The organism is Pseudomonadota bacterium (assembly GCA_016719885.1).
Lineage (GTDB): Bacteria > Pseudomonadota > Gammaproteobacteria.
In genome coordinates, this window is the sequence record JADJYF010000012.1 from 115344 (window position 1) to 173014 (window position 57671).

At 65.9% G+C, this 57671-nt stretch carries 55 protein-coding genes, 1 tRNA gene and 1 other RNA gene (2 of these 57 cut by a window edge); 36 read left to right on the forward strand and 21 right to left on the reverse strand.

The window, feature by feature from the left end:
* The 3 genes in view from IPM80_13695 to IPM80_13705 are tightly spaced (at most 55 nt apart) and all read right to left on the reverse strand, a layout consistent with a single transcriptional unit that may run on beyond the window.
* Positions 1-180, reverse strand: the 5' portion of a protein-coding gene (locus IPM80_13695) for an FAD-dependent monooxygenase (GenBank protein ID MBK8959447.1). Its footprint begins 1020 nt before the window's first position; 180 of the gene's 1200 nt are visible here — the first part of the coding sequence; its start codon is at positions 178-180; its stop codon lies off the left edge, out of view.
* Complete coding sequence (gene pepP, locus IPM80_13700) at positions 170-1489, reverse strand: Xaa-Pro aminopeptidase (GenBank protein ID MBK8959448.1); 1320 nt, start codon at positions 1487-1489, stop codon at positions 170-172. The genes IPM80_13695 and pepP overlap by 11 nt, the downstream gene beginning before the upstream one ends.
* A 55-nt stretch (positions 1490-1544) precedes the next feature.
* On the reverse strand, positions 1545-2111 hold the full coding sequence (locus IPM80_13705; protein ID MBK8959449.1) for a UPF0149 family protein: 567 nt from the start codon (positions 2109-2111) through the stop codon (positions 1545-1547).
* 236 nt (positions 2112-2347) lie between these two features.
* On the opposite strand from IPM80_13705, the gene IPM80_13710 reads away from it, so the two are divergent.
* The 4 genes from IPM80_13710 to IPM80_13725 all read left to right on the forward strand — a co-directional run bounded on the left by IPM80_13710 (position 2348) and on the right by IPM80_13725 (position 6379).
* Positions 2348-2572: a TIGR02449 family protein gene (locus tag IPM80_13710; protein ID MBK8959450.1), complete on the forward strand. Its 225-nt coding sequence runs from the start codon at positions 2348-2350 to the stop codon at positions 2570-2572.
* Positions 2569-2904, forward strand: coding sequence for a cell division protein ZapA (locus IPM80_13715; protein ID MBK8959451.1), 336 nt, complete (start codon positions 2569-2571; stop codon positions 2902-2904). The genes IPM80_13710 and IPM80_13715 overlap by 4 nt, the downstream gene beginning before the upstream one ends.
* 61 nt (positions 2905-2965) lie before the next feature.
* A non-coding RNA gene (gene ssrS / locus IPM80_13720) (6S RNA) lies at positions 2966-3147 on the forward strand.
* A 148-nt stretch (positions 3148-3295) separates the two neighbouring features.
* On the forward strand, positions 3296-6379 hold the full coding sequence (locus IPM80_13725) for a response regulator (GenBank protein ID MBK8959452.1): 3084 nt from the start codon (positions 3296-3298) through the stop codon (positions 6377-6379).
* 31 nt (positions 6380-6410) lie between these two features.
* Here the strand turns inward: IPM80_13725 and cphA are convergent, their stop codons facing one another.
* Together cphA and IPM80_13735 are read right to left on the reverse strand one after the other, a co-directional pair.
* Positions 6411-8999, reverse strand: coding sequence for a cyanophycin synthetase (gene cphA, locus IPM80_13730; protein MBK8959453.1), 2589 nt, complete (start codon positions 8997-8999; stop codon positions 6411-6413).
* 26 nt (positions 9000-9025) lie between these two features.
* On the reverse strand, positions 9026-11194 hold the full coding sequence (locus IPM80_13735; protein ID MBK8959454.1) for an acetate--CoA ligase family protein: 2169 nt from the start codon (positions 11192-11194) through the stop codon (positions 9026-9028).
* 118 nt (positions 11195-11312) lie between these two features.
* Between IPM80_13735 and IPM80_13740 the strand changes: the two genes are divergently transcribed.
* The 14 genes from IPM80_13740 to IPM80_13805 all read left to right on the forward strand — a co-directional run bounded on the left by IPM80_13740 (position 11313) and on the right by IPM80_13805 (position 26373).
* Positions 11313-13541, forward strand: coding sequence for an ABC transporter ATP-binding protein (locus tag IPM80_13740; protein ID MBK8959455.1), 2229 nt, complete (start codon positions 11313-11315; stop codon positions 13539-13541).
* A complete protein-coding gene (locus IPM80_13745; GenBank protein ID MBK8959456.1) occupies positions 13538-14005 on the forward strand; it encodes a DUF1854 domain-containing protein in 468 nt (155 codons plus the stop codon). Before IPM80_13740 ends, IPM80_13745 begins: the two co-directional genes overlap by 4 nt.
* 125 nt (positions 14006-14130) lie before the next feature.
* A complete protein-coding gene (locus tag IPM80_13750; GenBank protein ID MBK8959457.1) occupies positions 14131-14583 on the forward strand; it encodes a CDP-archaeol synthase in 453 nt (150 codons plus the stop codon).
* A 22-nt stretch (positions 14584-14605) separates the two neighbouring features.
* Positions 14606-15358, forward strand: a complete 753-nt coding sequence (locus IPM80_13755; protein ID MBK8959458.1) for an endonuclease/exonuclease/phosphatase family protein — start codon at positions 14606-14608, stop codon at positions 15356-15358.
* Positions 15355-15954, forward strand: a complete 600-nt coding sequence (locus tag IPM80_13760; GenBank protein ID MBK8959459.1) for a CDP-alcohol phosphatidyltransferase family protein — start codon at positions 15355-15357, stop codon at positions 15952-15954. Before IPM80_13755 ends, IPM80_13760 begins: the two co-directional genes overlap by 4 nt.
* Before the next feature lie 91 nt (positions 15955-16045).
* On the forward strand, positions 16046-16396 hold the full coding sequence (locus IPM80_13765; GenBank protein MBK8959460.1) for an EthD domain-containing protein: 351 nt from the start codon (positions 16046-16048) through the stop codon (positions 16394-16396).
* 157 nt (positions 16397-16553) lie between these two features.
* The gene (locus IPM80_13770) at positions 16554-18173 is read left to right on the forward strand and encodes a methyl-accepting chemotaxis protein (protein ID MBK8959461.1); all 1620 of its coding nucleotides are present in this window, start codon (positions 16554-16556) and stop codon (positions 18171-18173) included.
* Between the two features lie 91 nt (positions 18174-18264).
* Entirely contained in the window at positions 18265-18513 is a 249-nt protein-coding gene (locus IPM80_13775) for a hypothetical protein (GenBank protein MBK8959462.1), read from the forward strand.
* 9 nt (positions 18514-18522) lie between these two features.
* The gene (locus IPM80_13780) at positions 18523-18915 is read left to right on the forward strand and encodes a redoxin domain-containing protein (protein MBK8959463.1); all 393 of its coding nucleotides are present in this window, start codon (positions 18523-18525) and stop codon (positions 18913-18915) included.
* A 129-nt stretch (positions 18916-19044) separates the two neighbouring features.
* A complete protein-coding gene (locus tag IPM80_13785; protein ID MBK8959464.1) occupies positions 19045-19914 on the forward strand; it encodes an LLM class F420-dependent oxidoreductase in 870 nt (289 codons plus the stop codon).
* 100 nt (positions 19915-20014) lie between these two features.
* Entirely contained in the window at positions 20015-22093 is a 2079-nt protein-coding gene (locus IPM80_13790) for a PQQ-dependent dehydrogenase, methanol/ethanol family (GenBank protein MBK8959465.1), read from the forward strand.
* Between the two features lie 95 nt (positions 22094-22188).
* Positions 22189-23481: a RidA family protein gene (locus IPM80_13795; protein MBK8959466.1), complete on the forward strand. Its 1293-nt coding sequence runs from the start codon at positions 22189-22191 to the stop codon at positions 23479-23481.
* A 142-nt stretch (positions 23482-23623) separates the two neighbouring features.
* Positions 23624-24562: a glycine reductase gene (locus IPM80_13800; GenBank protein ID MBK8959467.1), complete on the forward strand. Its 939-nt coding sequence runs from the start codon at positions 23624-23626 to the stop codon at positions 24560-24562.
* Positions 24559-26373 (forward strand): hypothetical protein, encoded by a 1815-nt coding sequence (locus IPM80_13805; protein MBK8959468.1) that lies wholly within the window; start codon positions 24559-24561, stop codon positions 26371-26373. The genes IPM80_13800 and IPM80_13805 overlap by 4 nt, the downstream gene beginning before the upstream one ends.
* A gap of 373 nt (positions 26374-26746) precedes the next feature.
* On the opposite strand, the gene IPM80_13810 is transcribed toward IPM80_13805, so the two are convergent.
* The 9 genes from IPM80_13810 to IPM80_13850 form a co-directional block, all read right to left on the reverse strand.
* Positions 26747-27328: a PEP-CTERM sorting domain-containing protein gene (locus tag IPM80_13810; protein MBK8959469.1), complete on the reverse strand. Its 582-nt coding sequence runs from the start codon at positions 27326-27328 to the stop codon at positions 26747-26749.
* Between the two features lie 159 nt (positions 27329-27487).
* Entirely contained in the window at positions 27488-28579 is a 1092-nt protein-coding gene (gene ychF, locus IPM80_13815; protein ID MBK8959470.1) for a redox-regulated ATPase YchF, read from the reverse strand.
* A 4-nt stretch (positions 28580-28583) separates the two neighbouring features.
* Positions 28584-29177 (reverse strand): aminoacyl-tRNA hydrolase, encoded by a 594-nt coding sequence (pth, locus tag IPM80_13820; GenBank protein ID MBK8959471.1) that lies wholly within the window; start codon positions 29175-29177, stop codon positions 28584-28586.
* Between the two features lie 39 nt (positions 29178-29216).
* Positions 29217-29822 (reverse strand): 50S ribosomal protein L25/general stress protein Ctc, encoded by a 606-nt coding sequence (locus IPM80_13825; GenBank protein MBK8959472.1) that lies wholly within the window; start codon positions 29820-29822, stop codon positions 29217-29219.
* A gap of 125 nt (positions 29823-29947) precedes the next feature.
* Positions 29948-30901 carry a ribose-phosphate diphosphokinase gene (locus tag IPM80_13830; GenBank protein MBK8959473.1) on the reverse strand — a complete coding sequence of 318 codons (954 nt, stop codon included), beginning with the start codon at positions 30899-30901 and terminating at the stop codon, positions 29948-29950.
* Between the two features lie 112 nt (positions 30902-31013).
* A tRNA-Gln gene (locus IPM80_13835) sits at positions 31014-31088 on the reverse strand.
* Between the two features lie 41 nt (positions 31089-31129).
* Positions 31130-32005, reverse strand: a complete 876-nt coding sequence (gene ispE / locus IPM80_13840) for a 4-(cytidine 5'-diphospho)-2-C-methyl-D-erythritol kinase (GenBank protein MBK8959474.1) — start codon at positions 32003-32005, stop codon at positions 31130-31132.
* 2 nt (positions 32006-32007) lie between these two features.
* Positions 32008-32652 (reverse strand): outer membrane lipoprotein LolB, encoded by a 645-nt coding sequence (lolB, locus tag IPM80_13845; GenBank protein MBK8959475.1) that lies wholly within the window; start codon positions 32650-32652, stop codon positions 32008-32010.
* Entirely contained in the window at positions 32649-34364 is a 1716-nt protein-coding gene (locus IPM80_13850; GenBank protein ID MBK8959476.1) for a tetratricopeptide repeat protein, read from the reverse strand. The genes lolB and IPM80_13850 overlap by 4 nt, the downstream gene beginning before the upstream one ends.
* A 247-nt stretch (positions 34365-34611) precedes the next feature.
* On the opposite strand from IPM80_13850, the gene IPM80_13855 reads away from it, so the two are divergent.
* The 4 genes from IPM80_13855 (at position 34612) to moeB (ending at position 38644) form a co-directional block, all read left to right on the forward strand.
* Entirely contained in the window at positions 34612-35862 is a 1251-nt protein-coding gene (locus tag IPM80_13855) for a glutamyl-tRNA reductase (GenBank protein MBK8959477.1), read from the forward strand.
* Between the two features lie 3 nt (positions 35863-35865).
* Positions 35866-36954, forward strand: coding sequence for a peptide chain release factor 1 (gene prfA / locus IPM80_13860; GenBank protein MBK8959478.1), 1089 nt, complete (start codon positions 35866-35868; stop codon positions 36952-36954).
* A gap of 16 nt (positions 36955-36970) precedes the next feature.
* A complete protein-coding gene (gene prmC, locus IPM80_13865) occupies positions 36971-37798 on the forward strand; it encodes a peptide chain release factor N(5)-glutamine methyltransferase (GenBank protein ID MBK8959479.1) in 828 nt (275 codons plus the stop codon).
* A 69-nt stretch (positions 37799-37867) separates the two neighbouring features.
* On the forward strand, positions 37868-38644 hold the full coding sequence (gene moeB / locus IPM80_13870) for a molybdopterin-synthase adenylyltransferase MoeB (GenBank protein ID MBK8959480.1): 777 nt from the start codon (positions 37868-37870) through the stop codon (positions 38642-38644).
* Here the strand turns inward: moeB and IPM80_13875 are convergent.
* The 5 genes from IPM80_13875 to bfr all read right to left on the reverse strand — a co-directional run bounded on the left by IPM80_13875 (position 38641) and on the right by bfr (position 41985).
* Positions 38641-39201, reverse strand: a complete 561-nt coding sequence (locus tag IPM80_13875) for a PepSY domain-containing protein (protein ID MBK8959481.1) — start codon at positions 39199-39201, stop codon at positions 38641-38643. The two genes, moeB and IPM80_13875, sit on opposite strands and share 4 nt — an antisense overlap.
* Entirely contained in the window at positions 39198-39779 is a 582-nt protein-coding gene (locus IPM80_13880) for an FMN-binding protein (protein ID MBK8959482.1), read from the reverse strand. Before IPM80_13880 ends, IPM80_13875 begins: the two co-directional genes overlap by 4 nt.
* Positions 39745-41124, reverse strand: a complete 1380-nt coding sequence (locus tag IPM80_13885) for a porin (protein MBK8959483.1) — start codon at positions 41122-41124, stop codon at positions 39745-39747. Before IPM80_13885 ends, IPM80_13880 begins: the two co-directional genes overlap by 35 nt.
* 85 nt (positions 41125-41209) lie before the next feature.
* Complete coding sequence (locus IPM80_13890) at positions 41210-41410, reverse strand: (2Fe-2S)-binding protein (GenBank protein MBK8959484.1); 201 nt, start codon at positions 41408-41410, stop codon at positions 41210-41212.
* A gap of 110 nt (positions 41411-41520) precedes the next feature.
* Positions 41521-41985 carry a bacterioferritin gene (bfr, locus tag IPM80_13895; protein MBK8959485.1) on the reverse strand — a complete coding sequence of 155 codons (465 nt, stop codon included), beginning with the start codon at positions 41983-41985 and terminating at the stop codon, positions 41521-41523.
* A gap of 117 nt (positions 41986-42102) precedes the next feature.
* Between bfr and IPM80_13900 the strand changes: the two genes are divergently transcribed.
* From IPM80_13900 to rpmE, 7 genes are all read left to right on the forward strand, one after another.
* A complete protein-coding gene (locus tag IPM80_13900; GenBank protein MBK8959486.1) occupies positions 42103-42675 on the forward strand; it encodes a LemA family protein in 573 nt (190 codons plus the stop codon).
* 21 nt (positions 42676-42696) lie between these two features.
* Positions 42697-43662: a hypothetical protein gene (locus IPM80_13905; protein MBK8959487.1), complete on the forward strand. Its 966-nt coding sequence runs from the start codon at positions 42697-42699 to the stop codon at positions 43660-43662.
* Between the two features lie 46 nt (positions 43663-43708).
* Positions 43709-45742: a M3 family metallopeptidase gene (locus IPM80_13910; protein MBK8959488.1), complete on the forward strand. Its 2034-nt coding sequence runs from the start codon at positions 43709-43711 to the stop codon at positions 45740-45742.
* A gap of 21 nt (positions 45743-45763) precedes the next feature.
* Positions 45764-46540, forward strand: a complete 777-nt coding sequence (locus tag IPM80_13915; GenBank protein MBK8959489.1) for a hypothetical protein — start codon at positions 45764-45766, stop codon at positions 46538-46540.
* Between the two features lie 15 nt (positions 46541-46555).
* A complete protein-coding gene (gene xth, locus IPM80_13920) occupies positions 46556-47326 on the forward strand; it encodes an exodeoxyribonuclease III (GenBank protein ID MBK8959490.1) in 771 nt (256 codons plus the stop codon).
* Positions 47327-47410: 84 nt separating this feature from the next.
* A complete protein-coding gene (locus IPM80_13925; GenBank protein MBK8959491.1) occupies positions 47411-47773 on the forward strand; it encodes a DUF3135 domain-containing protein in 363 nt (120 codons plus the stop codon).
* A gap of 73 nt (positions 47774-47846) precedes the next feature.
* A complete protein-coding gene (gene rpmE / locus IPM80_13930) occupies positions 47847-48056 on the forward strand; it encodes a 50S ribosomal protein L31 (GenBank protein ID MBK8959492.1) in 210 nt (69 codons plus the stop codon).
* Between the two features lie 301 nt (positions 48057-48357).
* Here the strand turns inward: rpmE and IPM80_13935 are convergent, their stop codons facing one another.
* Positions 48358-48981 (reverse strand): YihA family ribosome biogenesis GTP-binding protein, encoded by a 624-nt coding sequence (locus tag IPM80_13935; GenBank protein MBK8959493.1) that lies wholly within the window; start codon positions 48979-48981, stop codon positions 48358-48360.
* A 112-nt stretch (positions 48982-49093) separates the two neighbouring features.
* Here IPM80_13935 and IPM80_13940 point away from each other — a divergent pair, with 112 nt between their 5' ends.
* The 5 genes from IPM80_13940 to IPM80_13960 all read left to right on the forward strand — a co-directional run bounded on the left by IPM80_13940 (position 49094) and on the right by IPM80_13960 (position 53629).
* On the forward strand, positions 49094-49699 hold the full coding sequence (locus tag IPM80_13940) for a cytochrome c4 (GenBank protein ID MBK8959494.1): 606 nt from the start codon (positions 49094-49096) through the stop codon (positions 49697-49699).
* A 76-nt stretch (positions 49700-49775) separates the two neighbouring features.
* On the forward strand, positions 49776-50402 hold the full coding sequence (locus IPM80_13945) for a thiol:disulfide interchange protein DsbA/DsbL (protein MBK8959495.1): 627 nt from the start codon (positions 49776-49778) through the stop codon (positions 50400-50402).
* A gap of 178 nt (positions 50403-50580) precedes the next feature.
* Positions 50581-52164 (forward strand): diguanylate cyclase, encoded by a 1584-nt coding sequence (locus IPM80_13950; GenBank protein ID MBK8959496.1) that lies wholly within the window; start codon positions 50581-50583, stop codon positions 52162-52164.
* 128 nt (positions 52165-52292) lie between these two features.
* A complete protein-coding gene (locus IPM80_13955) occupies positions 52293-53261 on the forward strand; it encodes a PstS family phosphate ABC transporter substrate-binding protein (protein MBK8959497.1) in 969 nt (322 codons plus the stop codon).
* A gap of 113 nt (positions 53262-53374) precedes the next feature.
* A complete protein-coding gene (locus IPM80_13960) occupies positions 53375-53629 on the forward strand; it encodes a DUF2132 domain-containing protein (protein ID MBK8959498.1) in 255 nt (84 codons plus the stop codon).
* Here the strand turns inward: IPM80_13960 and IPM80_13965 are convergent.
* Positions 53619-54155, reverse strand: coding sequence for an Lrp/AsnC family transcriptional regulator (locus IPM80_13965; GenBank protein MBK8959499.1), 537 nt, complete (start codon positions 54153-54155; stop codon positions 53619-53621). The genes IPM80_13960 and IPM80_13965 overlap by 11 nt on opposite strands.
* Positions 54156-54408: 253 nt before the next feature.
* Between IPM80_13965 and leuA the strand changes: the two genes are divergently transcribed.
* Complete coding sequence (gene leuA, locus IPM80_13970) at positions 54409-56088, forward strand: 2-isopropylmalate synthase (GenBank protein MBK8959500.1); 1680 nt, start codon at positions 54409-54411, stop codon at positions 56086-56088.
* A gap of 123 nt (positions 56089-56211) precedes the next feature.
* On the forward strand, positions 56212-57671 hold the 5' portion of the coding sequence (hrpB, locus tag IPM80_13975; protein ID MBK8959501.1) for an ATP-dependent helicase HrpB. 1018 nt of this gene lie beyond the right edge of the window; 1460 of the gene's 2478 nt are visible here — the first part of the coding sequence; the start codon lies at positions 56212-56214; its stop codon lies beyond the right edge, outside the window.

Sequence of the window (57671 nt, forward strand, 5' to 3'; positions counted from 1 at the left end):
GGTCAGGATCTCGACCGAGGCCGCCGACAGCACCAGGGCGCGCGCGTCGCCGTCCGGCGCGCGGGGCGCCGGGCCCTGCTCGAGCAACAGCACCCGTCGGCCGGCGCGGCGCAAGGCCAGCGCGGCACTGCTGCCGACCAGGCCGGCGCCAACCACGATGGCGTCGTAATCAGACTGCACTGCGCTCGCGCATCGCCGCTTCCACCGCTTCCACCGATTTCGGCGCCTCTATGGTCAGGATCTCGTGACCGGTCTCGGTCACCAGCACATCGTCCTCGATGCGCACACCGATATTCCACCACTGCTTGCCGAGATCCTTGAGCGTCGCGGCGAGGTACAGACCGGGTTCCACGGTGGTGACCATGCCCGGTTCGAACACCCGCCACTCGTCGTGCAGCTTGTAGTCGCCGACGTCGTGGACATCCATGCCCAGCCAGTGCCCGGTCTTGTGCATGTAGTAGGGCTTGTAGGCTTCCTCGTCGATGAGCTTGCGCAATCGCCCTTTCAAGATGCCGATGTCGATGAGGCCACGGGTGATGACTTCGATGGCGGCTTCGTGGGGCTCGTTCCAGGTGTTGCCCGGCCGCACTTCGGCGATCGCGGCGAGCTGCGCTTCGAGCACCAGCTCGTAGATCTGACGCTGCTCGGTGGTGTATTCGCCGCTCACCGGGAAAGTGCGCGTGATGTCGCTGGCGTAGCTGTCGTACTCGGCGCCGGCGTCGATGAGCACCAGGTCGCCGTCCTTCAGGACGTCGCTGTTCTCGGTGTAATGCAGGATGCAGGAGTTGGCGCCGCCGCCGACGATGGACGGGTAGGCCGGCGAACGTGCGCCCTGCTGCATGAAGCTGTGCAAGAGCTCCGCTTCGATTTGATACTCGCGCATGCCGGGCTTGCACACCGCCATCGCGCGCCGATGGGCGGCGGCCGCGATGCTCGCCGCGCGCCGCATGGCCTTCAATTCCTGGCTGCTCTTGAACAGCCGCATCTCGTGCACGACATGGCCGAGCGACACGAACTGGTCGGGCGCATGGATGCCGGCGCGGCCCTTGCTGGTGACGCGGTTCAACCAGCTCACCAGGCGCTGATCGAATTCCGCGTAGCGGCCCATGGTGAAATAGATGCGTTCCTTGTTCTCGATGAGCCCCGGCAGGATGTCGTCGAGATCGGTGATCGGGAACGCGTCATCCGCGCCGTACAGCTCGCAGGCGCCCTCCAGGCCGGCGCGACGGCCATGCCAGGATTCGGCTTCGTCATCACGTTCGCGACAGAACAGGATGCACTCGCCCTGCGGCCGGTCGGGCACCAGCACCAGCACCGCCTCGGGCTCGGGGAAGCCGGTCAGGTAATAGAAGTCGCTATCGGGACGGAAGGGATAGTAGACGTCGCGATTGCGGATCCGCTCCGGCGCGGTCGGCTGGATGACGATACCGCCATGGCCCGCGATATCCATCAGTCGCTTGCGGCGGCGTGCGAATTCTCTCTTCTCCATGCGACCTCGGCCAGTTCGGAAAGGGGTGACGACGCGCGCCAGCGGCGGCGGCGCGTCAGTGCAGGGTGACGTTCTGCGGGTCGTCGTCTTCGCCCGCCCCCGCGCCGAGCTCGGCGCGCACCAGCATCACACCCATGCGCGTGAACTCGGTCAGTTCGACCAGCGCGCGCTCGTCGTCCTCGTCGCCGTCGGCATCCATCGCCAGCGAAGTGAAGCGCGACAGGTCGGCAAGGAATTCCCGCGCATCTTCGCCCAGCGCCTCCAGTGAGGCAATCCCCGACAGGCCGAGGCCCGACAGGAAACCACGACACCAGTCGGCGAAACCCGCTGCCCGCAGGCTGAGCAGCGCGCTGTCGTCGGGCAGCAGCAATTCGAGTTCGTAGTCCTCGGCGTTCATGGCGCTGAAGGTCTCGCGCACCAGCGCATCGAGCGCCGCGCGCGCTTCGCCGCTTGCGAACAACTCGCGTTGGCCGCCGCTGACGTGGTCCAGCCACAGGCCGGGCTCGAAGCTGCGCGGTCCACTCAGCATGCCGCACAGCATGCCGTGGCATTCGGCGGCGCCGATGTCACACTGCACCGACTTCAAGGCGCGTGTGACGCGTTCGAAAAGTTCGCCGTTCATGGCGCTGTCGGCCGACGCGTACGCGCGTGCGCGGCGAAGCGGATTGGCGTACTCATATTAAATGTCTCCGAAGCGCCGCGCGCCGGGCAGCGGATTATCCCATGGCCAGGCGTTGCGCAGAAAGCGCATGACGCCAACCACCACGCAGGGCGCGCGGTGCGCTGTTGACCGTTCGCGGCCCACGGCTCTATATTGGCCTCGCATTCCATCCGCCCCGGTGAGCACGCGTTGACGTCATGACAGCAGGCAGTAAAGACCGCTTGGAACTCGCTGCGCTCGAGTCGCGGGTAGATGAGCTCATCAAGGCCGTCGAAAGCCTGGCCACCGAGAACGAAGCCCTGCGCTCGCAGCAGGCCTCGCTGACCACCGAACGTGCGGCCCTGATCGAGAAAACGGAACAGGCGCGCTCGCGCGTCGAAGCCATGATTGCCCGCTTGAAGGCGATGGAGACCCGTTCATGAGCAGCGACAGTGAAGTCAAACCGATCACGGTGACGATTTTCGACAAGGATTACGTCGTCGGCTGCAAGGAAAACGAGCGCGAGGCGCTGTTCGCCTCGGTGCAGTTCCTGAACAAGAAAATGGTCGAGCAGCGCGACAACGGCAAGGTCATAGGCGCGGAGCGTATCGCGGTCATGTCGGCGCTGAACATCGCCCACGAGTACCTCGAGTACCGCCGCAACAACGAATCCATCGTGTCCGACGTCGGCGCCAGCGTGACGCGCATGCAGGGCAAGATCTCGCAGGTGCTGTCACGCGGACTCGGCATGTCATTCAAGGCATCCGGCCACTGATTTCCGCCGGCGGACCGGCCGAGGTTAAAGGTCCGCATCGATTTGACGATTTAAAGCTTGGTGTTCTCTGCTGTGTGCGTCAAAGACCTGAGATCTTTGAGCCTATTATTCTTACCTCAGGGACAGATCAATCGGTGATGTTGTGCATGTCCGCATTTCAGCGGAAAGCCTGATTCATCATGAGACGTCCCGTCTTGAACCCTTGGTTCAAGATTACGGTCGAGACGGCACGGTGGAGAACACCTCTTAATTTTCCTCCGCCTCCCATGCCGCGCCGCCCGCCGCGCTGACCAGCCTCCACGCCCGCTGGCCGTGGGCCGCGCGGACACGCCCGCGTCCCGGGCGCGCCGTCATGCTCAATTTTCAGCCCGGGCGGCCGCTAGACCGCGCAATGGAATCCCTGTCGAACTCCAAGGCCGTCCTCACCATCCTCGCTTTTGGCCTGGCGGTGATGGCGGTCGTGCGCTGGCAGGAGCAAAGCGCGCTGGACGCCGCGCGCACCAGCTACCGCACCGAATCCCGCGAGCGGGCACGGGATGTCGCCACCGCGGTCGAGAACAATTTCAGCGCCGTTTATTCCGGCCTGCGCACCATGGCGCGGCTGCCGAGCGTGCGCGCCATCGATCGCCACGGGCGCAATTTCTCCGCCGATGCCCGCACCACGGTGCAGGAGCTGTACAACAACCTTGCCACGCAGGTCTCGATGTCCGAGGTCTACATCGTGCCGCACGATCTCGACCCGGACCGCATCGACGCCGTGACCGGCAGTCTCGAAGCGCCGATAGTCACGTTCGACGAGATGATCGTCGGCCGCCGGGGCGGCGACAGCCCCCATGCCCACGACGAGCTACCGGAGATCGAGATCTTCGAGTACCGACTCATGCGCCAACAGGCCGCGCGTCTCAAGGACGCTTTCAATCACGAATCGGCGGTCAAGGGCCTCACCTACCCGGCCCTCAGCGGACCGGAAGTCTTGACCTGCGACAACACGCGCTATGACCCCATGCATCCCGACGACAAGGATCGCTCGGGGCTGGTGTACTCGGTACCGTTCTACGACCACGACGGCGCGTTCGCCGGGCTGGTGTCCGGCGTGATGCTGACCACGGTGCTCCGCGAACTGCTGCCCGGGGGCTTCTATGCCTTGCACAATGGCGCCAATCACTACGTGGCGCCCTCCCGCCGGAGCGGGCCGTGGCGCACGGCCGGCGACAGCATCGCCGCTGACCGGCCAGCGCCGGATCTCATCTACTCCGACGTGCTCAAGCTCGACATCGTCGACGGCTCGGGCCGTTGGACGCTGTGGGCCGGCCAGCCCGACAGCCTGTTCTGGTCACGCAGTGACGTGCGCGCCGCGCAAACCGTGGCGCATACCGGCTACCTGGTGGCCGCGCTGGTGACCTTGCTGCTGCTCTTGTGGTGGCGCTCGCAGCAGCGCCATCGCCTGCACATCGAGCGCATGAACCAGGGCCTGGAACGCACTGTCGACTCGCGCACCCGCGAATTGCGCGTGGCACTGGTCGCCGCCGAGGACGCGGCGCGCGTGAAGTCACAGTTCCTGGCCAACATGAGCCACGAGATCCGCACGCCCATCAATGGCGTGCTCGGCATGAACGAGATCCTGCTGCGCACGTCCCTCGATGAACACCAGAAACATTGCGCGCAGACCATCCGCGATTCCGGCACGGCGCTGCTCGGCGTGGTCAACGATGTGCTGGACTTTTCCAAGCTTGAAGCGGGCATGCTGGCGCTCGAACAACAGGGTTTCGATCTGCGCGAGCTGGCCGAGGACGTCATCGGTCTCTTGTCCGACAGCGCGCTGGCCAAGGGCGTGACCCTGCACGTGGTGGTGCCGCCGCGGCTGCCGGTCGGGCGGCGCGGTGACGCGGCGCGCATGCGCCAGGTGCTGACCAACCTGGTCGGCAATGCCATCAAGTTCACCAGCCACGGTCGCGTGGTGGTGCGCGTGGAAGAGGATGCGGGCGAAGACCGTGTGCGCGTGTCGGTCACCGACAGCGGCATCGGCATCGCGCCGGAAGATAGAGAAAGAATCTTCGAGGCCTTCGCCCAGGCGGACGGCGGCACGGCGCGCCGCTATGGCGGCACCGGTCTCGGCCTCAGCATTGCAGCGCGGCTGGTGCGCCTGATGGGCGGCGAGATCGGCGTCGACAGTACGCCCGGCAGCGGCTCGACTTTCTGGTTTACCGCGCGGCTGCCGGTGGAATCGGCGATGATGGCCGCCGGCGACGCACTGGGCCTCGCCGTGCTGCTGGTCGACGACAACCCGCTCGACCGTGAGATCGGCGCCAGCTACCTTGCCGCCAGCGGCTGCCAGGTCGAAAGCGTGGCCGATGTCGGCCAGGCCGTGGCCAGCCTTGGCACGCGTCGTTTCGATGCGGTGATTTTCGGTCACTACGGCAGCGCCGACGTCGCCATTGCCGCGCTGACGGAGATCGGCGCGCGCGCGACAGGCGTTGCGCCGCGCAAGATCCTCGCCGCGCCGCTGCGCAACCGTCCCACTCATGGGCAATCGCGCGCCGCCGGCATCGATGGTATCTGGGTCAAACCGCTGCGCCTGCGCGACGTGCGCAACATCCTCGGCAGTGCCGAAAGGCCGTCGACGCGTGGCGATGGCGGCCTCGCGGCCACGAATTTCGATGGCCACGTGCTGGTCGCCGAGGACAACCTCGTCAACCAGGAAGTGGTGCGAGCGCTGCTGGAAATGGCGGGCCTGCGCGTCGACACCGTGCCGGATGGACAGGCGGCGGTCGACGCCTGGGCGGGCGGCGCCTACGACCTCATCCTCATGGATTGCCAGATGCCGGGCATGAGCGGCTACGACGCCACCGGCGCAATTCGCGAGCGCGAACGTCTCGGCAAGCGCGCGCCCACCCCGATCGTGGCCTTGACCGCCAATTCGCTGCACGGCGATCGCGAACGTTGCCTCGATGCCGGCATGGACGACTACCTGGCCAAGCCTTTCACCGACGAACAATTGCGCGGCGTGCTCATGAAGTGGGTGGGAGGCAGGTCAGCGGCAAGCGCGACAAGTGACACCGCCATGCCCGCCGCGCCGACCATCCTCACCCATGGTCCGGCCCGCGATGCTGCGCTACCGGTCGTGCTCGACACCGCCGCCCTGGACGGCATGCGCGTGCGTGAGCGCAATGGTCGCGTCGGCCTGCTGCGACGCGTGGTCGATGGCTACCTGCAGCAATCGGTGGAACACCTCGCAATGTTGAGCGCCGGCTGCGAGAGCGGCGACCGCGAGTCGGTGGCGTTTGCGGTGCATGCCTTGAAGTCGAGCAGCGCCGTCATCGGCGCCGAAAGGCTCGCGGCGCTATGTCGAGGCATCGAGATGGAGGCGCGCGCCGGCTCGCTGACCATGGCGCGTCGCGAATTGACGCAGGTGTTTCGTCTGCACACCGAAGTGTGCGAGCTGCTCAACACCCACTACCGGGCGGATGCGGCATGAGCGCTTGACGCGCCACGCCCACGCTTGGCCATCAGGCGACGGCCGCCGACTTCTCTTCCTTGCAGCGCTGGGTCAGGTAGGCCAGCGCCTCTTCCACCTGGTCAATCAGGATCAGGCACAGGTCGCCCGGCTCCAACTGCGCCAGCGCGGTGTCGATGGCGACGAACTCGCCGTTGATCTCGCTGATGTCACGCGTGCGCGTGGCATTGCCCAGACCTTCGCGCAACAGGGCCAGCACTTCGCCGTCGGCGCGGCCGCGCTGGCAGGCGTCCTGGTAGAGGATGGCGGCATCGAAGGCGTTGCCGAGGATGCGGGTCTGATCGCGGATGTCTTCGTCGCGACGATCGCCCGCGCCGCTGATCACCACCAGGCGACGCTTGGCCGGCATGGCCGTGACCGCCTGCACCAGCGCCACCATCGCATCGGGGTTATGACCATAGTCGGCAATCACGGTCGCGCCGCGGTAGTCCATGAGATTGAAACGTCCCGGCGTGGCGGCAACGCTCGGCACGAACGTCGCGAGGCCGGCGCGGATATGCTGCCAATCGACACCGGCGCCCCAGGCGGCGGCCACCGCCGCCAGCACGTTCTCGACCTGGAAGCCGATGCGCCCACCGAACGTGAGCGGAATGTCGGCGAGCGGCAAGCGGCACAGCTCGCTGCCTTCCACGCAGCTGATGGCGTCGCCATCCACCACCACCACGCGCCGACCCTGGGCTCGGTGCGTGACGCTGATGGGATTGGCCGGATTGCGCGAGAAATAGATCACGCCGCCCGGGCAGGCAACGTTGCAGCGCGCGGCGATGGGGTCGTCGGCGTTCAACACCGCGTAGCCGGTCGGCGCCACGTTCTGCACGATGACGCGTTTCAACACCGCCAGATCCTCGACGGTGGTGATGTAGTTCAGGCCCAGGTGATCGCCGGTGCCGATGTTGGTCACCACCGCCACCTGGCAGCGATCGAAAGCCAGGCCTTCGCGCAGGATGCCGCCACGCGCGGTTTCCAGTACCGCGGCATCGACGTCGGGATGCATGAGCACGCTGCGCGCGCTGCGCGGGCCACTGCAGTCACCGCTGTCAATCTGCGTGCCCTGCACGTACACGCCGTCGGTCAGGGTCATGCCCACGCGCAAACCGGCTTGTTCGAGGATGTGGGCGGTCAAGCGCACGGTGGTGGTCTTGCCATTGGTGCCGGTCACGGCGATGACCGGGATGCGGGCATCGTTACCGTTACCGAACATCTCGGCGATGATGGCCTCGCCGACCTTGCGGCCGGTGCCGTAGGACGGCGACAGGTGCATGCGCAGACCCGGCGCGGCGTTCACTTCGACGATGCCGCCATTCTGCTCTTCGAGCGACTTCAACACGCTCTGACACACCACGTCGACGCCGCAGATGTCGAGACCGACCATCTGCGCCGCCGCCACCGCGCGCGCCGCGAGATCGGGATGCACTTCGTCGGTGACATCGGTGGCGGTGCCGCCGGTCGAGAGGTTGGCGTTGTTGCGCAACACCACGCGCAGGCCCTTGGCCGGGATCGAGGTCGGCGTCAGATCCTGCAGCTCGAGACAGGTGAAGGCGATTTCATCGAAGCGGATCTTGGTCAGCGAGGTGGCGTGGCCCGAGCCGCGGCGCGGATCCCTGTTCACTTCTTCCACCAGCTCCTTGACCGTATGCACGCCGTCGCCGATCACGAACGGCGGGTCGCGGCGCGCGGCGGCGATGAGCTTGTCGCCCACCACCAGGAAACGGTAATCGTGGCCGGGGATGTAACGCTCGACCAACACCTTGGTGCCGGCTTCCATGGCGGCCCGGTAGGCGGCTTCGAGATGCGGCTTGGTCTCGATGTTGACCGTCACGCCGCGGCCCTGGTGGCCGTCCTTGGGCTTGACCACCACCGGCAGTCCCATCGCACAGGCCGCGACCCAGGCATCTTCGGCGCTCGACACTTCGCGACCGTCCGGCACCGGCACGCCGGCGGCCTTCAACAATTGCTTGGTGAGCTGTTTGTCCTGGGCGATGGACTGCGCGATGGCGCTGGTCCGATCGATTTCGGCTGCCTGGATACGGCGTTGACGGCTACCCCAGCCGAACTGTACCAGCGAGCCGCTGGTCAGACGTCGATAGGGAATGCCACGCTCGACCGCCGCGGCGACGATTGAACCGGTGGACGGTCCGAGACGCTCGTCCTCGTCCATCTCCTGCAAACGCGCGACTTCCGATTCGACATCGAAGGGGGCATCGTCGAGCGTTGCCTGCACCAGGCGCTGGGCAATATCGAGCGCCGCGCGGCCAACCGACTCCTCACTGTATTCGACCACCACCTGGAACACGCCGGCGTCGGGCGTGAGCCCGCAACGACTGAAACTCACCGGGCAACCGGCCTGCGCCTGCAAACTCAGCGTGGCAATCTCGATGACGTGGGCCGCCGAGCGCGGTACTCCGCCGTCCGGCACCGGCAACACCTGCAGTTGTGGATAGATGGCGCGAAGATGCTTGATGAAGCCCGGCAAACGTGACAGATCCCGTTCGTCTTCATTGCAGTGAACGATCGCTTCGATGGCCGTGCGGCGGCTCCACAGATTGGGGCCTCGCAGGGCGCGGACGCGTTCGATTTCCATCGGCGGTGATTGCCTCGAAGTGTGCTTCAGTTGGTGGAACGTGTGGCTTCGTCGGCGGCGGTGGTGGCCGCCGGGAAACCGACGATGCCGCTCACGATGAGGCCGACCGGTACGTTCGCCGCCCATGCGCAGGCGGCGGCCGGCAGGCACTCGGGGGCATCGAAAGTGGGCGGGATGGGCAGGCGCTCGGCGTTTGCGCCATGCGCGAATACCAGTTCGTCTTCATCGCGATACACGGCGCGACGGCCTGCGGCCAGCGCCGCGCGCACCGCCGGCGAGTGCGCGTCACGACTATAGAGCAGCACCTCGCCATCGGAAAATTCGGCCAGCGCCAGCACGCCGGCATCGTCGGCGTTCAGCACCGACACGCCCTGCGCCAGCACCACGTCGACGTGGGTGCGCAGCAGCTTGGTCAACTGCTCGCTGTCCTCGACGCCGAAGCGGGCGAGCTTGTCATCCTTTGCCAATGATGTGACCACGGCCACCTGGCAGCGGTCATAGGGCAGGCCCTCGCGCAACAGGCTTTCGGCGGTGGTTTCGATGACCGCGGCGTTCAGCGTGCGATTGACCAGCAAGCGCTGACCGGCGGCCCAGTTGGCGGCATCGTTGTGCTCGACGCGACGCTCACCGAGATACAGGCCATTGCCGCAGGCCACGCCGACGGAAACGCCATGCAGATGCAACAGGAAACCGACCAGGCGCGCGACGGCGGTGGTGTCGCTGCTGCCGCCAATGCCGATCAACGGAATGCGGCCATGGTCATCGCCCGGGAAGAGGTGACGGACGATGGCCTCGCCAGCATGATGGGAACCATTCGGTCCGCGCGGCAGATGGGTTGGCAGCGCCGGCCCGGCGTTGATTTCTATGAGTGCGCCACCCTGCGCGGCCAGCGGTTGCGAGATGTCCCTGGCCACGATGTCGACGCCGGCGATATCCAGCCCCACCACGCGAGCGGCGAGAGTCGCCTGCGCGACGATGCTCGGATGCACTTCGGCCAGCACGTCGACGCCAATCTTGGCGTGGCGTGGCAGCTCGACCACCTGGCCGGTGGCCGGCACGGCCTCGAAGGACAGGCCCTGCCGGCTCAAGGCCAGGCGCACGGTCGGAAAGTCCTCGAAGTCTTCGATGGTGAGCGGCACGGCCGTCGGCTCGGAAGCATCGGCGAGCTGGTTCAATGCCACGTTGAGCAGGTGCTGCAGGGTATCGCGCCCGTTGCCGGTGACGCGGAACATTTCGGCGCGGGTGGCGGCCACGACCTTGTCGCCCACCACCAGCAGGCGGTGCTCCTCGCCCTCGATGTATTTCTCGACGATCACCGTCGAATCGACTTCATTGGCGACGGCGAACGCCGCGCGCACCGCGTCCGCATCGTTCAGATCAAGAAACACCGCCTCGCCGCGGCTCGCTTCACCAGGCTTGATGGCTACCGGGTACCCAAGATCTTCGGCCGCATCGACGGCGGCATCGGCGTTGCGCACGAGATGGCCTTCCGGCACCGGAATGCCGCAGGGCGCGATCAGCTGCTTGGCCAGATCCTTGTCGCTGGCAATCGATTCGGCGATGGCCGAGGTACGGTCGGTCTCGGCGGTCCAGATCCGGCGTTGACGAGTGCCATGGCCGAGGATGACGAGATTGCCCTGGGACAGCGGCACGACCGGGATCTTGGCGTTGACGGCCGCGTCGACGATGCACGCGGTGCTCGGCCCGAAGCCCTTGCGATCGGCCAGCACGCGCAGTTCGCGCAGGGTCTGGGTGACGTCGAAAGGCTTGCCTTCGATGGCGGCAAGTATGAGGTCGCGCGCGCGCAGCAGACAGGTGCGCGTGAGATCTTCCTGCGTGGTGCGCACCACCACGTGATAGATGCCGGTGGTAGCCGTGCTGCGCGCGCGGCCGAAGCCCGCCGGTCTGCCGGCCTGGGTCTGCAATTCGAGCGTCACGTGCTCCAGAATATGCCCGACCCAGGTACCCTCCTCCAGGCGGCGTACGAAGCCGCCCGGCTCTTCATAGCTGCATTCATGCTTGCGCAAGCCCGGCAGCCATTCGACCAGCCGCGGCACGAAGCCGGGCAAGGTGTTGGAAGGGAATTCCTCCAGCGTGCCGATGTCGACCAGCGCCTCCAGGGCGGGGCGGTAGGACCAGCGGTTGGGGCCGCGCAGGAAGACTTGATCGAGAATTCGAATGTCGTGTTGATTCATCAGCAAAGGCTGTTGGTGGCGGTACGGGCGTACCCGTTTAGGCGCCACGCTCACCGCGGGAAGCGGCCCCAGGCGGCAACGGCACCATCCTGTACTCAATCCGGCGATAATATAAGTAATGACTGCTCGTTCCCAATTTTCGCTAGTACCCGCCCTGCCCCAACACTGGCAGGCCCTGGCCACCAACCACATCGCCAGCACGGAAACCGTGCGCGCCTGGTTCGAGACCGACCTCACCGCGGAACTGCGTTACGCGCGAGGCCTGGCGCTGCTGACCGATACCCGCATCGTGTACCTGGTCGAGCACGCTGGGGGGCAAGACTGGCCGCTAAGCAATGAACTTTTCCTGAATCACATCGAGCATGCCGGGGTCGGCACGCTCGAGATCCTGCGGGGTGAAGAACGCCTCGGCCGCTTGAGATTCACGCTCGCCCAAGACCTCGGCGCCAAGCGTTTCGTGGCCGAGGCGGAGCGCGTGCTGGCCGGCGACGCGGCCGTGCACGAAGTGGCCGAACATTGTCCGGTGTGCAACACCGTGCTCGATGCCAGCCAGGACGAATGCCCGGTGTGCGCCCAGCAGTTGCATACGCCGCCGTCGACCTGGACGCTGTTCCGCCTGTGGCGCTTCGCGCGGCCATACCGCGTGCAGCTGTTCTTCGGTTTCGTGTTCACGCTGGCATCGACCTTCGCGACCTTGATCCCGCCCTACCTGACCATGCCGCTGATGGACAAGGTGCTGATCCCTTTCCAGAACGGCACGCCCATCGATCGCGCGCTGGTGACGATGTACCTCGGCGGACTGGTGGGTGCCTCGCTGGTCGCGTGGCTGCTGGGCTGGGCGCGCAGCTACATCCTCGCCCTGGTATCGGAGCGCATCGGCGCGGACCTGCGCACCACGACCTTCGACCACCTGTTGAAGCTGTCGCTCGAGTATTTCGGCGGCAAGCGCACCGGCGATCTGATTTCGCGCCTGGGCTCCGAATCCGATCGCATCTGCGTGTTCCTGTCGCTGCATGCGCTCGACTTCATCACCGACGTGTTGGTGATGCTGATGACGGCCGCCATCCTGTTTTCGATCAACCCGTGGCTGGCGCTCACCACCCTGCTGCCACTGCCGTTCATCGTGTGGCTGATCCACATCGTGCGCGAGAAGCTGCGCACCGGCTTCGAGCGCCTGACGCGCATCTGGTCGGAAGTGACCAACGTGCTGTCCGACACCATTCCCGGCATCCGCGTGGTGAAGGCTTTCGCGCAGGAAGAGCGCGAAGGACAGCGCTTCCTCAAGGCCAACAAGTACAACCTCGCGCAGAACGACAGGCTCAACAAGATCTGGGCGCTGTTCACGCCCACCGTCACCCTGCTGACCGAGCTCGGCCTGTTGGTGGTGTGGGGTTTCGGCATCTACCAGGTGTCCAAGCACGAGATCACGGTCGGTGTGCTGACGGCGTTCCTGGCTTACATCGGACGCTTCTACACGCGCCTCGATTCCATGAGCCGTATCGTGTCGGTGACGCAGAAGGCGGCGGCCGCCGCCAAGCGTATCTTCGACATCCTCGACCACGTGTCGAGCGTGCCCGAGCCCCAGTCACCGCAGAAGCTCGACGCGGTGCGTGGTCACATCGAATTGCGCAATGTCGGCTTCCGCTACGGCAGCCGCGCGGTGGTGCGCGACGTGTCACTCGACATCCAGCCGGGTGAGATGATCGGCCTGGTCGGCCAGAGCGGTTCCGGCAAGAGCACGCTGGTCAATCTCATGTGCCGCTTCTACGACGTCGCCGAGGGCGCCATCCTGCTCGATGGTATCGACATCCGGCAGCTCTCCATTCCGGACTTCCGCAAGAACATCGGCCTGGTGCTGCAGGAGCCCTTCATGTTCTTCGGCACCGTGGCGGACAACATCGCCTACGGCAAACCCGACGCCACGCGCGAGGAAATCGTCGCCGCCGCGCGCGCCGCCCACGCCCATGACTTCATCCTGCGTCTGCCCCACGGCTACGACTCGCTGGTCGGTGAACGCGGCCAGCAGCTGTCGGGCGGCGAACGTCAACGCCTGTCCATTGCGCGAGCGCTGCTGATCGACCCCAAGATCCTGCTGCTGGACGAAGCGACTTCGTCGGTCGATACCGAAACCGAGAAGGAGATCCAGAAGGCGCTCGACAACCTGGTGCGCGGCCGCACCACCATCGCCATCGCCCATCGGCTCTCCACCCTGCGCCAGGCGAACCGGCTGGTGGTGCTGGAGCGCGGGCGTATCGTCGAGATCGGCGACCATGACACGCTGCTCGCGCGGGACGGCGCCTATGCGCGCCTTTACGAAGCGCAGGCGCGCATCGAGGCAGAACAATGACCCACGATTTCACCCTGAGCCAGGACCCGCGCGGCCGCCTCGAACTCACCCTCGCCGACGGCAGCCGCTACGACGGCGTGGTGCCGGTGCGTGCCTTTCCCCTGACCGCGCCCGATGAATGCGTGGCACTGGTCTCGAGCGGTGGCCATGAAGTGGTCAACATCGCGCGCCTTTCGGAGCTCGCCGAGCCGGCGCGCGGCATCATCGTCGAGACCCTCGCCGCCCGCGAGTTCGTGCCGAAGATCGAAGCGATCGTGTCCTGCAGCGCGTTCGCCACGCCCAGCACCTGGACGGTGCGCACCGATCGCGGCCAGACCGAGTTCGTGCTGAAGGCGGAGGAAGACATCCGCCGCCTCGGCGAAGGCCGTCTCATGATCACCGACAGCCACGGCCTGCAACTTGAAATCGTCGACCAGGCCAGGCTCGACGCCCACAGCCGCCGCATCCTGCTGCGCTTCATGTAATCCTGCCGGTGCCGCGAGTGCGCGTGTGACGCGGGTCAACTCGCGGCGCGTCGCCGGCTTTCAGACTAGGCTCATGGTGAACATGCGCTGTCGATGCCGTGCCGGTACTGCAACTCATCATCCTGATCACGCTTGCCAACAGCGCGCCGGTGCTGGCGCGGCACCTGTTCGGCGACACCTGGCAACAGCCGCTGGACGCGGGCCTCGTGTGGCGCGACGAGCGTCGTGTGCTGGGTCGCTCCAAGACCTGGCGTGGCGTCATCGCCGCCGTCGTGCTGTGCGCGCTGGCCGCGCCGCTGCTCGGTGTGCCGTGGCAACTCGGCATGCAGTGCGGCGCGCTGGCGATGGCCGGCGACCTGGTGGCGAGCTTCATCAAGCGTCGCCTGGGTCTCGCGCCCGGCCAGCGCGCGCCGCGCCTGGACAGCGTGCCCGAGGCCTTGCTGCCGGCGTTGGTATTGCGTCCATCCTTGTCGTTGTCGTGGCTGCAGGTGGCGCTGGTGGTGGCAGGTTTCGTGTTGCTGGTGAGGTTGGCCTCGCCGCTGCTTTACAGTCTGCGCCTGCGCTCGCGACCATGGTGAGAAGTCAAAGCGCGGTGCCGACATGAGCGAACTCAGCGTCCTCACCTACAACATGCACAAGGGCTTCTCGGGTGACGGCCGACGCAACTTCGTTTTGCCGCGCATGCGTGAAGCGCTGGCCGCCAGCGCGGCGGACGTGGTGTTCCTGCAGGAAGCCCAGGGCGAACACCGCCAACATGCCGCACGCCTCGAGCAGTGGCCGGCCGCCTCGCAGTTCGAATTCATCGCTGACAGCCTGTGGCCGCACCATGCCTATGGCAAGAACGCGCTCTATGACCACGGCCATCACGGCAACGCCATCCTGAGCTGCTACCCGCTGCTCGAATGGGAGAACGTCGACGTCTCGCCCTATCCCTTCGCCGCCAGCCGCAGTCTCTTGCATGGGCGCATCGAAATTCCGCAGGCGGCGCGCAGCGTGCACCTGGTGTGCATCCACTTCGGCTTCATCGCCGCCGAGCGACGCCCGCAGATCCACCGCCTGTGCGCGCACATCGAAGCACGCATTCCGCATCATGAAGCGCTGATCGTGGCCGGTGATTTCAACGACTGGTGGGGCCGCGCCGAGCGCGAGTTCAATGCCGCGCTGGGTTTGCGCGAGGTGTTTCGCGAACTGCATGGTCGCCATGCGCGCAGCTTCCCGTCGTGGGCGCCGCTGTTCCCCATGGATCGCATCTACTGCCGCGGCCTCGAGGCGCGGGCCGCGACGCGTCTGAATGGCCCACCGTGGCCCAGCCTGTCGGACCACGCGCCCCTGCAGGCGTGGTTCACGCTGTGAGCGGCGCGACCCGTACCCGTCATCGACGCTGGACGGCGGCCAACTGCCTGACCGCCTTTCGCCTGCTGGTAGCGGCGCCCTCGATGATCGTGCTGGCGCTGCTCGGCTGGCGCGAGGCTTTCCTGTGGATGCTGGCCTTGTCGTTCGCGACCGATGCGGCCGACGGCACGGTGGCGCGACTGACCGGCGGCACCACGCGTTTCGGCGCACGCCTGGATTCGTGGGCCGACGGCGCCGCCTATTGCGCAATCGCCATCAGCCTGCCGCTGTTGTTCCCGCGCCTGGTGACCGAGCAATGGCTGGCGATGCTCGCCATCATCCTGAGCTTCGTGTTGCCGGGCATCATCGGCTATGCCAAGTTCCGGCGTTTCACCAGCTACCACACGCTGCTGGTCAAGGCTGCGGTCGGCGCCACGGCGCTGGCCTTGATGTGGGCGCTGTGGGGAGGCTCGGCCGGCCCCTTGCGGCTCGCGGCACTGCTGGCGGTGGCCGCGGCCATCGAGGAGATCGCCATCACCTGGCTGTTGAAGGCGCCGCTGTCCAACGTCGGTAGCATCGTCAAGGTGTGGCGCGAACAGCGACGGCCGCGTGCCTGACCCCCATAGGAACGTGGGGCGAGTGACGCGCCGTGGCTATCATGGGGGGCGTCACCACCAGTGAGGGCGAGCAATGTTCAAGGCAATGGTCATGATCAAGCGCAAGCGCGGCATGAGCATGGAGGACTTCATCAACTACTACGAAACCCGTCATGCACCGCTCGGCGCCAGCAAGGTGCCGAACATGAAGCGCTACGTCCGTCATTTCATTCGACCCTACGGCAACGACGTCTACGGCACCGATGCCGAGCCGCCCTACGATGTGCTCACCGAGATCTGGTTCGACGATGAAGCGGAATTCCAGCGCGGCATGGCGATGCTGACCGAGCCCGCCACGGCCGCCATCATCGGCGCGGACGAAGAGATGCTGTTCGACAAGTCCTCGATTCGTTTCATGATCATGGAAGACCACGAAACCGTCATGCCGCCCGAGACGCGCTGAGCGCGGCAACCGCGCCGCGATCCCCGTCCGCGACGCCGCGCCAAGGCGCCGCGGACGCCCCATCCCGGTTCAAGTCGAGGCCCTTCACGGCCGCTATCTGTCGGGAGCGGACCGCCGTTTGCGCGGCCCCCGCACCCGAGCCCTTGAGGAGAGTTCCGTGAATAGTTCGTCGATAGGCACCCGCCTGAATCTGCTCAACCTGCTGCTGCTGCTGGCCCTGTGCGCGGCCGGAGGCGCGGGCATCTATGGCGTGGTCGGCCTGGAACGGATGCTGGCCCTGGTGATGGGCCCGGCGTGGGAAACCGCCGACAGTGCCATGGAGACCGAGATCGGCGTGCAGGGCGAAATGCTGGCGATGCAGCGCGTGATGCGCGAGTCGGGTTCGGCCGCGGCGCTGGCCAATTACGAGCAAGCACACAAGTTCGCCGAGTCCGCCACCGCGCGCATGACGGCGTCCGGCAGCCTGCTGCCGCCGGCCTTGGTCGAGGAGACGCGGCAACTGCTCGCGGACTACGCGAGCCGCCGCGACCAGCTGCTGGCCACGCTGCAGGCCCCGAACTTCGCGAGCGACGGCCTGGATGCAACGGGCGTGGGTTATCTCGACGCCGCGCAACGTGTGCTGGACAAGCTCGTGCAGGTCGAGGAATTCGGCGACCGGCAGGTCGAGAGCCATCACGACCAGGTCGCCGCGTTGCTGTCGCGGACCCACATCGCGCTGGCGACGGCGTCGGTGACGGGCTTGCTGCTGTTCTTCTTCTCAGCGTGGGTGACGCGCCAGACCATCGTCATGCCGCTGCGCGAATTCGCCACCCATTTCCGCGCCCTGAGCGGCGGGCGTGGCGACCTGTCGGTGCGCATGGACGAATCGCGCAAGGACGAAATCGGCGACATCGCCATCGGCTTCAATGCCTTCATCGCGGTCCTGCGCAGCCTCATGGGCGCGGTGGCCGAAACCAGCACGCGCATCGCCAACGCCACCCAGCAGGTGGCGCTCACCTCCGAACGCTCCAACCAGAACATGCGCGCGCAGCTGGCCGAAACCGAAGCGGTCGCCGCGGCCTTGACCGAACTCGCCGGCAGCGCGCAGAGCATGGCGCACAATACCGACACCGCGGTCGACGCGACCCACGAATCCCAGCGCAAGGTCGGCGACGGCCGCAACGTGCTATCGCAGGTCATCACCACCATCACCGACCTCTCGAACGACATCCGCGATTCGGCGGAAGCGGTCGGTGAACTGCAGCGTTCCAGCGGCGAAATCGGCCAAGTGCTGCAGGTCATTCGCGATATTTCCGAGCAGACCAACCTGTTGGCCTTGAATGCCGCCATCGAAGCGGCGCGCGCCGGCGAGCAGGGCCGCGGCTTCGCGGTGGTCGCCGACGAGGTGCGTACCCTCGCGCAGCGTACCGGCGATTCGACGGCGGAAATCAACATGATGATCGACCGGCTGCAGGCCGCCATTCGGCGTGTCGCCGACGCCATGGACGCCGGCCGCACGCGTGCCGATCACACCGTGCACGCCGCCAGCGTGGCCGGCGAATCGCTGACCGCCATCGACGCGGCCGTCGGCCGCGCGCGCGACATGAACTCGGAGATTGCTTCAGCGGCGCGCGAGCAGAGCCAGGTCATCGTCGATGTCGAACGCAACATCCTGCGCATTCAACAGGGCGCCGATCGCACCGCCAACGAAACCAACGATGTCGGCCGCGCGACGCGCGAATTGTCCGACCTGTGCGCCGCGCTGCAGAGCGGCATGGGGCAGTTCAAGCTGCACTGAGCGCGGGCCGTGCACGGTGTACGGTGCACGGCAAATTCGCGCACGAATTGAGTTAGTCTTGTCGCTCATCCTTCCACATGGAGACGTTGCAATGAGCCTGAGCGAGAAACTCGATGAGATTCGTCAAGGTGCGATGAAGATGATTCCCGCCGACAAGCTGGCGGTGATGACGCAAGCGACCGCCGACCTTAGGGCCTCCGGCATCGTCGACAAGGTCGTCAAGGTCGGTGCGCCGCTGCCGGCCTTCACGCTCACCAACATGCGCGGCGCCAAGGTGTCGTCGGCCGAGCTCTTGTCGCGTGGCGCAATTGTGCTGTCGGTGTTTCGCGGACATTGGTGACCCTACTGCGTGGCGGAGCTGTATGCTCTGCAAAGCATCGTTGAACCCTTGCAAGCATTGGGCGCGAATCTCGTCGCGCTGTCTCCCCAGAAACCCGAACATGGCCTTGCCATCGTCGAGAAGAACAAGCTCGCATTCGACATCCTGTCCGACCCGCGTAACGACTATGCGGCGGCGCTCGGTCTGCGCTTCACGCTGCCGGCCGAGTTGCGCACCATCTACGCGAGCTTCGGCATCAACCTGCCGCTGTTCGATGGCGATGAGTCATGGACCTTGCCGATGCCGGGCCGCATCGTGGTCGACCGCCACGGCATCGTGCGCGCGGTGGACGTCGACCCGGACTACACCGTCAGGCCCGAACCCGAAGCGACCCTGGAGGCGGTGCGCGCCCTGCCACGCTGAAGCATGAGCGGCGGCGCTGCGCGGCCTCCCCGCGCGGCGCCGCCCGCTGCTCACCCCCAAACCGACAATGGTGAGGCCCCGGCCGATGCAGTAGATTCGGCCAACAGTCGACGACGAGGGGGACGCATTTTGAAGATTGGATTCTTTGCCATCGGTGCCGGGCTGTCGGCTGACCCGCACATCATCAAGCTGATCGCGACCACGGCCGAGGCCTGTGGCTACCATTCGTTGTGGGCGCCCGAGCACATCGTGCTGCTCGACCAGTATTCGTCGAGCTACCCCTACACGCAGAACGGCCGCATGCCGTTCGAGACCATGAAGGTCGACATACTCGATCCGTTCCTGGCCTTGACCTTCGCCGCCGCGGTCACCAGCCGCATCCGTCTCGGCACCGGCATCTGCCTGGTGCCCGAGCGCCAGCCGCTGACCCTGGCCAAGGAAGTGGCGACGCTCGACAAGCTCTCGGGTGGCCGCTTCGATTTCGGTGTCGGCATCGGCTGGCTGAAGGAAGAGTTCGAGGCGCTCGAAGTGCCATGGCCGAAACGTGCCGAGCGCACCCGCGATTACCTCGCCGCCATGAAGAAGCTGTGGACCACGGAGGAGACCTCGCACCAGGGCGAGTTCGTGCGTTTCGGCGCCGTGCGTTCCTATCCCAAGCCCGTACAGAATCCTCATCCGCCGATCATCTTCGGCGGCGAAAGCGAGCCCGCGCTGCGACGCGTGGGTGAAGTGGGCGACGGCTGGTGGGGCGTGAATGTCACGCCGGACAGCGCCAGGGCGCACATCACCAAGATCAAAGCCTACGCCGCGGCCGCCGGCCGCGATGCCGGCGCGCTGCATTTTTCCGTGACCACCGGCATGGGCCTGGAAGTCAGTAGCGACGAAGTGAAGCGCTTCGCGGATGTCGGCGTGCACCAGGTCATCGTCGGCGCCTTCGGCGCGAGCGCCGATGAGTACAAACGCATCATCGAAAGCAATGCGCAACGCCTGATCGCATAGCGGGCGTCGTCGCTGCAGGTTCGCAAAACCACGACCTACGCGTCCGGCCGCGGGGAGAAGGACGGCCGGACGCGGGATCTCAATCACAAGGGGAGCAAGCATGAATCGATGGTTAGGGATCTCATGCGTGATGGCGGGCCTCATGGCCGGCATCGCGCCGGCCGCCGACACGGTGGTCGATGACAAGTATCTCGCTGAGGAAGGCGACGGCGCGAACTGGGCGGCCTACGGTCGCACCGCCAGCGAGCAGCGCTACAGCCCGCTCGATCAGATCAACGCCGACAACGTCAAGCAATTGGGCCTCGCGTGGTCGTTGGACCTGCCCAACGAACGCTCGCTGATCGCCACCCCGCTGGCCGTCGACGGCGTGATCTATTTCACCGCCAGCTACAGCCATACGCGCGCGGTGGATGCCAGGACCGGCAAGGTGCTGTGGGAGTACGACCCGAAAGTCATCGAACATGCCGGCGACCGCCTGCGCATCATGTGGGATTCCAACCGTGGCCCGGCCTTCTACAAGGGCAAGCTCATCATCTCCACCGTCGATGGCCGCTTGATTGCGCTCGACGCCAGGAGCGGCAAGATGCTGTGGGAGACCATGACCATCGACCCGCGCCGCTCCTACTACATCACCGGCGCACCCAAGGTGTTCCGCGACAAGGTCATCATCGGCAACGGCGGCACCGAGCACGAAGCGGCGCGCGGCTACGTGACCGCCTACGACATCGATACCGGCAAGCAGGCGTGGCGCTTCTTCATCGTGCCCGGCAACCCGGCCGACGGCTTCGAGAACAAGGCCATGGAAATGGCGGCCAAGACCTGGACCGGCGAATGGTGGAAGCACGGCGGCGGCGGCAACACCTGGAACGGCATCACCTATGACGCGACCTATAGCCAAGTGCTGATCGGCACCGGCAACGGCTCGCCGTGGAACCAGAAGATCAGGAGCCCAGGCGGTGGCGACAACCTGTTCCTGTGTTCAATAGTCGCGCTCGATGCCGACACCGGCGAATACAAGTGGCATTACCAGACCAATCCCGGCGAGACCTGGGATTACAACTCCAACATGGACATCGTGCTGGCCGACGTGAACTACGGTGGGCAACCGATCAAGGCCTTGTTGCACGCGCCGAAGAACGGCTTCTTCTATGTCATCAACCGCGCCAACGGCGAACTGCTGTCGGCCGAGAAATTCGCCAAGGTCACCTGGGCCGAGCGCATCGATCTGAAGACCGGCCGGCCGGTCGAAGTGAAGGGCGCGCGCTACGAGGACGGCGAGGAAACCGTGTGGCCGAGCCCATTCGGCGCGCATAGCTGGCACGCGATGTCCTACAACCCCAACACTGGCCTGGTCTACATCCCCACCATCGAGATGGCCGGTGTGTTCAAGGACAAGGGCATGGACTTGGGCAAGTGGCAGTCGCCGCATTTCTACATCGATCCCGGCGTGGTGTTCGGCGGCGAAGACACGCCCAAGGATTACAGCACGGCATCGCTGTTGGCCTGGGATCCGATCAAGCAGAAGAAGGTCTGGCAGCTGCCGCTGCCACCGATGTGGAACGCCGGCACCATGACCACCAAGGGCAACCTGGTGTTCGAAGGGCGCGCCGACGGTGAGTTCGATGCCTACAACGCCACCACCGGCGACAAGCTGTGGGCGGTGAAGCTCGGCAACGGCATCTCCTCGCCGCCCATCACCTACAGCGTCGACGGCAAGCAGTACATCTCGCTGTTGGTGGGCTGGGGTGGCGGTGGCACCTTGCTCGGCTCGACCGCCGCGCAACATGGCTGGAAGTACAAGGTGCATCCGCGCCGCCTGTTCACCTTCGTGCTGGACGGCAAGGCGCCACTCCCCGCCTCGCCGCCGCCGGCCTTCGCCACGCCCGTCGACGTGCCGGACTTCAAGGTGGACGACAAACTCGCCGAGCAGGGCAAGGCGCGCTTCGCCCATTCGTGCATGTGGTGCCACGGCGGTGGCGTGGTGTCGGGCGGCACCGCGCCCGATCTGCGCGAATCCCCCATCGCTACCAGCCGCGATGCGTTCAAGGAGGTGGTGGTCAAGGGCGTGAAGGTCGCCAACGGCATGCCGCGCTTCGGCGAATTCACCGACCAGGACGTGGATGCGCTGCTGCACTACATCCGCCAGCAGGCGCGCGTGGCGGTGGTGGCGAAGAAGTAGCAACCAGGCGCGGCGCGCCGAGCGTTTCGCAAGATGGATTGGCCGGTGACTCACGGCGAGTCACCGACACGTAACCCCGGGAGGAGAGTGTCGTGATGAGCAAGCAAGCCCTGTTTCCGCCGGAACTGCCGCGCCCGCGGGTCGCCTACTCGCCCGCCGTCAAGGCCGGGCCCTTCGTGTTCGTGTCGGGGCAACTGGCCTCGGATCTCAACACCGGCACACCGTCACGCGCGACCATCAATCCGAACTTTCCCTGGCACGGTTCGGAGATCGCACGCCAAACGCGTTACATCGGCGAGAACATCGAAGCCTGCCTGCGGGCCGGCGGTGCGCGCCTCGAACACGTCGTGCACCTGACCAACTACCTGACCGAGGACAGCGATCAGGCAGGCGCCAGCCAGGCGCTCGCCGCCTGTTTCGGTGGTACGCCGCCACCCACCTCGACCATCCTCGTGGAAGAACTGCCGATCCCAGGCTGCCGCTCCGAGATTGACCTGGTGGCGCTGGTGCCACCCGCCGGGCAGCGCATCGAAATGCTGGATCCCATTGGCCTGCCACGCGCGTTGCCCGACGGCCTCGACGGTGCGCCGCTCTATCACTATGGGGCCAAATGCGGCCAGTGGATTTTCACCAGCGGTCTCGTGGCCACGGATTTCAACGAAGCAATCGCCGCCGATGCGCGCACCACCGCCACTTTCCCCTATTACGGCGAGAACGGTCGGTTGCAGACCGCGCATGTCTTGACGCAACTGGAAGCGGTACTCGCCGCCGGTGGCGCGACTTTGAAGGACGTGGTGAAGGCCGAGGTCTACCTGACGGATCTGAAGGACTTCTTCCGTCTCGACGAGGTGTGGCGCGAATTCTTTCCGGTCAATCCGCCGGCGCGCACCACCGCGCCGGTCAAGAGTCTCGGCGTGCCCGGCGCGCGCGTCGCCATCAATCTCATCGCCTACTTGCCGGGCGCCGGTGACATTCGCCGCACCATCGCCACCGACGCCGCGCCGCGACCGCTGGCCCACGAGCCGCAGGCGGTGCAGGCCGGCTCGCTGCTGTTCTTCTCGCAGCAGATGGCGACCGACTATCGCACCGGCGTGCCGGCCGAGGCCAGGCTCAATCCCGCCTTTCCCTTCTACGGCTCGGAATCGGCCCAGCAGGTGAACTACATCGTCAAGAACGTCGAAGCGATCTGTGAAGCGGCGGGCACCACGGCCGACAAGCTATTGCGCCGGCGCGGCTTCTACACCGACTTCAGCGAGTTCTTCACGTCCTTCGCGACCTGGGGCAAGGCCTTTCCGAGCGCGCCGCCGGCCAGCACCACCATCCGCGTGCCGAATCCCCTGTTGGTGCCGGGCTGCAAGGTGGCCATCGATTTGATCGCGCTCTTGTAGGGGTAGCTGAATCCAACGCCGCTCTTCTGTGGGTCAGACTTCAGTCTGACCTCGGGGAGGGGTTCCAAGCCAGGTGCCAATCCCTTAATGTCAGACTGAAGTCTGACCCACAAAGATTCAGAGCCCGCCGAGGAACCTCGCCATGACCGACCCGCAGGATGAAGCCTTGGGCTTTGCCGCGCCCCACGACACTGCCATCCCCTACCTCGCGCGCATTCGCGAGTATTACGCGACGCTTGGTTACGGCGCACCGTATCGCTGGGCGCAGTACGTCGATGTGCCGTTCGCGCCGTTGCACAAACCGCTGTCGGCGATGACGGTCGGGCTCATCACCACCGCCGCGCCTTTCCAGCCCGACAAGGGCGACCAGGGTCCGGGCGCGCCCTACAACGCCGGCGCCAAGTTCTTCAGCGTTTACTCGGGCGACACGGCCCGTGATCACGACATGCGTATCTCGCACATCAGCTACGACCGTCAGCACACCAGTGCCGAGGATCAGAACACCTGGTTCCCCTTGCCGGCGCTGCGGCGCGCCGCGCAAGCCGCACGCATCGGCCGCGTTGCCGCGCGCTTTCACGGCGCGCCGACCAACCGCTCCCATCGCACCACGCTCGATGTCGATTGCGCGGAACTGCTCGCGCGTTGCCGCGAGGACGGCGTCGACGCGGTATTGCTGGTCGCGACCTGACCGGTCTGTCACCAGACCGTGAGTCTGGCAGCCCGTCATCTCGAAGCCCACGGCATCGCGACCGTGGTGCTGGGGTGCGCCAAGGACATCGTCGAACTGGTCGGCGTACCGCGTTTCCTGTTCAGCGATTTCCCGCTCGGCAATGCCGCCGGACGGCCGCATGACCTCGCTTCGCAGGACACCACACTGGCACTCGCGCTCGGCCTGCTCGAATCGGCGCGCGGCCCGCGCACCACGCAGCAGTCGCCACTGCGCTGGTCCGGCGATCCCGACTGGAAACTCGACTATTCGAACATCGCGCGACTGTCGAACGAGGAGCTGGCTCGGCGTCGCGCCGAGTTCGACGCACAGCGCGACGTCGCGCGCGAAGTGAAAGCCCGGGAGCGCGATTGAAAACGCCTGCGCCGCCGGCGCCACAATTACACTGGACGTACACGGTCCTCGCCGCGCTGCCGGCCTTGCTGCTGCTCGGCCTGCACATCACGCTCTACCATCCCTTCATCGCTGACGACGCGCTGATTTCGCTGCGCTATGCCGAACGCTTCGTCGAGGGCCTGGGCCTGACCTGGACCGACGGTGAGCGGGTGGAGGGCTATTCGAACCTGTCCTGGGTGCTGGCGACGGCGGCGCTGCATGCGCTCGGCATGGACTTGATCGTGGCCGCGCGCGTGCTCGGCGTACTCGCCATGGGCGGCGCCATCGTGTGCGTGGCGCGCTGCACCGCGGGTGACACGCGCGGTCGCTGGGCGGCGAGCGCCTTGGCCGCCTGTGCGCTCGCGGTGACCGGGCCCATCGCGGCATGGGCCATCGGCGGTCTCGAGCAGGCTTTCATCGCGCTGTTTCTCGCCCTTGCGCTGGTCGAAGCGGACCGCCTCATCGAGGCGGGCGAGATCTCGCGGCCGTGGCGTTGCGCCCTGCCGCTCGCCGCCCTGTGTGTCACGCGTCCCGACAGTCCGGTGCTGGTCGCCGGCCTCTTGTTCGGACTCATGTGCGCGCTCGGCTGGCGCGCTCTGCCACGGGTCATAGTCATTGGCTTGATGTCGGCGACGGCCGTCGCGGCGCAGCTCGCGTTTCGCCTCGCCTATTACGGCGAGTGGGTGCCGAACTCGGCGCGTGCCAAGCTCGCGCTCACGTTTGACCGGCTGGTGCATGGCGTCATCTACGTGCTCGACGCCGCCTTGCACCTGTGGCCGCTGCTCGCCCTCGGCCTGGTGCTGCTGGTGGTCGCCCATCGCGCCTGGCGACGCATGGCGCCGGCGCTGGCCGTGATGGTGCTGTGGACGCTCTATGTCATGACCATCGGCGGCGACATCTTTCCCGCGCGGCGGCATGTGGTCGCGCTGCTCGTGCCGCTGGCGTTGGTGCTGGCCATCGGCCTGCGTGAAGCGTTCCAGACACGACGCGCGTCCACGTTGATGTTGCCGCTCACGGTGCTGGCGCTCGCCGCACAGATCCATCTCACCGGCCGCGACCCACAGAATTTCCTCGCCACCACCGAGCGCTGGGAATGGGATGGCGAAGTGATCGGACGACTGTTGAACCGCGCCTTCCACGCCGAGCAACCGCTGCTGGCGGTCGACTCGGCCGGCTGCCTGCCATATTTCTCGCGCCTGCCGGCGCTCGACATGCTCGGCATCAACGACCGCTTCCTGGCCAGCCATCCACCGGCGGACTTCGGTCACGGTCGCGTTGGCCATGAACTCGGCAACGGCGAGTACGTGATGTCGCGCGAGCCGGACCTGGTGCTGCCCTGCCTCGCCCAGGGCGCCAGCCACGGCTGCTATCGCAGCGGCCGCGAACTTCTGGCGCGCAAGGATTTTCGCGCGCGCTACCGGCTGGTGAATTTCGAAGGCCAGGAGCCCTATCGATTCCGCTCGCAGATCTTCGTACGCACCGATGGGCGCATCGGCATCCGCAGTAGCCGCGAGGGCGTGGCGGTGCCCGGCCACTTCTTCGCGGTCGGCAACGCCGTGACCATGCTCGACGCGGCCGGCCGCGTGGGCGTGGCCCTCAAGCCCGGCCAGTCGGTGGCCCTGCGCATCGCCGGTCTGTCCAAGGAACTATGGCAGGGGCATGCCGAAAGCGACGACGAGGCGCAGGTCGAGCTCGCCGACGGCCAGCTGATCCTGACCGCCGGCGCGCGGGGCGCGCATGTTCGATGGGTGCGGGTGACTCGACGCGAGGGCTCTACACCCGACTCGTGATGCCAAACCGCCGGGCGACGCCCAGTGCCATGACCCGGAACGATTCAGATAACGACCGGCCTATCGATATGCGAGTGAATTCGCACCTCCGACGAAGGGGTGTCCGGGTCGCTGCGGCGGGGCGGCCTTCCCGCATCGCCCGTCTCGCTACCAGGGCGAGTTCAAACGACTATGGCCATTGCCGGTTCCTCGCAGCGCGCCGGATGGTTGACGCTTGACCCGCGTTGTAGGTGCGATTTCAATCGCACATTCCAAACTCCAGTTCTTTCCCGCTTCGCAGCCGCCCGATATGGGCAAGTCGGCCGCGCGCCGATGAAGCGTCAACAAAAAGCCCGCACAAGGCGGGCTTCGTCGCGGACAACGCGAAGACGGCTCAGCCGCGTTTCTGACGTCGCGAATAACCCACGCCCGCCAGTCCTAAACCAAACAGCGCCAGGCTGGCCGGTTCCGGCACGTCCGTCTCGTTCAGCACGATGTTGTCGATCGCCGCGTCGTCCGTGGTGCGGAACTGCACGTTGAGCAGGTTCACCCAGTTGAGCGTGGCAAGGGTCGCCGTGGTCAGGTTCTGGAACGTGGCGTTGATGCTACCGCCGCCGAACAGCGTCGCGGCAATCGTAAGACTCGACGGCGAGCTGGCGTTCGAATACTGACCAATCAGCACGCTGGTGAGATCAAAGGGCGCGGGCCCGGTCAGCGTGATGATGTTGAATTCCGAAAAGGCGAAAAAATCGGTGGTGTTGCCTGGCATGGTGTAGACAAACCCGGCATCGACGACCGCCGAGTCACTGTTGACTGGTGTGAAGGTGAAGCCGTCTTCGCTGTAAGTGAAACCTGGATTGATATTGATCCCGCTACCAACCGGAGCCACGTCCTCAAAGTCAATGACAGTGGCTTGGCTTGTACCAGAGGCGCAAGCCAGTGCGCCGGCCAGCGCGAACCAGGTGAGAGACTTCATCGCAACACTCCATTGATTGTTAGTTCGAAGCTGAATGGTAACCGCGACGGTCAGCGCCATCGAAGGGTCGTCTCGGGTGTGACATTAGTTAACGATCGGGACGAAATGTGCGAATGAATTCGCACCTACGCCCGCGCTCCGCGCGCCGTCGGCGCAGGCTCAGACGTTGAACCTGAAATGCATGACGTCGCCGTCCGCCACCACGTATTCCTTGCCTTCGACGCGCAGCTTGCCGACTTCCTTGGCCTTGGTCTCACCGCCACAGGCGATGAAATCGTCATAGGCAATGACCTCGGCGCGAATGAAGCCGCGTTCGAAATCGGTGTGAATGACGCCCGCCGCGCCGGGCGCGGTGGTGCCCTGGCGGATGGTCCAGGCGCGTACTTCCTTCACGCCGGCGGTGAAATAGCTTTGCAGGCCCAAGAGGTGATAGCCGGCGCGGATCACGCGATTGAGACCGGGCTCGTCGAGGCCGAGATCCTTCAGGAATTCGGCGCGGTCGGCGGCGTCGAGGCTGACGAGTTCGGCTTCGATGGCGGCGCAGATCACCACGCATTCGGCGCCGTTGTTTTCGGCGTACTCGGCGACGCGCCTGCTGTAATCGTTGCCGGCGAGATTCGCTTCGTCGACGTTGGCGATGAACAGCACCGGCTTGGCGGTGAGGAGACTCACTTCGCGCAACAGGGCGCGCGCGTTGTCGTCGAGTTCCAATGAGCGAATCGGTTTGCCGGCGTCGAGCGCCGCCAGGAACACCTTGTAGGCCTCGGCGCGCGCACGCTGTTCCTTGTCACCGGACTTGGCGGCTTTCTCGGCGCGGTCCAGGCCCTTGGTCACGGTGTCGAGATCGGCCAGCGCGAGTTCGGTGTCGATGACTTCGATGTCGGCGATGGGGTCGATGCGGCCGGCGACATGGGTGATGTTGTCGTTCTCGAAGCAACGCACCACGTGCGCGATGGCATTGGTCTCGCGGATGTGGGCCAGGAACTTGTTGCCGAGGCCTTCACCCTTGGACGCACCGGCCACCAGGCCGGCGATGTCGACGAACTCCATGCTCGACGGCAGCACGCGTTGCGGCTTGACGATCTCGGCGAGTTTATCCAGGCGCGGGTCGGGCACCGCGACGATGCCGACATTGGGCTCGATGGTGCAGAACGGGTAGTTCTCCGCCGCGATCGCCGCCGAGGTCAGCGCGTTGAACAACGATGACTTGCCGACATTGGGCAGGCCGACAATGCCGCATTTGAAACCCATCGTTCTATTCCTTTGCCTTGGCCACGCGCTGGTTGAGCGTATTCATGGCGCGGTTGAAACCACCGTTGATGATGGTCTCGAAATTGTCCAGCACCGCACCGATGGCGGCGTCGATCGCATCGCGCTCGGCCGCGGGAGGGCGTGACAACACGTAGCCCGCGACATCGCGGCCGACACCGGGATGGCCGATGCCGAGGCGCACGCGCAGGTAGTCGTTGGTGCCGAGCATCTGGTCGATGCTGCGCAGACCATTGTGACCGCCGTGACCGCCGCCGCGCTTCAAGCGCACGGCGCCCACCGGCAGGTCGAGTTCGTCATGCACCACCAGCACGGCGGCGGTTGGCACGCGGAAATAGGCGGCGCAGGGCGCGACCGATTCTCCGCTCAAATTCATGTAGGTGGCGGGCTTCAAGAGGCGCAGGCCGGAGGCTGCGCGACCGAGTTCGCCCTTGTAACGCGACTCGGGCTTGAGATCGACCTTGAGCCTGGCGGCCAGCGCATCGATGAGCCAGAAGCCGACGTTGTGGCGGTCTTCAGCGTGACCGGCGCCGGGATTACCGAGGCCGACCACCAATTGCACGACTTCCGCGCCGGACACGTTCGCGAACTTCGCTGGCGCGCCCGGCGCGGTAGGGCGTTACGCGCCTGCGCCGTCGCCTTCGCTGCCCTTGGGCGCGTAGACCGTCACGACCGGCAGGTGCTCGTCGCCGCCATGCAGCAGCGCGGTGACCTGCACGCCCGCCGGCAGCTTCATCTCGCCGACGTGCAGCGTGTCGCCGACATTCATGTCCTTCAGATCGACCTCGATGAATTCCGGCAGATCCTTCGGCAGGCAGGTGATTTCGATATCGGCCATCTGGTGCGAGATCACACCGCTGCCGACCTTCACGCCCACGCAGGTGTCTTCGTTGATGAAGTGGATCGGCACGCGCATGTTCAGCACTTCCGTTTCCGACACGCGCAAGAGATCCATGTGATGGATGCGCGGCTTGTAGACGTGGCGCTGCATGTCCTTGACCACCACGCGCTCGGCCTTGCCGTCGAGGGTCAGGGTCAGGATGTGCGAATAGAACGCTTCGTGGGCGGCATGCAGCAGCACGTCGTTGTGGTCGAGCGTGATGGCGACGGGCTCGGCGTGACCGCCGTACAGCACCGCGGGAAGCTTGCCCTCGCGACGCAGGCGGCGGCTCGCACCCTTACCCCTGTCAGCGCGAGTCACGGCAGTGATCTCGAATTTGTTCATGGACCGATACTCCAGAGTCTCAAGGTAAACACAAAAACGCCTGCATGGATCCGCGACCAGAGCCCGATGCAGGCTTTTCACAAAACCGCGCCGCCGCGAGGCGGCACGGCGAATTCAAATCTAAATCAGTCGACGAACATCGAGCTCAGGGACTGGCCCGAGCAGATGCGGCTGATGCATTCACCCAACAGGCTCGCCACCGACAGCTGGCGAATCTTGTCGCAACCGGCAGCCGCCTCGGACAGCGGAATGGTGTCGCACACCACCAGTTCGTCCAGCGTCGAGTTGTTGATGTTGTCGATGGCTTTGCCGGACAGCACCGGGTGCGTGCAATAGGCCACCACCTTGCGCGCGCCGTGATCCTTCAGCGCTTCGGCGGCGCGGCACAGGGTGCCAGCGGTATCGACCATGTCGTCGACCATCACGCAGGTGCGGCCGGCGACATCGCCGATGATGTTCATGACCTGCGATTCGTTGGCGCGCGGACGGCGCTTGTCGATGATCGCGAGATCGGCGTTGTCGAGCTGACGGGCGATGGCGCGCGCGCGCACCACGCCACCGACGTCGGGCGACACCACCATCAATTTTTCGTATTCATGCTTCCAGATGTCACCGAGCAACACCGGCGAGGCGTAGACGTTGTCCATCGGGATGTCGAAGAAGCCCTGGATCTGCTCGGCATGCAGGTCGACCGTCAGCACGCGCGTGGTGCCGACGGAAGTGATCATGTTGGCCACCACCTTGGCGGTGATCGGCACGCGCGCCGAGCGCGGACGGCGATCCTGGCGGGCGTAGCCCATGTACGGAATGACGGCGGTGATGCTGTGCGCCGAGGCGCGACGCAGGGCGTCGATCAGCACCATCAGTTCCATGAAGTTGTCGTTGGCCGGCGCGCAGGTCGACTGGATGACGATGCAGTGGCGACCGCGCACGTTCTCGGCAATTTCGACCGTGATCTCGCCGTCGCTGAAGCGACCGACCGTGGCCTTGCCAAGCGGCATGTGCAAGTGGCGGGCAATGGCGCGCGCCAACGGCCGGTTGGCGTTGCCGGTAAACAGCATCATCGATTCTTCGATCATGTGCGGGGCGCGAGGCCTCTCCCAATCAATGCGGCCGCACCACGGCAACCGCGGGCGGGAGTTCATTCAATGTGCGAATGGATTCGCACCTACAGGGCAGTGCCCGGAAAAATGGCTGGGGTGCCAGGATTCGAACCTGGGAATGCCGGGATCAAAACCCGGTGCCTTACCGCTTGGCGACACCCCAAAGCTGAATCATCGCGCGTGCTCGGCGGCACGCTGTCGCTATCAATATGTGTCGTGCCGACCTTGCCTCAAGCCAAGTTCGGCCGCGAGCCGGTCCGCGAGTGGCGAGCGATTGACTCGCCGGGCGCGGAAGTGGCGCCACGTGGGCGGCACCTGTCGCGCCACCGCGTCGGCCGCGCTGTCATTGTCGAACAGGGCGTAGACGCTGGCGCCGGTACCGCTCATGCGGGCCCAGGCGTGCCGCGACAACCAATCGAGCGCGCGACCGACCTCCGGATAGAGCCGCCGCGTGACAGGCTCGCAATCGTTGCGGGTTCGGCTCAACGAAAAGGCGGGCATTGTGATTGGCGGGGTATCCCGTGTCAATTCAAGGTCATTGAAAACCACCCGGGTTTCGACGTTGCAGTCGGGGGTGATGACGAGCACCGGGCCCTCGTCCGCCGGGCAGGGCGTGAGGATCTCGCCCACCCCTTCGGCCCACGCCGCCTCGCCCCGCACGAACACCGGCACATCGGCGCCGAGCGAGAGCCCGAGACGCGCGAGTTCGTCCACCGGCACGGCCGTGCCCCATAGCTGGTTCAAGGCGACCAGCACGGTTGCCGCGTCGGAACTGCCGCCGCCCAGGCCGCCGCCCATGGGCAGGCGCTTGTCGACGGCGATATCCGCACCCAGCGCGCAGCCGGTGAGATCCTTCAGCTTGCGCGCCGCGCGCACCACCAGGTCCTGCTCCGGGGTGACCCCGGCCAGTGCCGACAGGCGGCGGATGTCGCCGTCCTCGCGCACATTGAAATGCAGGGTGTCGCCGTGATCGACGAACTGGAACAAGGTCTGCAGCAGGTGATAGCCATCCGGCCGGCGGCCGGTGACGTGCAGAAACAGGTTGATCTTGGCCGGTGCCGGCCAGCCCGCCGCGCTCATCTTCAACGTTGCTCCCAGGTCTTGATAGCCATGCGCACCTGCAACTTGTCGCGGGCCAGGAACAGCCGCTTGGGCAGGTCGCGCCCGGCGGCGTGGGTGTACTCGGTGACGCTCACGTGCCAGCCGTCCTGTGAAAAATCCGTCCAGCGGCCGCTGGCATCGAGGCGCTCGGCGCTCACCGCGCGCCCGGGATCGGGCAGGCCCCGCACCCAGTAGCGAGCGCCCGCTATCGGTAATGCCCAGCCGAGATGCTGCTGCATCAAGGTTTCGGCGTCAGCGGCGCTGAAGATATCGCCCTTGGATGACACCAGCGACACCGCACGACCGTTGCCGGACAGCGCGTAGGTGCCGCCATTGAAGGGCGCCGCCACCCGCAGCGAGAAGTCGTCGCCGGCCTCACGCCAGGCGAGGTCGGCGCTGAAGCCCTTGTCCTCGCGCTGTACGGCGATGCGGCCGGCCAGGCGCCAAGGATTGAAGGAGGTCAGCGCCGCCAGGTGCGCGGCATGCGGGTCGACGGCCGGCGGGGTCACCGGCGCGGGCGGGGCCGGCGCTTTCAGCGTCGCGCATCCGCCGAGCAGCAGGGCGCCGAGCAGCGCCAGCATGCGCCGCGCCGTGGGCGCCCTCGAGGTCGCACGCACGGCACTCACGGCTTCAGTCGTTTGATGACTTCGAGGAGCTTCTTGTCGTTGGGCGTGTCGCGCAGCGCCGCGTCCCAGGTCTTGGTCGCCGCCGCGCGGTCGCCCTTAACCCACAGCACTTCGCCGAGGTGAGCGGCCACTTCCGGGTCATTGCGCAATTCGCGGGCCTTTTCCAGGTACTTGATGGACTCATCCAGGCGACCGAGGCGGTACAGCACCCAGCCCATGGAGTCGAGGATGTAGAAGTCCTTGGGACTGATTTCCAGCGCGCGGGTGATGAGGGCAAGGGCTTCGTCGTAGCGCTTGGTGCTGTCGGCCAGCGTATAGCCGAGCGCGTTCAGGGCCTGGGAGTTGTCCGGTTCCTTGGCGAGGATGGTGCGCAGATCCTTTTCCAGCACATCTATCTTGCCCATGCGCTCGGCCAGCATGGCGCGCGTGTAGAGCAGGTCCGAATTGAACTCGCCCTTGGCCAGCGCCGCGTCGTAGACCTGCATGGCCTCATCGAAGCGGTTCTTGTCGGTCAGGATCTCGCCCTTGGCGCGCGCCACGTTGAAACGCTGCTCGTCGTCCTCGACCGTCATTCTGTCGAGGAACGCGATGGCCTCGTCGGTCTGGCCCTTGACCGCCTTGACCAGGGCGATGCGCATCTGCGCATTGAAGTAATTGCTGCCGCCCTGCACCTTGCGGTATTCGGCCAGCGCCTGCTCGGGGTTCTTCTGCGCCTCGGCTATCTGGCCGAGGTAGAAATGGGCTTCGTCGAGGCGCGCGTCGAGCTTGAGCAGACGCGTGAAGTTCTTGGCCGCCTCGTCGACGCGGTTGGCCTGCAGGTTGAGCAGGCCGAGCGCGAACACGATGTCGGAATTGTCCGGCGCCTCGGTCGACAGCATGCGGAACTGCAGGCGCGCTTCCTCGTAGCGGTTGGCATCGGCCAGCAGGCGCGCGTAGATCAGGCGCAGGCCGAACTGCTTGGGGTTGGCGGCCAGCACCGAGTCCAGCCAATCGATGGCCTGCGGCAGCTTGCCCTGCTTCTGCAGGATGGCGAGGTAGGCCATTGCGACGTTGGACGACAGCTCGGTGCGCTTGACGATGCGGTTCATGGCATCGCGCGCCTTGTCGAGCTGCTCGGCGCGGATGGCGAGCAGCGCGTAGGCCAGCAGCGCGTCGCTGTCCTCGCTGTGCTTGGCGACCAGTTTTTCCATCACTGCCAGCGCGGTCTGGCGGTCGTCCTCGTGGCCGAGCAGGTTGGCGACCATGCGCAGACGGTTGCCGGGCTGACCGGCATCGTGGGAGACCACGTATTCCAGGTGTTCGAGCGCCGCGTCGGCATTGCCGTGGCGGATGTACATGGCGGCCAGGATCTGGCGCGCATCCATGTCCTTGGGATCGAGTTCGACCCAGGTGCGGGCGGCGCTCAGGGCCGATTCGTCATCGCGCGCGAACACCGCGATGCGCGTGGCGCGCTCGGCCAGGCCAACGTCACGCAGGCTGTGGGCGAGTTCGACGTAGTTCTTGACCGCGACGTCGAGATGCCCGCGCTGGCCGGCGAATTCGGCCATCAGCAGGCGATAATAGGGGTCGTTCTCGTACTGGAAAGGCGGCGCCGGCTGCGCGTTCGCGGGAGCGGGGGCGCTGGCCGCCGCGGGCGCGGCATTCATGACCACCGGTTTGGGCGCGGGCGGCGTGGCGCAGGCGGCCAACAGGCCCAGGCCGAGGCCCGCCACGACGCGAGCCAGGGGACGAACGGATCGGAGGGAGAAATGCTGCAAGGTGTCTTTGCCGAATGCCGACCGCGCCGAGCAGCACGCCACTCTCGCAGTCGTTAGTGGTTTCACGGATGTTCTGACTTAAACTATAACCCAGTTAACGCCCAAGCTTCATTTTGATAGGACCGAAGAGCAGTCGTTCCCACGCGATGGCGTCCCGACTCGATTCGGACGCGCGGCGGGAATCATTGCCCGCCCGCGCCCCATGACCCTGTTCATACTCGGACTCAGCCACAAGACCGCGCCGGTGGAGGTGCGCGAGAAGGTCGCCTTCGACCTCGCGCAGCTGCCCTCGGCGCTCGGCGCCTTGAACGCGTGCCCGGGCGTGACCGAGTCGCTGATCCTGTCGACCTGCAACCGCACCGAACTCTACTGCGACATCCACCAGTCGGCGCTGCGCGAGCCGCTGGCGTGGCTGACCCGCTATCGCAATATCGGCGCCGACGACATCACGCCGCACCTCTATCACCTCGACAGCGAACACGCCGTGCGCCATGCCCTGCGCGTGGCGGCCGGCCTCGATTCGCTGGTGGTCGGCGAGCCGCAGATCCTCGGGCAACTGAAAGACGCCTACCGTAGCGCGGTGGACGCCGGCACCGTCGGCAAGTTCCTCAACCGCCTCATGCAGTTCTCGTTCTCGACCGCGAAGATGATTCGCTCCGAAACCGACATCGGCAACACGCCGGTGTCGGTGGCCTACGCGGCGGTCAAGCTTGCCCAACAGATTCACGGTTCGCTGGAGCGTCGCTCGGCGCTCTTGATTGGCGCCGGCGACACCATCTCGCTGGTCGCCAACCATCTGGCCGGTGCGCACATCGGCAAGCTGGTGGTGGCGAACCGCTCGCTCGACAATGCGCGCGCGCTGGCCGAGCGGGTCGGCGGCAGCGCCGTCGAACTGTCCGACATCACCAACGTCCTGACCCAGGTCGACATCGTCGTCAGTTCGACCGCCAGCCGCCTGCCCATCGTCACGCGCGGCATCATCGATGTCGCCATGAAGCAGCGCGGCTATGAACCGATGTTCATCGTCGATCTCGCCGTGCCGCGCGACGTCGAAGCGAGCGTCGGCGAGCTGGAAGACGTCTATCTCTACACCGTCGACGACCTGGAACACGTGGTCAGTTCCAACCTCAAGCTGCGCCACGAGGCCGCCGCCCAGGCCGAGGAGATGGTGCACCTGCAGGTGCGCGATTACATGGACTGGTTGAAGGTCCAGGGCAGCGGCACCACCATCGCCGAGTACCGCGCCCACGGCGAACGCGTGCGCGACGAATTGATGAGCAAGGCGCGCGCGCGCCTGGCACGCGGTGACGACCCCACCGCCGTGCTCGAATCACTTGCCAACACCCTGACCAACAAACTCATGCACCATCCCACCGCCAGCCTGCGCCAGAGCGGTGGCAGCGAGGAATACGTGCGCGTGGCGCGCACGCTCCTCGGCCTCGACGGATCCTGACCCATGCAAGCCTCGCTCCTACGCAAGCTCGAAACCCTGGTCGAGCGACGCACCGAACTCGACGGCATGTTGGCCGTGCCGGAAGTGATCAACGATCAGGACAAGTACCGCAGCTTGTCGCGCGAGCATGCCGAGATCAGCCCGGTGGTGGAATGCTTCGACAGGTATCGGCGTACCCAGGACGCCATCACCCACGCCGAGGAGCTGATGCGCGAAGACGACGCCGAGATGCGCGCGCTCGCCCAGGAAGAGGCGCAGGAAGCGCGCGAATCGCTGGGCAGCCTGGAAGTCGAACTGCAGAAGCTGCTCATCCCCAAGGACCCGGACGACGCCGCCGACGTGTTCCTGGAAATCCGCGCCGGCACCGGCGGCGACGAAGCCGCGCTGTTCGCCGGTGACCTGCTGCGCATGTACCTGCGCTACGCGGAGAACCGCGGCTGGCGCAACGAGGTGATGTCGTCCAACCAGGCCGAGCTCGGCGGCTACAAGGAAGTGATCATCAAGATCACCGGCCAGGGCGTTTACGAGCGACTGAAGTTCGAATCGGGCGCGCACCGCGTGCAGCGCGTGCCCGACACCGAATCCCAGGGCCGCATCCACACCTCGGCCTGCACGGTGGCGGTGATGCCGGCGGTCGAAGCGATTGAAGACGTCGACATCAACACCAAGGATCTGCGCATCGACACCTTCCGCGCCTCGGGCGCCGGCGGCCAGCACGTCAACAAGACCGATTCGGCGATCCGCATCACGCACATTCCGACCGGCGTGGTGGTGGAGTGCCAGGACGAGCGTTCGCAGCACAAGAACCGCGCGCGCGCCATGAGCCTGCTGCGCTCGCGCCTGCTGGCCGCCGAACGCGGCAAGCAGCAGGCCGAGCAGGCGCAGACGCGGCGCAACCTGGTCGGCAGCGGCGATCGCTCGGAGCGCATCCGCACCTACAATTTTCCCCAGGGCCGCGTCACCGATCACCGCATCAACCTCACCGTCTACAAGCTCGCCGAGCTGATGGAAGGCGATGTCGATCTCGTCATCGAACCATTGTTGACCGAGCACCAGGCGGACCTCATGGCGCAGCTCGCGCAGGACGTCTGAGCCGGTGACCGCGCCGCTGACGGTGGCGGCCGCGCTGCGCAGCGGGGGTGCACGCCTGGCCGCCAGCGATTCGCCGCGGCTCGATGCCGAAGTGCTGCTCGCGCATTGCCTCGATGTCGGTCGCAGCTATCTCTACAGCCATCCGGAAGCCACGCTCGATGCAAGCGTCAGCGCGCGCTTCGACGCCCTGCTCGAGGCCCGCGCGCGGCATACGCCGCTGGCCTACCTCACCGGCCGTGCGGAATTCTGGTCACTCGACTTCACGGTGACACCGGCGGTGCTGGTGCCGCGCGCCGACACCGAAGTGCTGGTGGAACTCGCGCTCGCGGCCGTGCCGCGCGAGTGTTGCGGCGTGCTGCTCGATGCCGGCACCGGCAGTGGCGCGATCGCCGCGGTGCTGGCGCGCGAGCGCCCGTGCTTGACCGTGATCGCGAGCGACGCATCGGCGGCGGCACTCAGCGTGGCGCGCGAAAATTTCGCGCGGCTGGGCGTGTCGCGCATCGCTTGCCTGCGCGGTGATTGGCTGGACGCGCTCGCGGACCGCAGTTGCGATGTGATCCTGTCCAATCCGCCCTACGTCGGCGCCCAGGAAGACGTCGATGCGGCGGTTGGCTTCGAACCCGCGCAGGCGGTGTTCGCCGCCGATGATGGCGGCGCGGCGCTCACCGCCATCATCGCGGCCGCGCCACGTTGTCTGAAGCGCGGCGGCTTCCTCGCGCTCGAACACGGTTATCGACAGGGCGAGCAGGTGCGGGCCCTGCTCGCGGCCCACGGCTTTTCACGCATCACGACCGCGACCGATCTCGAAGGCCGCGAACGCGCCACGTCGGCGTGGCGCGATTGAACATCGCGCTAGCCTCGGCGACACTCGATACCACCGGGTCGCTGCCGGCGACGCTTGCGGAGAATGAAGATGGACGACCAATTGCTGCTGCGCTACAGCCGCCAGATCCTGCTGCCTGAAATCGACATCGACGGACAGAACCGCCTGCTCGCGAGTTCGGTGATGTTGATTGGTCTCGGTGGGCTCGGCTCGCCGATCGCGATGTACCTCGCCGCGGCCGGCGTCGGTCGGCTGGTGCTGGTCGATCATGACCACGTGGAACTGTCGAACCTGCAGCGGCAAATCGTGCACGGCACGAGCGATCTCAAGCGACGCAAGGTCGAGTCGGCGCGCGATCGCCTGCATGAGCTCAATCCCAATACCCGCATCGAGACCATCGACCGGCGCCTCGAGGCCGAGGATTTCGACCGGCACCTGCCTTCGGTCGACGTGGTGGTCGATGCGACCGACAACTTCGAAACGCGATTTCTGATCAACGCCGCCTGCGCGCGGCATCGCAAGCCGCTGGTGTCCGGCGCCGCCATCCGTTTCGAAGGCCAGGTGACAGTGTTTCATCCCGGCACCGAGGCCAGCCCCTGTTATCGCTGCCTGTACAACAACGACGCGACGGGCACCGAGACCTGCACCCAGACCGGCGTGGTGGCGCCCCTGCTCGGCATCATCGGCAGCGTGCAGGCGCTGGAAACCCTCAAGGTATTGATGGGCGTCGGCCAGGATCTGACCGGCCGCCTGCTCTTGCTCGATGCTCTCGCCATGGAATGGCACAGCATGCGCTTCCGTCGCGATCCGCGTTGCCCGGTGTGCGCGCCCTTGGTGACGGCGGCGGCGGCCGAGGCCGTCATCTAGCGGGGCGGTCGCTGCCCACCGCGTTTGAATTTGAAGAACATCCAGGTGCCGGTCAGGGCGAGGGCCAAAAGACAGACCGCGGCGGCATCCACCACCCATACACCGACGCGGCCGAACAGGCGGCCCGAGTGCACGTCGAGCAGCACGCGTTCGTAGCTGACGCCGCTGCCGCGGTAGACCTCGGCGAGCGTCGCCGCAAGGTAGGCGACCAGCAGTGTGTCGTCCCATACCAGGGCGCCGACCAGCGGCGCCTCGTGGGTGGCGAGTGGGCGCGTGTCGAGGTAGATCTCCGCACCGAGTTGCGCCAGCCAACCGCGCTCGGTGGCAAAACCCTTGGGCAGGGCCTTGGCGCTTTGCCGGTACAGCTTGTCGATGACGGCGTTGTGCGGATGGCGGCGCGACAGGTCGAGCGCGTCGCCATGATTCAGGACGAGCCCGGTCACCACCGTGATGATGACGATGAGCGTGCTCGCGATGCCGAGCGCGCGATGCCAGCGCGTGGCGGGATGGACGCGCGTGCCGTTGGCGCGTCGTAGCGGGAGTTGCTCGGGTTTCATTGCGGCTCGGCTCGCGCGGCCTCGTCGAGCAGCAGGGCCACGCGCGCCAGGGCACTGATCGCATGGACCGACAAGGTCGCGCCGGTGATGCCGTCGATGTGGCGGTCCAAGGCACTGTCGGCCTTGAGAGTCGCGCCCTTGAACTGGTCGGTAAAGAAGGGATGGCGCACTTCGGCGCCACGGCTTTCGCGGTAGATGAGGATGGCGGCGCGGGTGATGGCGGCGTTCTCGACCACGTAGCCGGCGGTGATCGGCTTGTCGCGGCCGATGGCTTCCAGGATCCACACCGTGCGCTGACCTTCGCGCCAGTACTTCTGACGCAAGCCCAGCGCGCTGCCGAGGATGTCCTTGACCTTGGCGTTGAGCGCCGGCGTCACCCACAGCTTTTGCGCGGCTGGCGCTTTGCCGTCGAAGGCTTCGCTGACGAATGCCGTCGGCTCGAGATACACCTCGTCGGCCTGCGTCGCCGCGGCGGCCAGCCACAGGCAAACGGCACAGGCCGCGCCCGGCAGGAACCGGCGCGGCCTGTAACGCGGACCAAGCTTAGAACTGGTAGCCGAAGCCCAGATTGAATCCATCAAACTCCCTACGTACGCGTCCATCGGCGTCTTCGAATTGGCCGTCGATTTTGAACACTACCTGCGGCACTGGCCAGTAATTCAGACCCAGCGACACACGCTCGAAGTTGCGGAAGCGGCCGCCCAGGCCGTCGGCCTGGTCCCAGCGGGCGTAGCGGCTGAACACGCCGATCTCGCCCGGCGCCGGCAGCAAACCTGCCAGCGCAAAGCGGTAGGCAGGTTCGACGTACCAGCCGCTCAGATGGTCCGCGCCGACGCTGCTGGGGTCGAGACCGTGATTGCGATCCGCGCCCAGTTCCCAGCGCGCATACAGGGCGCGCAGGCCAAAACCACTGGCGTGACGATAGTCGAGATGGGTCTCGATGAGATAAGCGGCCGCTTCAGCGGCGTCGCCGGTGCCGGTGTAGTCCGCCTGGTACTGGCCGCTGGTGGCGAGCTCGAGACCGGCGATGCCGGTGTAGCGCAGACGCCCGGTGAAGGCGACGTCGTGGTCGTCGGCCTCGGCAATCTGGGTGCGGCCCGCACGCGGGCGGAATGCATCGTTGCCGGTGAAGGGCATGATGAGACCGGTGTGCATCACGACGTCATAGGACAGGCCGGGACGAATCTCGCCGCTCGCCGCCGCGCCGCCTTCCCACCAAGTGCTGGGAATGATCTCGCTTTCGATGGCGTTGCGCTCCACGCCGTAGAACGTATTGGGCTCGTGGGTGGTGTTGATGATGCCGACAGGCAACAGGTCGAGACCGGTGCGCAGGCGGTGCTTGTCGTTCAAGTCCATTTCCACCCAGGCCTGCTCGACTTCCACTTCGCCCGGGTCTTCGCTGGACGCCACCACGTGCTCGACTTCGAGCTCGGAGCCGAAACGCAGCCAGCTGTTGAATTCGTGGCTCATATATATGACGAAGCGATGGAAATCCGTGCGGTTCTGCTTGCCGCCGGCCACCCCGTCGTTGTCGAGGTGGTTGTAGTGCAACTCGCCGTAGCCGCCGAGGCTGGTGCGGTCGGCCCAGCTCGGCGACGAGGATTTTTCGCCGCCGGCGACCTTGGCTTCGACCGCGTCGGCGGTCGCTTCGAGTTTCTTTTCGTTGTCGGCCAGCTTGGTTTCAGTGGTCGCGAGCTTGGTCTCGGTGCTGGCCAACTTGCTCTCCGCGCCGGCCAGCTTGCTCTCGGCCTGGGCAAGTTGCTGCAGGGTGGCGTCGAGCTTCTTGTTCATCTGCTCGATGGTGGACTGCTGCTGCTGCACCACCCGCCACAGCTCGTCGAGGCTCGGTGTCGGCGCCGCGGCGGCCGGCAAGGCAATGGCGAGCAGCGCCCACAGCGTGCTCAAAGTCGGTTTAAAGCGCATGGAAAATCCTCCAGATAGCCGGTCGCCCGACCGGCGGCATAAAGAAATCGCTGGGGCCGCCGCGCGGACGCGGGGCGGAATACGGTCAGGCGGCGGTGGCGTGCTCGGCGCAGCGCTCGGCGGCGCGCAGCGCCTCGTGCAACACGTCTTCGGCGTAGCAATGACATTGACCACAGCAGGTCGACACCGCCAGTTCCCGCGCCAGGCATTCGAGGCTGTAGGCGCCGGCGTCGACGGCTTGGTGGATGTCCTTTTCGGTGACGTTGTTGCAGATACAGACGTACATGGGAGTCCGCTCAGATGATGTGATGGTAACGTTAGTACAAATGAGAAACATTAGCAATAAAGAAGAGCATCATATCCAAGGCGAGCGTCCCTGCCCGCCGTCCCCCGTCGTCAGAGCTGGGATTGCTGGTAGTTCTCGAGACCGAGGCGCTCGATGAGTGCGAGCTGGGTTTCCAACCAGTCGACGTGCTCTTCCTCGGCTTCGAGGATCTCGGTGAACAGTTCGCGCGAAACGAAGTCGGCGCAGGCCTCGCAGGCCTGGATGGCGGCGCGCAGTGCCGGCAGCCCGTCGTTCTCGAGGGCCAGGTCGGCGTTGAAGATCTCGACCGTGTTCTCGCCGATGCGCAAGCGCCCGAGGTCCTGCAGATTCGGCAGGCCGTCCAGGAACAGGATGCGGGCGATGAGTTTGTCGGCGTGCTTCATCTCGTCGATGGACTCGTGGTATTCGTGCTCGTCGAGCTTCTTCAGTCCCCAGTTCCTGAACATCCGCGCGTGCAGGAAATACTGGTTGATGGCGGTCAGCTCGTTCTTGAGCACCCGGTTCAAATGTTCGATGACTTTTGCGTCGCCCTTCATGTCGGCTTCCTCGCTGTGCACGTGGGCTCGCGGCCCGCTGATCAAGTACGGCGCCGCGGCGCCGATGTCCTCATCCATAATAGCGTCCCTATCCGTCGAGCAAGGAGTTCGCGCCCCATGAATGTCAGTACTGTCGTGATGCTGGTCCTGCTGGTGGTGGTCGGAGGCTATGCCATCGCGATCTACAACGGCCTCGTGACGCTCAAGCACAACGTCGTGAAGGCGTGGGCCAACATCGATGTGCTGCTCAAGCAGCGCCACGATGAACTGCCTAAGCTGGTCGAGGTGTGCAAGCAATACATGCAGCACGAGCAACAGACGCTGCAGGAAGTCACGAGCGCGCGCGCCGCGGTGTTCGGCGCCAATCAGCGTCATGACGTGGCGGCGGTGGGCGCCGGCGAAGCGTCCCTGCGCAAGAGCCTCGGCCAGCTTTACGCGGTGGCGGAGTCCTATCCCGAGCTGCGGGCGGACCAGCAGTTCACGCAACTGCGTGAGCGCATTTCCGCGCTGGAAAACAGCATTGCCGACCGCCGCGAGTACTACAACGAGTCCGTCACCCTCAACAACATCCGCCTCGAAACCTTTCCGGATCTGATCCTGGCGCGCTGGTTCGGCTTCCGCGCCCAGGCGACACTGGAATTCAGCGCCGCCGAGACGGCCGATCTCGACGTCAAATCCTTGTTCGGTTAAGGCCTCGGGCAGCGCTCTTGCATGCTGCTCCTCGAGGCATTGGCCAGCGCAGTCCACACCGCCCAGGCCGCGCCGTTCTGGATCATGAGCGGCGTGGCGGCACTGCTCGCCGGCGGCCTGTGCTACGGCGCGCAGCGCAGCCTCGAGCGCAAACGCACGATGGAGAACACGCCCACCGCGCTGATACGCTCCGCCGCGCAGGGCTATACCGAACTGCGCGGCATGGCGGAAATGATGGCCGGCGCACCGATACGCACGCCGGCATCGTTACGCCAATGCGTGTGGTTCAAGTACAAGATTGAGCAATACCAGGAGTCGGGCCACGGCCGCGAGCGGCGCCGCGACTGGGTGGTGGTCGAACAGGGCGTGAGCGACAGCCTGTTCTACCTGACCGACACCAGCGGCAGTTGCGCGGTCGACCCCGACGGCGCCGAAGTGCATGCCCGTCGACCCGACGTGTGGTACGGCCAGGCGCGCACTCCCGGCTGCTTCAACCCGGCCGGCAACAACATGCTGTCGCGCTGGTTTACCGGTCTCGGCAAGACCTATCGCTATACCGAACACCTGATCTGTGCCGGCGACGCGCTGTATGTCATCGGCCTGTTCACCACCCACGGTGGCGCCGGCACGGCGCCGCTGCCGGGCGACAACGAAGTGGCGGAGCGGTTGCGGGCCCTGAAACGGGATCAGGCCGCCCTGTTACGCCGGTTCGACACCAACCGTGACGGCCACCTCGATGACCAGGAATGGCAGGCGGCGCGAGCCACGGTGGCGCGTGAAGTGCAGGCAGAGCGCGACGAGCATCGCGCGCCGCCGACGGTGGATGTCATCGGCCGCAGCGGCGATCGCCGTCGCCCCTTCGTCATCGCCGCCGGCGACGAGGACGCCGTGATCGCGCGCCACGCACGCGCGGCCGCGCTGTGCATCGCGCTCGGTGCGCCGCTTGCCGCACTCGTGCTGTGGTGCTGGATGCTGCGCCTGGGCTAGAACCCGCGGCGCTGTGTCGTGTCGCGCAGTTCTGCATAATGCGCGCATGAACGCCAACGCCCATCCCACCCTGGCCCGACTGCCGCATTTCGCCGGCATCGATGCATCCACCCTGGTCGCGCGCCTCGATGCGCTGCTCGATGCGCAGCGCGCGCGTATCGCTGCCCTGACGGCCGCCGGCAGCAGCGATTGGGAGGAGGTCGTCACGCCCATGGAGGAAATGGCCGATGAGCTGCATCGTTTCTTCGGGCCGGTCTCGCACCTGCATAACGTCGCCGATACCGACGCGCTGCGCGCGGTGTACACCGAGTGCGTGAGCCGCGTATCGGCGTTTGGCGCCGAACTCGAACAGAACGCCGGACTGTGCGCGGCCTACCAGCGCCTGCGCGCGCAGCCGGCCTTCAGCCAGTTCGATGACGCGCGGCGCAAGCTGGTCGACAACGCGCTGCGCGATTTCCGTCTGGGCGGCGTCGATCTGCCCGCCGCGACCCAGGCCGAGGTCACCCGGCTCAAGGTGGAACTGGCGCAACTGGCGGCGCGTTACGAGGAAAACGTGCTCGACGCCAGCCAGGGCTTCAGCCTGGACGTGGACGACGAATCACGCCTGGCCGGCCTGCCGGCGTCGACCCTCGCGATGGCGCGTCAGAAAGCCGCCGATGCCGGCCGCGCCGGCTGGCGTTTGACGCTGGACCTGCCCTCTTACGTGCCCGCCATGTGCAACCTGGTCGACCGCGAACTGCGCCGCCAGCTCTACGAGGCCTATACGACGCGCGCCTCGGACTGCGGTCCGCAGGCCGGCAGCCACGACAACAGCGCGGTCATGCACGATCTCCTGACGCGCCGTCAGCAGCTCGCGCGTCTGCTCGGCTTCGACAACTACGCGGCCCTGTCACTCGCGACCAAGATGGCGCCGTCGCCGGACGCAGTCGTCGAGTTCCTGGAAGACCTCGGCCGCCAGGCGCGGCCCGCGGCGCAGCGGGAAGTCGAGCAGCTGCGCGACTTCGCGCGCACCGAACTCGGCATGGACCAGCTCGAAGCCTGGGACATCGCCTACTGCTCCGAGCAGTTGCGCCGGCATCGCTACCAGTTGAACCAGGAAGAGCTGCGCCCCTACTTTCCGTTGCCGAAAGTGCGCGCCGGCCTGTTCGAGATCACCGCGCGCCTGTTCGGTCTGCGCTTCGAGCGCGTCGAGGGCGTGGAAACCTGGCACCCGGACGTGGAATTCCACGCGGTATGCGACGCCGACGGCGCCACGCGCGGCTATTTCTATCTCGACCTCTACGCGCGCGCCGGCAAACGCAGCGGTGCGTGGATGGACGACTGCCTGAGCCGCTGGCAGCACGGTGACGACACCCAGCTGCCGGTCGCCTATCTGAACTGCAATTTCACGCCCGCCCAAGGCGGCAACCCGAGCCTGCTCACCCACGACGACGTCACCACCCTGTTCCACGAGTTCGGCCATGGCCTGCATCACCTGCTGACCACAGTCGGGCGACCGGCGGTCGCCGGCATCAACGGCGTGCCGTGGGACGCCGTCGAGTTGCCCAGCCAGTTTCTCGAGAACTGGTGCTGGGAGCGCGAGGCGCTGGACTTGATGTCCGGCCATGTCGAATCGGGGCAAGCCTTGCCCCAGGCGCTGTTCGAGCGCCTCGATGCGGCGCGCCACTTCCAGGCCGCCATGCAGATGGTGCGTCAGCTGGAATTCGCGCTGTTCGATTTTCGCCTGCACCGCGATTACGCGCCGGGATGCGACATCCAGGCCTTGCTGGACGACGTGCGGGCGCAGGTCGCGGTCATCACGCCACCGCGCTGGAACCGCTTCCAACACAGCTTCACGCACATCTTCGGCGGCGGTTACGCGGCCGGCTACTACAGCTACAAATGGGCCGAAGTGCTGTCCGCCGACGCCTTCGAACGCTTCACCGAGGAAGGCATCTTCAACGCCGACACCGGCCGCGCTTTTCGCGACAGCATTCTCGCCAAGGGCGGCGCCGAGGATGCGCTGACCTTGTTCCGTCGCTTTCGCGGTCGCGAGCCCGAGGTCGCGGCGCTGCTGCGTCAGGCTGGACTCATCGCTTAAGCGGACCGGATAATCGCCCGGATGCGCCTCCCCATCCGCCTACTGCCGGCCCTGTTGATGCTCGCCTGCGGCGCCGCCGCGGCGGCCGACACGGCCTATGTCATCGACAAGCTGCTGGTCGGCATCCACGAAAGCCGCGATACCGACAGCGCCATCATCAAGGTCGTACCGACCGGCACCAAGCTCGAGGTGCTGAAGCGCGATGGCGACGTCGCCAACGTCAGCGAACCGGGCGGCGCCTCGGGCTGGGTCGATGCCGCGTATCTCAGCGCCGAGCCGCCGGCGCAAGTGCGCATCGCCGAGCTCGAGAAGATCAAGGCCGCGCTGGAAGACCAGCTCAAGCACGTCGAGCAGGCCTCGCGCGGCGCGCCGCCGGTGGCCGGCGCGCCGGCCAGTGACGCGGCCAGCGCCGAAATCGACAACCTGACCAAGGAAAACACCGATCTGAAAGGTCGGCTGTCCGACGAGAAGCTGCGTGCCGAGACGCTGCAGACCGAAGTCTCCTCGCTGCGCGCCCAGGTCAAGAGCACCGCCGTGCCGCCCGACACGCGCCTGGTGGAACTCGAACGCTCGCGCGACGATCTCGAGCGGGACCTCGAAGACGCGCGCGCCAAGCTTGCCGAGTACGCCGCCCGCACGTCGCTGGACGACGTCGCGGCGCTGGTGCCCGTGGTGCTGCGCGAGTACGCCAAGAGCCTCGTGCTGCTGACGGTGGTACTACTGGCGCTCGGCTTCGGTGCGGGCGTCTACCTGCTGGATTTCCTCAACCGTCGGCGTCATGGCGGCTTCAGGGTCTAGGCGCGGGCACTGCCGATGACGACCTTCGCGACCTGGAACGTCAATTCGATACGCGCGCGCTTCGCGCACCTCTCGAGCTGGCTCACGGAGGCCGCGCCCGACGTGGTCGGCATCCAGGAAACCAAGGTCCAGGACCCGGATTTCCCGCTCGAGCAATTGCAGGCGCTTGGCTACCACACGCTGTTCAGTGGCCAGAAGTCCTATAACGGCGTGGCGCTGTTGTCGCGCGAACCAGCCACGCTCATCGCCACCGATCTGCCGGGCTTCGACGATCCGCAGCGGCGCGTGCTGGCAGCCAAGGTAGCCGGCATCACTTTCGTCAATCTCTACGTGCCCAACGGCTCCGAGGTCGGCTCGGACAAATACGCCTACAAGCTGGCGTGGCTGGACGCCCTCGGCGACTGGGTGGCGCAGCTCGCCGCCGGCGGCGAACCCTTGATGGTGGTAGGCGATTTCAACATCGCGCCCGACGATCGTGACGTACACGATCCGGAGGCCTGGCGCGGCAAGATCCTGTGCAGTGAACCCGAGCGCGCGCGCCTGCAAAGACTGCTGGCACTCGGCCTCAGCGACGTGTTCCGTCAGTTCGAGCAGGCGCCGGGCAGCTTTTCCTGGTGGGACTATCGCGGTGGCGGTTTTCGGCGCAACGAAGGCCTGCGCATCGATCTCATCCTGGCCAATGCCGCGCTTGCCGCGCGCTGCGAAGCCTGCGCCATCGATCTCACGCCGCGTCGTTGGGACAAGCCCTCGGACCACGCGCCGGTGGTGGCGCGACTGCGCGCTTGAGATGACACAATGCTTTACTCAAGTTTCCGCCCATGTGTCGACCAGGTCGCGCCGCATGGGCGTCTGCCTCGGTAGGCTTTAGCCATGAACCACGAAAACAACGACGAAGAATTCCCGTTCGACGAGTGGGCCTCGCTGGCCCGTCACGATCCGCGCGGCTTCGAGTCCGCCCGCCGCCAGGTGCTGCAGGGCCTCATCGAATCGGCCCCCGCCAACCAGCGGCGGCGCCTGGAAGGTCTGCAATGGCAGATCGACCGCGAACGCGAGCGGGCCGACAACCCGATGGCATCGTGCATCAAGATCTCGGGCATGATGTGGGACCGGGTGCTCGGCGAGGGCGGCCTGGTGGACAACCTCGAGCAGTTGTCCGGCGTCAAACCGCCGCGCGAGCAGCCGCGCCGGCAGGCATCGGTACTGCCGTTCAGCCGCCGCGACGATACGGTATGAGCCATTGCGACTTGCATTGACTTGGGCCGGGACCTAGAATTCGGCCCCTTTTGCGAGCTATCGAGCAGCGTCCATGAAATCGGATACCCATCCCAACTACCACGACATCACCGTCAAGTGCAGCTGTGGCAACACCTTCCAGACGCGCTCGACCCTGCACGGTGAGCAGCTGCAGCTGGACGTGTGCTCGTCCTGCCACCCGTTCTACACGGGCCAGCAGAAGGTCGTCGACACCGCCGGCCGCATCGACAAGTTCCGTCGCAAGTACGGCGGCCCGGCCTGAGATTCTCTGCCCGCGCCTTCGTCGGTACGGGCTCCCGGTATCATGATGAGTGGCGCGCCTCGACGCGCCGCTTGTGTTTAAGGGCTCGGCACTCGGTCAAATTGCCGCGCGGTTTGCGTTCCAGGATTTTTTTCACTGTGACGCGGAACCAACAATCAAGCCCCAAGTCTCAACGTCACGTTCGCCAGAACGAGCCTGCCAACCCCCTCCCAAGGTAGGCGACGCCCGATCCCCCAATCGGGCAACAAAGTGGCCCCGGTCAGTCAGTCCCCCTAACAGCCTGTACCGGGGCCCTTTTTTTTCACTCCAGCTGTAACCACTCGGCCAGCACCTGCCAGGCCTGCTCGGCGCCGTCTTGCTTGAGGGCCGAGAACAGCTGCGCGCTTGCCGCCCAGCCGCGTTTGGCGATGGCCGCGGTGACCTGGTGCAACGTCGCCGTGGCCGGCCCACGGCCGAGCTTGTCACTCTTGTTCAGCAGCACGTGCGCGGCGACGCCGGCGTGGTTGCACCACTCGAGTACCGCGAGATCCTGCGGCTTGAGCGGATGACGGATGTCCATCAGGAGCACGAGGCCCGCCAACGAGGCGCGGGTCTCGAGGTATTCGGGCAACGCGTCCTCCCAGTGGGCGCGCATGGACTTCGCGACTTTCGCGTAGCCGAAGCCCGGCAGGTCGATGAGACGCCTTTCGGCGTCCAGTTCGAACACCACGATATGCTGGGTACGGCCCGGCGTGCGGCTGGTGCGCGCCAGACCGCGCTGTCCGCACAGCACGTTGAGCGCGCTGGACTTGCCGGCGTTGGAGCGGCCCGCGAAGGCGATTTCGCGGCCCACGTCGGCCGGCAGCAGGCGCGCCTCGGGCACGCTCAAGGTGAAGCGCGCGGTCTTGAGCAGTTTGCGTGCTCGCTCTGATCCGTTGTCCGTCATGGTGAAGTTCCGCTCTCGGCCGCGTCGCGCCCATTCGCCGTACGCATTAGTGCAGATCACGGCCTCGTCCCGTATATAATCACGCCTGACTTCCCGCAAGCGAGAGCAAGAGATGCATAAGAGGAACGCGTTCCTGGCGGTGGCTGCCCTGTGCGTGGCGTTTGTCGCCACTGCCCAAGCGGATGGCAAGGCCAAGGCGATGGTGTGTACTGCCTGCCACGGACCCGATGGCAACAGCAGCAATCCGATCTGGCCGAATCTTGCCGGCCAGAACCCGAGCTACATCGTCGCCCAGTTGAAGGCGTTCAAGGCGGGCACCCGTCAGAACGCATCGATGGCGCCGATGGTCGCTTCGCTTGCCGAAGGTGACATGGAAGAGATCGCCAATTTCTTCGCGGCCCAGACCTTGAAGGTCAAGCCGCTGGCCGCTGACCAGGCCGCCGCCGCGACCGCCGGCGAGAAGATCTACCGTGGCGGCGACGCCGAGCGCGGCATCCCGGCCTGCATGGCTTGCCACGGACCCGACGGTGGCGGTAATCCCGGCTCGGGCTATCCGGCATTGCGCGGCCAACAATTCGACTACACCGTCACCCAGTTGACGAACTATCACGGCGGCGCGCGTCAAACCGATGCTCAATCGATGATGCGCACCATCGCCAAGCGTCTGTCCGACGACGACATCAAGAACCTGGCGCGTTACGTCTCGGCATTGCATTGAGTCCAGCGCTATCGGCCGGGCACGCCCGGCCGATAGCGGGAACAGCATGCGACACAACACTGAGTATCGGATGACTATGAAGCTATACAAGATCGTGTGTTCAGCCTTGCTGGCACTGTTGGTCGCCAATGGCAACGCCCAGGAATTCGTTGTTGGCCAGCACTACCAGGAAGTCAAACCGGCCGTCGCGACTTCGGTCGCTGAGGGCAAGGTCGAAGTGCTGGAACTGTTCTGGTACGGCTGTCCGCATTGCTACGCATTCGAGCCGCAGCTGTCGGAGTGGGTGAAGAACAAGCCCGAATACGTCGAATTCGTGCGCGTGCCGGCGGTGTTCGCCCACAATTGGGAGGTCCATGCACGCGCCTACTACGCCGCCCAGCAGCTCGGCGTGCTCGAGAAAGTTCACCATCCGCTGTTCGATGCGATCCACAAGCAGGGGCGCAAGGTTTTCTCCGAGGACGAGCTTGCCACGTTCTTCGCCGACCTAGGCGTCGACGCGGAAGCATTCAAGAAGGCCTTCAATTCCTTCGATGTCGACACCAAGACCCGCCACGCCATCTCGCTCACGCGTCAATACGGCATCACCGGCGTCCCCGCCATCATCATCAATGGCAAATACCGCACCAGTGCCCAGGAAGCCGGTGATCTCGACACCCTGTTAAAGGTGGTTGAAACCCTGGCCGATAAGGAACACAAGCGGTAATCATCCGCGCGCGTAACGCGCGGTCGCGCTCGAAGTCCTGAACGGGGGCTTCGAACGCGCGAGTCTCTTCATTCTGCGAGACCTTACCGACAGGTGTGCAACTGTTGCGTCGTGCACGTACTTCATACGGACGCGATGCGAGAGAAGCACGAACGTCACTCAAGACGTCGGAACAGTAATGTCGGCCCCGCAATTGAACGGCTCGATCAGCAATTCCAAGCCTCCGGTGCCCCGTCGCGACGGGGCCGCCGATCGTGTGGCCTCGGAGACGATCTCTCGCCTGCAACGCGGCATTCTGCGCCTGGCGCTGGCCTACCATGGCCGCAGTCCCGATCTCGACAAGAAGCTGAAGGAACTCGGTGGCCTGGTGCGCGCCGGTCGGCGCGACGCACTGCTGCAGCGCTTGATCGACGAGATCGTCAATACCATCGTCACCCTCAACCTCGAGCCGGCGTTGGGCAGCGCCGCGCCGGCCACCGCCACCCCCGGCGTCGCTGAACAACCGGATCTGTTTCACCATTTCATCGATCACCTGCAGCTGCCTCCGGCGCTGCTGCTGGAGGTCGAGCGTATACGCAAGCGCATCGCCGCCAAGAGTGACGCCGTGGAACTGCTGGGGCAGGTCGAACAGGCATCACTGGCGTTCTCCGAAAGGCTGGCGCAGGCCGCCGACAACAAGCGCACCATCGACAGTGCCCGCCAGTCGCTGATTGACCTGGTCGATCGAATTCCGGTGTCGCGCACGCTCGCCGCCGAAGCGGCGCAGGTGCGCCGCGCGATCGAAGCAGTGGCCACCCACGAGGACATCCGCCCCTGCACGACGGCCGTCGCGCAATTGGTGGGCAAACTGCGCGAGGAAATGCAGTCCGAACTCGATCGCCTGGCGGAATTCCTGCGCGCCACGGCGCGACGCCTGCAGGAATTCGAACAGATCATGCAGCGCTCGCGGGAGATGTACGCCGAGAGCGAGGCCGACGCGCTGCAACTTAGCGAAACGATTTGCGTGGGCGTACGCGAAGTGCGCCACAGCGTCGGTGAAGCCGACGACCTGGACGCGCTGAAAGTGCTCATCGAGAGCAAACTCGAAGTCATCGACCATGGCCTGACACAGTTCGTGTCGAGTCAGAGTCTGCGCGCGGCCGAAGCCGGTGACGTCATCGAACGCATGACGCATCGCCTCAAGGATCTCGAGCAGCAGGCCATGCATCTGCGCGAGGACCTGGAAGTCCAGCATGCGCGGGTGCTGATGGACCCCTTGACCGGCATCCTCAACCGCGCCGGTTACACCGAGACCGTCTCCAAGCATTTCGCGCGCTGGAAGCGCTACGGTGGCGCCTTGAGCCTGGCGGTCATCGATCTCGACCTGTTCAAGGAAATCAACGACCGCTACGGCCACGCGGCGGGCGACAAGGTGCTGGCGACGGTGGCCTCCAAGCTCAAGGAAGTGATCCGCGAAAGCGATGTGCTGTGCCGCTTCGGCGGCGAGGAGTTCGTGCTGCTGCTGCCGGAAACCTCGGTGAGCGACGCACGCACCATGCTCGAGAAGCTGCGCAATCACATCGCCGACTGCCCGTTCCGCCACAAGGACACGCCGGTGCGCGTGACCATGTCGAGCGGCGTCGCGCAGTTCCAGGCAAGCGACAGTGTCGACAGCGTGTTCGAACGCGCCGATCTGGCGATGTATGCCGCCAAGCAAGGCGGCCGCAACCAGGTGTGCACCGAGCTCGACCCGATGCCGGAAGCGCCAGCCGGCAAGGACTAGAGCCGGTCATCATAGCCCTGTCGAAGTCGCCGCCGCGGTCGCGCCCGATTGCGGTTTCGTCACATGTTGGTCATAAAGTCATCACATACTGCGGCGAGTTCAAACGCCCCATGGGAGAAATCCAAGTGATGAGACGCCAGATTCCAGGCCTTGCCGCACTGTTGCTCGGCGCGGCATTCATGACCGCCCAGGCCGACGACACGGCCGGCGGCCATCAGTCCTACCAGACCGAGACCGGCATTTCCGGCAACGTCACCAGCGTCGGCTCCGACACCCTCGCCAACCTCATGACCTTGTGGGCGGAGCAGTTCAAGCGCTTCTATCCCAGCGTCAACATCCAGATCCAGGCCGCGGGCTCGGCCACCGCGCCGCCGGCCTTGACCGAAGGCACGGCCAATCTCGGCCCCATGAGCCGCCTCATGAAATCCAACGAGTTGGAAGCCTTCGAAGCCAAGTACGGCTACAAGCCGACCGCCGTGCCGGTGGCGGTCGACGCGCTCGCGGTGTTCGTGCACAAGGACAATCCCATCAAGGGCCTCACCGTCGAGCAGGTCGACGCCATCTTCTCGGCAACCCGCCAGTGTGGTCACGCGAGTGACATCACCAAGTGGGGCGACCTCGGCCTTCCCGGTGAATGGGCGAGCCGCAGCATCCAGCTCTACGGCCGCAACTCGGTGTCCGGCACCTACGGTTATTTCAAGGAGCACGCGCTGTGCAAGGGCGACTTCAAGAACAACGTCAATGAACAGCCGGGCTCGGCCTCGGTGGTGCAGGGCGTGACCAAGTCGCTGAACGGCATCGGCTACTCCGGCATCGGCTACCGCACCTCCGGGGTGCGCGCGGTGCCTATCGCGGACAAGCAGGGCAACATGGAGGAAGCGACCGAAGCCAACGCCCTGTCCGGCAAGTATCCCTTGAGCCGCTACCTGTTCATCTACGTCAACAAGGCGCCGAACAAGCCGATGGCGCCGCTGGAACGCGCTTTCCTGCGCATGGTGTTGTCCAAGGAAGGCCAGGCCATCGTGACCAAGGACGGCTACATCCAGGTGCCGACCAAGATTGCCGACAAGCAAATGCAGGGCGTGTTGGGCGACTGACGGGCACACCGCCAGCGTATGAAGATACCGGGCCTCGCGCCCGGTATTTTTTTCTGCGCGCGGCAAGGTCTTCCCTTACCATGCGCCGAGTCCAGTCCTGTCACCTGCCCCCAATGACCGACGAACCGCGTCGCTGCAAAGACCTTCTGCATGGCGTCACCCTCGAAGCCATGCTCACCGCCCTGGTCGCGCGTCACGGCTGGGCGGAGCTGTCGCGCCGCATTCCGATCCGCTGCTTCTTCAACGAGCCGTCCGTCAAGTCCAGCCTGAAATTCCTGCGCCGCACGCCCTGGGCGCGGGAAAAAGTCGAGGCCTTGTACGTGGAGGATCGGAAGCGCGAAGCGCGGCCCGACGACCTCAATCCCTGACGCGCCGGCGCGCCGCGCCACCGGCAGGCGCCACGCGCTCCGGGCGACGGATGTGGTCTATGTGTTCCAGCGGCAGTTCGGTCTTGGCGATCACCCGCCGCAGCACGAAGCTCGAATGCACGCCGGTCACGCCCTCGATGCGGGTCAGGCGGCCGAGCAGGAATTCCTCGTAGTAGGTCATGTCGGGCAGCACCGCCTTCAGGAGGTAGTCCGCGGCCTGGCCGGTGACGATGCTGCACTCGATCACTTCCGGAAAGTCCCGCACCTCGCGCTCGAAGGTCGCGAATCGCTCGGGCGTATGACGGTCCATGGTGATGCCGATCATGGCGGTGATATTGAGGCCGAGCGCCGCCTGGTTGAGCAGCGTGACGTGCCGGTCTATGACCCCGGACTCCTCCAACTGCTTGACCCGCCGCGAGCAGGGCGTCGGCGACAGGCCAACCTTGTCGGCCAGTTCCAGGTTGCTGATGCGGCCGTTGGCCTGCATTTCGGCGAGGATGCGCTTGTCGATGCGGTCGAGTTTCATGGTGATGCTCATGGCCTGGGTTCGATGGACGGTCATTGCGAGAATCCACGCGATGACTCTCTACAAACCTAGCAGAGCTTGGCGAGTTATTGCAAAAATCGGACTCTGCCGTGGCGAATACGCCATCTTTCACTAAGCGCGCCTCTTTATACTTCCCCCCGTTCGCGGTGCCCGTGCCGCGCCGGCCTCCGGCGCGCACCGCCACCCAGGCAATCAACGTCAAGCGCGCCGCCGGCGCGAAGCAGGTAGTCCCATGAGCGCTTTCGATCATCGCAAGTACAAGCCCTACGCCCCCATCCAATTGCGCGACCGCACCTGGCCGGACCAGGTACTGACCGCCGCGCCGCGCTGGTGCAGCGTTGATCTTCGGGACGGCAACCAGGCCCTGATCGAGCCCATGAACGTCGCCCAGAAGCTGCAGCTCTTCCAGCAGTTGGTGAAGGTCGGCTTCAAGGAAATCGAGATCGGATTCCCGGCCGCCTCGCAGCCGGACTTCGACTTCGTGCGCCGCCTGATTGAGGAACGCCTGATCCCCGACGACGTCACCGTGCAGGTGCTGACCCAGGCGCGCGAAGAATTGATCGCGCGCTCCTTCGAGGCCTTGGCCGGCGTCAAGCGCGCCATCGTGCACTTGTACAACTCGACCTCCACCGTGCAGCGCGAGCAGGTGTTCGAACTCGATCGCGAAGGCATCAAGGGCATCGCCGTGCAGGGCGCGCAGTGGGTGAAGGCGCATGCCGCGCGTCATCCCGGCACCGAGTGGATATTCCAGTATTCGCCCGAGAGCTTCACCGGCACCGAGCTCGATTTCGCGGTCGAGATCTGCGACGCGGTGGTTGGGGTCTGGCAACCGAGCGCGGCCAAACCCTGCATCTTGAACCTGCCGTCGACGGTCGAGATGGCGACGCCCAATGTCTATGCCGATCAGATCGAATGGTTCTGCCGCCATGTGAAACACCGCGACGCGGTGATCATCAGCCTGCACACCCATAACGATCGCGGCTGCGCGGTGGCGGCGGCGGAACTCGCGACCATGGCCGGCGCCGAGCGCGTGGAAGGCACCTTGCTCGGCAATGGCGAGCGCACCGGCAACATGGACATCGTGACCATGGGCATGAATCTCTACAGCCAGGGCATCGATCCGGAGCTCGATTTCTCGCGCATGGACGAGATCATCCGTTGCGTGAAGGAGACCACCCAGTTGCCGGTGCATCCGCGTCATCCCTATGCGGGCGAGCTGGTGTTCACGGCGTTCTCCGGCAGCCACCAGGATGCGATCAAGAAATGCCTGGCCAAGCGTGACGACCGTCAGCCCTGGGAAGTGGCCTACCTGCCCATCGACCCTGCCGATCTCGGCCGCTCTTACCAGGAGGTCATCCGCATCAACAGCCAATCGGGCAAGGGCGGCATCGCCTACGTACTGGAACAGAGCGAGGGCTACCAGCTGCCGCGCTGGCTGCAGATCGACTTCAGCGGCGTGGTGCAGAAATACGCCGAGGACAGCGCCACCGAAGTCGAACCGCGCAAGATAGTCGAACTGTTCGAGCAGTATTACCTCGCCGCGCCCACGCCCTATGAATTGATGGGCTACCAGGCAACGCGCGAGAACGGCGAAGACCGCCTGGTCGCCAACCTGCGCGACAACGGCAAGCCGACCAGCCTGCAGGGTCATGCCAGCGGCGTGGTCGGCGCCTTTGTCGATGCGCTGGAACGCCATACCGGCAAGAAACTGGTGCTGGTCGAGTACAGCGAGCACACGCTGTCCAGCAGCGGCGGCGCCGGCGCTGAGGCGGTGGCCTACGTGCAGTTGAACCTGGACGGCAACCGCTACTGCGGCGTGGGTCGCAGCAGCGACATCGTCGAGGCCTCGCTGCGCGCGATCCTCGGCGCGGTCAACCAACGCGCGCGGCTGGCGCCGGGCGTCGCCGCCTGAGCTTCTGCCAGCCTGCTCGCTACACGACGGCGCCGCGAGGCGCCGTCGTCGTTTGCGGCATCAACAATTGGCAAGTCCCGTGTGCGCCGCCAGAATGCCCGCTCGTGTCAGCCGCCTGAGACCATGCCCAGCGATCCGCAACCCATCGATGCCGTACTGCCCGCGCTGCTGGCGAGCTTGAACACCGCACCGCGCGTGGTGCTGGAAGCGCCGCCCGGCGCCGGCAAGACCACGCGCGTGCCGCTCGCCCTGCTCGACGCGCCCTGGTGCACGGGCAAGGTGCTGATGCTGGAACCGCGGCGTATCGCGGCGCGCGCCGCGGCCGGCTTCATGGCCGCACAGCTCGGCGAGGCGGTCGGCGCGACAATCGGCTACCGCATCCGCTTCGAGCGCAAGGTCTCGGCACGCACCCGCGTCGAGTTGGTCACCGAAGGCATCCTGACGCGCATGCTGCAGGACGATCCGCTGCTCGACGGCGTCTCGGCGGTGGTCTTCGACGAATTCCACGAGCGTCATCTCGCCAGCGATCTCGGTCTCGCCATGTGCCTCGAAGTGCAAGCCGGCGTGCGTCCCGAGCTGCGCCTGGTGGTGATGTCCGCCACCCTCGACGGCGAGCGGCTGGCGAGCTACATGGCGGCGCCACGCATCACGTCCGAAGGGCGCAGCTTTCCGGTCGAGGTCAGCTACCTGCCGCTGCTGGCGCGCGAAACGCCGGCGCTGCAGTTCAAGCGCGCGGTGCGCCAGGCCTTGGACGAAACCGACGGCGACATCCTGTGTTTCCTGCCGGGCAAGGCTGAGATCGAACGTTCGGCGCGGCTCCTGGAAGACACCGATGTGGCGATCGAGATCCTGCACGGTGAGCTCGGCATGGAAGAGCAGGCACGCGTATTGCGGCCGTCGACCACGCGGCGCATCGTGCTGGCGACCAATGTCGCCGAGTCGAGCGTGACGCTGCCCGGCGTACGCGCGGTCATCGACAGCGGCCTCGCGCGTGAGCCGCGCTTCGATGCCGCCAGCGGCATGAGTCGACTCGAGACGGTCAACATCGCGCAATCCTCGGCGCGCCAGCGCGCGGGCCGCGCTGGCCGTGTCGCCGCCGGTCGTTGCTATCGCCTGTGGTCGCAGTCGACGGTGCTGGATAGCGCCGCGCGCCCGGAGATCCAGTGCGTTGAACTCTCATCGCTGGTGCTGGAAATAAAAGTGTGGGGCTCGAACGAACTCAGCTTTCTCGACTCGCCGCCGGCCGGCGCGCTGGCGCAGGCGCAGGATCTGCTGCGCGCCCTCGACGCCCTCGACGACCATGACCACGTTACCGCCCATGGCGCGGCACTGCTGGCGCTCGGCGCCCATCCGCGCCTTGCCAATGCCATGCTGCGCGTGCCGAAGGCGTGGCGTGGCCTGGCCGGCGATGTCGCCGCGCTGATCGAAGGCCGCGACCCGATGCTCGGCGACGCGCGACGCAACGATGACCTGCGGGTGCGGTTGGCCGCCCTCCACGCGCAGCGCGGCGCGCGTGGCGCGGGCGGTGACGTGCATCGCGGCGCCTTGGCGGCGCTCCAGCAGGCTGCGCGGCAATGGCGCGC

Bases quoted from the DNA above. Each gene is read 5' to 3' on its own strand.
- pepP (MBK8959448.1), bottom strand. From the start codon at position 1,489: ATGGAGAAGAGAGAATTCGCACGCCGCCGCAAGCGACTGATGGATATC.
- IPM80_13705 (MBK8959449.1), bottom strand. From the start codon at position 2,111: ATGAACGGCGAACTTTTCGAACGCGTCACACGCGCCTTGAAGTCGGTG.
- IPM80_13710 (MBK8959450.1), top strand. From the start codon at position 2,348: ATGACAGCAGGCAGTAAAGACCGCTTGGAACTCGCTGCGCTCGAGTCG.
- IPM80_13715 (MBK8959451.1), top strand. From the start codon at position 2,569: ATGAGCAGCGACAGTGAAGTCAAACCGATCACGGTGACGATTTTCGAC.
- IPM80_13725 (MBK8959452.1), top strand. From the start codon at position 3,296: ATGGAATCCCTGTCGAACTCCAAGGCCGTCCTCACCATCCTCGCTTTT.
- cphA (MBK8959453.1), bottom strand. From the start codon at position 8,999: ATGGAAATCGAACGCGTCCGCGCCCTGCGAGGCCCCAATCTGTGGAGC.
- IPM80_13735 (MBK8959454.1), bottom strand. From the start codon at position 11,194: ATGAATCAACACGACATTCGAATTCTCGATCAAGTCTTCCTGCGCGGC.
- IPM80_13740 (MBK8959455.1), top strand. From the start codon at position 11,313: ATGACTGCTCGTTCCCAATTTTCGCTAGTACCCGCCCTGCCCCAACAC.
- IPM80_13745 (MBK8959456.1), top strand. From the start codon at position 13,538: ATGACCCACGATTTCACCCTGAGCCAGGACCCGCGCGGCCGCCTCGAA.
- IPM80_13755 (MBK8959458.1), top strand. From the start codon at position 14,606: ATGAGCGAACTCAGCGTCCTCACCTACAACATGCACAAGGGCTTCTCG.
- IPM80_13765 (MBK8959460.1), top strand. From the start codon at position 16,046: ATGATCAAGCGCAAGCGCGGCATGAGCATGGAGGACTTCATCAACTAC.
- IPM80_13775 (MBK8959462.1), top strand. From the start codon at position 18,265: ATGAGCCTGAGCGAGAAACTCGATGAGATTCGTCAAGGTGCGATGAAG.
- IPM80_13790 (MBK8959465.1), top strand. From the start codon at position 20,015: ATGAATCGATGGTTAGGGATCTCATGCGTGATGGCGGGCCTCATGGCC.
- IPM80_13795 (MBK8959466.1), top strand. From the start codon at position 22,189: ATGAGCAAGCAAGCCCTGTTTCCGCCGGAACTGCCGCGCCCGCGGGTC.
- IPM80_13810 (MBK8959469.1), bottom strand. From the start codon at position 27,328: ATGAAGTCTCTCACCTGGTTCGCGCTGGCCGGCGCACTGGCTTGCGCC.
- ychF (MBK8959470.1), bottom strand. From the start codon at position 28,579: ATGGGTTTCAAATGCGGCATTGTCGGCCTGCCCAATGTCGGCAAGTCA.
- IPM80_13825 (MBK8959472.1), bottom strand. From the start codon at position 29,822: ATGAACAAATTCGAGATCACTGCCGTGACTCGCGCTGACAGGGGTAAG.
- IPM80_13830 (MBK8959473.1), bottom strand. From the start codon at position 30,901: ATGATCGAAGAATCGATGATGCTGTTTACCGGCAACGCCAACCGGCCG.
- ispE (MBK8959474.1), bottom strand. From the start codon at position 32,005: ATGAGCGCGGCGGGCTGGCCGGCACCGGCCAAGATCAACCTGTTTCTG.
- IPM80_13855 (MBK8959477.1), top strand. From the start codon at position 34,612: ATGACCCTGTTCATACTCGGACTCAGCCACAAGACCGCGCCGGTGGAG.
- prfA (MBK8959478.1), top strand. From the start codon at position 35,866: ATGCAAGCCTCGCTCCTACGCAAGCTCGAAACCCTGGTCGAGCGACGC.
- moeB (MBK8959480.1), top strand. From the start codon at position 37,868: ATGGACGACCAATTGCTGCTGCGCTACAGCCGCCAGATCCTGCTGCCT.
- IPM80_13875 (MBK8959481.1), bottom strand. From the start codon at position 39,201: ATGAAACCCGAGCAACTCCCGCTACGACGCGCCAACGGCACGCGCGTC.
- IPM80_13880 (MBK8959482.1), bottom strand. From the start codon at position 39,779: ATGGATTCAATCTGGGCTTCGGCTACCAGTTCTAAGCTTGGTCCGCGT.
- IPM80_13885 (MBK8959483.1), bottom strand. From the start codon at position 41,124: ATGCGCTTTAAACCGACTTTGAGCACGCTGTGGGCGCTGCTCGCCATT.
- IPM80_13890 (MBK8959484.1), bottom strand. From the start codon at position 41,410: ATGTACGTCTGTATCTGCAACAACGTCACCGAAAAGGACATCCACCAA.
- bfr (MBK8959485.1), bottom strand. From the start codon at position 41,985: ATGAAGGGCGACGCAAAAGTCATCGAACATTTGAACCGGGTGCTCAAG.
- IPM80_13900 (MBK8959486.1), top strand. From the start codon at position 42,103: ATGAATGTCAGTACTGTCGTGATGCTGGTCCTGCTGGTGGTGGTCGGA.
- IPM80_13905 (MBK8959487.1), top strand. From the start codon at position 42,697: ATGCTGCTCCTCGAGGCATTGGCCAGCGCAGTCCACACCGCCCAGGCC.
- IPM80_13910 (MBK8959488.1), top strand. From the start codon at position 43,709: ATGAACGCCAACGCCCATCCCACCCTGGCCCGACTGCCGCATTTCGCC.
- IPM80_13915 (MBK8959489.1), top strand. From the start codon at position 45,764: ATGCGCCTCCCCATCCGCCTACTGCCGGCCCTGTTGATGCTCGCCTGC.
- xth (MBK8959490.1), top strand. From the start codon at position 46,556: ATGACGACCTTCGCGACCTGGAACGTCAATTCGATACGCGCGCGCTTC.
- IPM80_13925 (MBK8959491.1), top strand. From the start codon at position 47,411: ATGAACCACGAAAACAACGACGAAGAATTCCCGTTCGACGAGTGGGCC.
- rpmE (MBK8959492.1), top strand. From the start codon at position 47,847: ATGAAATCGGATACCCATCCCAACTACCACGACATCACCGTCAAGTGC.
- IPM80_13935 (MBK8959493.1), bottom strand. From the start codon at position 48,981: ATGACGGACAACGGATCAGAGCGAGCACGCAAACTGCTCAAGACCGCG.
- IPM80_13940 (MBK8959494.1), top strand. From the start codon at position 49,094: ATGCATAAGAGGAACGCGTTCCTGGCGGTGGCTGCCCTGTGCGTGGCG.
- IPM80_13945 (MBK8959495.1), top strand. From the start codon at position 49,776: ATGAAGCTATACAAGATCGTGTGTTCAGCCTTGCTGGCACTGTTGGTC.
- IPM80_13950 (MBK8959496.1), top strand. From the start codon at position 50,581: ATGTCGGCCCCGCAATTGAACGGCTCGATCAGCAATTCCAAGCCTCCG.
- IPM80_13955 (MBK8959497.1), top strand. From the start codon at position 52,293: ATGAGACGCCAGATTCCAGGCCTTGCCGCACTGTTGCTCGGCGCGGCA.
- IPM80_13960 (MBK8959498.1), top strand. From the start codon at position 53,375: ATGACCGACGAACCGCGTCGCTGCAAAGACCTTCTGCATGGCGTCACC.
- IPM80_13965 (MBK8959499.1), bottom strand. From the start codon at position 54,155: ATGAAACTCGACCGCATCGACAAGCGCATCCTCGCCGAAATGCAGGCC.
- leuA (MBK8959500.1), top strand. From the start codon at position 54,409: ATGAGCGCTTTCGATCATCGCAAGTACAAGCCCTACGCCCCCATCCAA.